Source organism: Microbispora sp. H10830 (genome assembly GCF_014161375.1).
Lineage (GTDB): Bacteria > Actinomycetota > Actinomycetes > Streptosporangiales > Streptosporangiaceae > Microbispora > Microbispora catharanthi.
This window is the reverse complement of record NZ_JABBWX010000013.1, coordinates 115344-172599: the sequence shown is the minus strand read 5'-3', so window position 1 is coordinate 172599 and position 57256 is coordinate 115344. Positions and strand designations below refer to the sequence as shown.

The 57256-nt window shown below is 72.1% G+C and carries 50 protein-coding genes; 32 read left to right on the top strand and 18 right to left on the bottom strand.

From position 1 onward, the window contains the following. Positions 1–4 precede the first annotated feature (4 nt). Positions 5–328: a DUF3099 domain-containing protein gene (locus tag HHX35_RS30015; protein WP_310739392.1), complete on the bottom strand. Its 324-nt coding sequence runs from the start codon at positions 326–328 to the stop codon at positions 5–7. A gap of 85 nt (positions 329–413) precedes the next feature. Here HHX35_RS30015 and HHX35_RS30010 point away from each other — a divergent pair, with 85 nt between their 5' ends. Next, the gene (locus tag HHX35_RS30010; protein ID WP_139573056.1) at positions 414–629 is read left to right on the top strand and encodes a dodecin; all 216 of its coding nucleotides are present in this window, start codon (positions 414–416) and stop codon (positions 627–629) included. Positions 630–854: 225 nt separating this feature from the next. Here HHX35_RS30010 and HHX35_RS30005 read toward each other — a convergent pair whose 3' ends face one another. Together HHX35_RS30005 and HHX35_RS30000 are read right to left on the bottom strand one after the other, a co-directional pair. After that, a complete protein-coding gene (locus HHX35_RS30005) occupies positions 855–2228 on the bottom strand; it encodes a metallopeptidase TldD-related protein (protein ID WP_182902153.1) in 1374 nt (457 codons plus the stop codon). 5 nt (positions 2229–2233) lie between these two features. Beyond that, positions 2234–3727 carry a TldD/PmbA family protein gene (locus tag HHX35_RS30000; protein ID WP_182902028.1) on the bottom strand — a complete coding sequence of 498 codons (1494 nt, stop codon included), beginning with the start codon at positions 3725–3727 and terminating at the stop codon, positions 2234–2236. 77 nt (positions 3728–3804) lie between these two features. Here HHX35_RS30000 and fabG point away from each other — a divergent pair, with 77 nt between their 5' ends. The 3 genes from fabG to HHX35_RS29985 all read left to right on the top strand — a co-directional run bounded on the left by fabG (position 3805) and on the right by HHX35_RS29985 (position 6492). After that, on the top strand, positions 3805–4509 hold the full coding sequence (fabG, locus tag HHX35_RS29995) for a 3-oxoacyl-[acyl-carrier-protein] reductase (protein WP_182902027.1): 705 nt from the start codon (positions 3805–3807) through the stop codon (positions 4507–4509). Between the two features lie 29 nt (positions 4510–4538). Continuing rightward, positions 4539–5303, top strand: coding sequence for an enoyl-ACP reductase FabI (gene fabI / locus HHX35_RS29990; protein WP_182902026.1), 765 nt, complete (start codon positions 4539–4541; stop codon positions 5301–5303). A gap of 241 nt (positions 5304–5544) precedes the next feature. After that, entirely contained in the window at positions 5545–6492 is a 948-nt protein-coding gene (locus HHX35_RS29985) for a helix-turn-helix domain-containing protein (RefSeq protein WP_182902025.1), read from the top strand. Between the two features lie 163 nt (positions 6493–6655). On the opposite strand, the gene HHX35_RS29980 is transcribed toward HHX35_RS29985, so the two are convergent. From HHX35_RS29980 to HHX35_RS29970, 3 genes are all read right to left on the bottom strand, one after another. Then, positions 6656–7300, bottom strand: coding sequence for a DUF2690 domain-containing protein (locus tag HHX35_RS29980; protein ID WP_182902024.1), 645 nt, complete (start codon positions 7298–7300; stop codon positions 6656–6658). A 154-nt stretch (positions 7301–7454) separates the two neighbouring features. Then, a complete protein-coding gene (locus tag HHX35_RS29975) occupies positions 7455–8447 on the bottom strand; it encodes a hypothetical protein (RefSeq protein WP_182902023.1) in 993 nt (330 codons plus the stop codon). A 151-nt stretch (positions 8448–8598) separates the two neighbouring features. Then, on the bottom strand, positions 8599–9537 hold the full coding sequence (locus HHX35_RS29970) for an aldo/keto reductase (RefSeq protein ID WP_182902022.1): 939 nt from the start codon (positions 9535–9537) through the stop codon (positions 8599–8601). A gap of 35 nt (positions 9538–9572) precedes the next feature. Between HHX35_RS29970 and HHX35_RS29965 the strand changes: the two genes are divergently transcribed. The 6 genes from HHX35_RS29965 to mshC all read left to right on the top strand — a co-directional run bounded on the left by HHX35_RS29965 (position 9573) and on the right by mshC (position 14565). Continuing rightward, the gene (locus HHX35_RS29965; protein ID WP_182902021.1) at positions 9573–10391 is read left to right on the top strand and encodes an undecaprenyl-diphosphate phosphatase; all 819 of its coding nucleotides are present in this window, start codon (positions 9573–9575) and stop codon (positions 10389–10391) included. Further along, on the top strand, positions 10388–11089 hold the full coding sequence (locus HHX35_RS29960) for a histidine phosphatase family protein (protein WP_182902020.1): 702 nt from the start codon (positions 10388–10390) through the stop codon (positions 11087–11089). The genes HHX35_RS29965 and HHX35_RS29960 overlap by 4 nt, the downstream gene beginning before the upstream one ends. 9 nt (positions 11090–11098) lie before the next feature. After that, a complete protein-coding gene (locus HHX35_RS29955) occupies positions 11099–11665 on the top strand; it encodes a DUF3090 domain-containing protein (RefSeq protein WP_182902019.1) in 567 nt (188 codons plus the stop codon). Positions 11666–11722: 57 nt separating this feature from the next. Beyond that, positions 11723–12484, top strand: a complete 762-nt coding sequence (locus HHX35_RS29950) for an SCO1664 family protein (protein ID WP_139573045.1) — start codon at positions 11723–11725, stop codon at positions 12482–12484. A gap of 94 nt (positions 12485–12578) precedes the next feature. Further along, entirely contained in the window at positions 12579–13343 is a 765-nt protein-coding gene (locus tag HHX35_RS29945; protein WP_310739391.1) for an NRDE family protein, read from the top strand. Between the two features lie 10 nt (positions 13344–13353). Continuing rightward, positions 13354–14565, top strand: a complete 1212-nt coding sequence (gene mshC, locus HHX35_RS29940; RefSeq protein WP_182902017.1) for a cysteine--1-D-myo-inosityl 2-amino-2-deoxy-alpha-D-glucopyranoside ligase — start codon at positions 13354–13356, stop codon at positions 14563–14565. 104 nt (positions 14566–14669) lie between these two features. Here the strand turns inward: mshC and HHX35_RS29935 are convergent, their stop codons facing one another. From HHX35_RS29935 to HHX35_RS29925, 3 genes are all read right to left on the bottom strand, one after another. Then, the gene (locus HHX35_RS29935; RefSeq protein ID WP_182902016.1) at positions 14670–15260 is read right to left on the bottom strand and encodes a snapalysin family zinc-dependent metalloprotease; all 591 of its coding nucleotides are present in this window, start codon (positions 15258–15260) and stop codon (positions 14670–14672) included. Positions 15261–15482: 222 nt separating this feature from the next. Continuing rightward, positions 15483–15623: a hypothetical protein gene (locus HHX35_RS29930; protein WP_182902015.1), complete on the bottom strand. Its 141-nt coding sequence runs from the start codon at positions 15621–15623 to the stop codon at positions 15483–15485. Between the two features lie 35 nt (positions 15624–15658). After that, positions 15659–16285: a class E sortase gene (locus tag HHX35_RS29925; protein ID WP_310739390.1), complete on the bottom strand. Its 627-nt coding sequence runs from the start codon at positions 16283–16285 to the stop codon at positions 15659–15661. Positions 16286–16550: 265 nt separating this feature from the next. Between HHX35_RS29925 and HHX35_RS29920 the strand changes: the two genes are divergently transcribed. From HHX35_RS29920 to HHX35_RS29910, 3 genes are all read left to right on the top strand, one after another. After that, positions 16551–17279 (top strand): hypothetical protein, encoded by a 729-nt coding sequence (locus HHX35_RS29920; RefSeq protein ID WP_182902013.1) that lies wholly within the window; start codon positions 16551–16553, stop codon positions 17277–17279. Then, positions 17269–19032 (top strand): DUF4012 domain-containing protein, encoded by a 1764-nt coding sequence (locus HHX35_RS29915; protein ID WP_182902012.1) that lies wholly within the window; start codon positions 17269–17271, stop codon positions 19030–19032. Before HHX35_RS29920 ends, HHX35_RS29915 begins: the two co-directional genes overlap by 11 nt. Positions 19033–19120: 88 nt before the next feature. Then, positions 19121–19714: a low molecular weight phosphatase family protein gene (locus tag HHX35_RS29910; RefSeq protein WP_182902011.1), complete on the top strand. Its 594-nt coding sequence runs from the start codon at positions 19121–19123 to the stop codon at positions 19712–19714. A 79-nt stretch (positions 19715–19793) separates the two neighbouring features. Here the strand turns inward: HHX35_RS29910 and HHX35_RS29905 are convergent, their stop codons facing one another. The 5 genes from HHX35_RS29905 to HHX35_RS29885 all read right to left on the bottom strand — a co-directional run bounded on the left by HHX35_RS29905 (position 19794) and on the right by HHX35_RS29885 (position 25429). Then, positions 19794–21194 carry a polysaccharide biosynthesis tyrosine autokinase gene (locus tag HHX35_RS29905; protein WP_182902010.1) on the bottom strand — a complete coding sequence of 467 codons (1401 nt, stop codon included), beginning with the start codon at positions 21192–21194 and terminating at the stop codon, positions 19794–19796. A 5-nt stretch (positions 21195–21199) separates the two neighbouring features. Next, the gene (locus HHX35_RS29900) at positions 21200–22228 is read right to left on the bottom strand and encodes a glycosyltransferase family 4 protein (RefSeq protein ID WP_182902009.1); all 1029 of its coding nucleotides are present in this window, start codon (positions 22226–22228) and stop codon (positions 21200–21202) included. Then, complete coding sequence (locus HHX35_RS29895; RefSeq protein WP_182902008.1) at positions 22225–23223, bottom strand: NAD-dependent epimerase/dehydratase family protein; 999 nt, start codon at positions 23221–23223, stop codon at positions 22225–22227. The genes HHX35_RS29900 and HHX35_RS29895 overlap by 4 nt, the downstream gene beginning before the upstream one ends. Before the next feature lie 65 nt (positions 23224–23288). Further along, the gene (locus tag HHX35_RS29890) at positions 23289–24233 is read right to left on the bottom strand and encodes an NAD-dependent epimerase/dehydratase family protein (protein ID WP_182902007.1); all 945 of its coding nucleotides are present in this window, start codon (positions 24231–24233) and stop codon (positions 23289–23291) included. Then, on the bottom strand, positions 24230–25429 hold the full coding sequence (locus tag HHX35_RS29885; protein ID WP_310739388.1) for a glycosyltransferase: 1200 nt from the start codon (positions 25427–25429) through the stop codon (positions 24230–24232). Before HHX35_RS29885 ends, HHX35_RS29890 begins: the two co-directional genes overlap by 4 nt. Before the next feature lie 240 nt (positions 25430–25669). Here HHX35_RS29885 and HHX35_RS29880 point away from each other — a divergent pair, with 240 nt between their 5' ends. The 7 genes from HHX35_RS29880 (at position 25670) to HHX35_RS29850 (ending at position 34781) form a co-directional block, all read left to right on the top strand. Further along, a complete protein-coding gene (locus tag HHX35_RS29880) occupies positions 25670–27928 on the top strand; it encodes a hypothetical protein (RefSeq protein ID WP_182902006.1) in 2259 nt (752 codons plus the stop codon). 232 nt (positions 27929–28160) lie between these two features. Beyond that, complete coding sequence (locus HHX35_RS29875) at positions 28161–28802, top strand: class I SAM-dependent methyltransferase (protein WP_182902005.1); 642 nt, start codon at positions 28161–28163, stop codon at positions 28800–28802. Positions 28803–28839: 37 nt separating this feature from the next. Beyond that, entirely contained in the window at positions 28840–29943 is a 1104-nt protein-coding gene (locus HHX35_RS29870; RefSeq protein WP_182902004.1) for a glycosyltransferase, read from the top strand. Between the two features lie 5 nt (positions 29944–29948). After that, positions 29949–31202, top strand: coding sequence for a hypothetical protein (locus tag HHX35_RS29865; RefSeq protein WP_182902003.1), 1254 nt, complete (start codon positions 29949–29951; stop codon positions 31200–31202). A gap of 9 nt (positions 31203–31211) precedes the next feature. Continuing rightward, positions 31212–32351, top strand: coding sequence for a glycosyltransferase (locus tag HHX35_RS29860; RefSeq protein WP_182902002.1), 1140 nt, complete (start codon positions 31212–31214; stop codon positions 32349–32351). 3 nt (positions 32352–32354) lie between these two features. Beyond that, positions 32355–33647: a lipopolysaccharide biosynthesis protein gene (locus HHX35_RS44815; RefSeq protein WP_182902001.1), complete on the top strand. Its 1293-nt coding sequence runs from the start codon at positions 32355–32357 to the stop codon at positions 33645–33647. Between the two features lie 54 nt (positions 33648–33701). Next, positions 33702–34781, top strand: coding sequence for a glycosyltransferase family 4 protein (locus HHX35_RS29850; protein ID WP_182902000.1), 1080 nt, complete (start codon positions 33702–33704; stop codon positions 34779–34781). Here HHX35_RS29850 and HHX35_RS29845 read toward each other — a convergent pair. Further along, positions 34773–38048 (bottom strand): DUF4082 domain-containing protein, encoded by a 3276-nt coding sequence (locus HHX35_RS29845; protein ID WP_259405519.1) that lies wholly within the window; start codon positions 38046–38048, stop codon positions 34773–34775. The genes HHX35_RS29850 and HHX35_RS29845 overlap by 9 nt on opposite strands. A gap of 498 nt (positions 38049–38546) precedes the next feature. On the opposite strand from HHX35_RS29845, the gene HHX35_RS29840 reads away from it, so the two are divergent. The 7 genes from HHX35_RS29840 (at position 38547) to HHX35_RS29810 (ending at position 48581) form a co-directional block, all read left to right on the top strand. After that, positions 38547–39659 (top strand): hypothetical protein, encoded by a 1113-nt coding sequence (locus HHX35_RS29840; protein WP_220506042.1) that lies wholly within the window; start codon positions 38547–38549, stop codon positions 39657–39659. A 376-nt stretch (positions 39660–40035) separates the two neighbouring features. Beyond that, complete coding sequence (locus HHX35_RS29835) at positions 40036–42090, top strand: DUF4082 domain-containing protein (protein WP_182901998.1); 2055 nt, start codon at positions 40036–40038, stop codon at positions 42088–42090. A 181-nt stretch (positions 42091–42271) separates the two neighbouring features. Beyond that, positions 42272–43399 carry an ice-binding family protein gene (locus tag HHX35_RS29830; RefSeq protein WP_182901997.1) on the top strand — a complete coding sequence of 376 codons (1128 nt, stop codon included), beginning with the start codon at positions 42272–42274 and terminating at the stop codon, positions 43397–43399. Positions 43400–43508: 109 nt separating this feature from the next. Beyond that, on the top strand, positions 43509–44663 hold the full coding sequence (gene rffA, locus HHX35_RS29825; RefSeq protein ID WP_310739387.1) for a dTDP-4-amino-4,6-dideoxygalactose transaminase: 1155 nt from the start codon (positions 43509–43511) through the stop codon (positions 44661–44663). 113 nt (positions 44664–44776) lie between these two features. Further along, the gene (locus HHX35_RS29820; protein WP_182901996.1) at positions 44777–45259 is read left to right on the top strand and encodes a GtrA family protein; all 483 of its coding nucleotides are present in this window, start codon (positions 44777–44779) and stop codon (positions 45257–45259) included. 19 nt (positions 45260–45278) lie between these two features. After that, positions 45279–45977: a bifunctional 2-polyprenyl-6-hydroxyphenol methylase/3-demethylubiquinol 3-O-methyltransferase UbiG gene (locus HHX35_RS29815; RefSeq protein ID WP_182901995.1), complete on the top strand. Its 699-nt coding sequence runs from the start codon at positions 45279–45281 to the stop codon at positions 45975–45977. 342 nt (positions 45978–46319) lie between these two features. Next, positions 46320–48581, top strand: a complete 2262-nt coding sequence (locus tag HHX35_RS29810) for a hypothetical protein (RefSeq protein WP_182901994.1) — start codon at positions 46320–46322, stop codon at positions 48579–48581. Here the strand turns inward: HHX35_RS29810 and HHX35_RS29805 are convergent. Together HHX35_RS29805 and HHX35_RS29800 are read right to left on the bottom strand one after the other, a co-directional pair. Beyond that, the gene (locus HHX35_RS29805) at positions 48548–49282 is read right to left on the bottom strand and encodes a WbqC family protein (RefSeq protein ID WP_182901993.1); all 735 of its coding nucleotides are present in this window, start codon (positions 49280–49282) and stop codon (positions 48548–48550) included. The genes HHX35_RS29810 and HHX35_RS29805 overlap by 34 nt on opposite strands. Then, positions 49279–50253 carry a glycosyltransferase family 2 protein gene (locus tag HHX35_RS29800; protein WP_182901992.1) on the bottom strand — a complete coding sequence of 325 codons (975 nt, stop codon included), beginning with the start codon at positions 50251–50253 and terminating at the stop codon, positions 49279–49281. Before HHX35_RS29800 ends, HHX35_RS29805 begins: the two co-directional genes overlap by 4 nt. A gap of 247 nt (positions 50254–50500) precedes the next feature. On the opposite strand from HHX35_RS29800, the gene HHX35_RS29795 reads away from it, so the two are divergent. The 4 genes from HHX35_RS29795 to HHX35_RS29780 are packed head-to-tail and all read left to right on the top strand — an operon-like array spanning position 50501 to position 54390. Further along, a complete protein-coding gene (locus tag HHX35_RS29795; protein ID WP_182901991.1) occupies positions 50501–51016 on the top strand; it encodes a GNAT family N-acetyltransferase in 516 nt (171 codons plus the stop codon). A 37-nt stretch (positions 51017–51053) separates the two neighbouring features. After that, positions 51054–52121 (top strand): glucose-1-phosphate thymidylyltransferase, encoded by a 1068-nt coding sequence (locus tag HHX35_RS29790; RefSeq protein ID WP_182901990.1) that lies wholly within the window; start codon positions 51054–51056, stop codon positions 52119–52121. After that, entirely contained in the window at positions 52118–53095 is a 978-nt protein-coding gene (rfbB, locus tag HHX35_RS29785; RefSeq protein ID WP_182901989.1) for a dTDP-glucose 4,6-dehydratase, read from the top strand. Before HHX35_RS29790 ends, rfbB begins: the two co-directional genes overlap by 4 nt. Before the next feature lie 38 nt (positions 53096–53133). Continuing rightward, positions 53134–54390: a nucleotide sugar dehydrogenase gene (locus HHX35_RS29780; RefSeq protein WP_182901988.1), complete on the top strand. Its 1257-nt coding sequence runs from the start codon at positions 53134–53136 to the stop codon at positions 54388–54390. A 95-nt stretch (positions 54391–54485) separates the two neighbouring features. Here the strand turns inward: HHX35_RS29780 and HHX35_RS29775 are convergent, their stop codons facing one another. Then, on the bottom strand, positions 54486–55316 hold the full coding sequence (locus HHX35_RS29775; protein ID WP_259405518.1) for a peptidoglycan recognition family protein: 831 nt from the start codon (positions 55314–55316) through the stop codon (positions 54486–54488). 468 nt (positions 55317–55784) lie between these two features. Between HHX35_RS29775 and HHX35_RS29770 the strand changes: the two genes are divergently transcribed. Further along, positions 55785–57140 carry an MFS transporter gene (locus HHX35_RS29770; RefSeq protein ID WP_182901987.1) on the top strand — a complete coding sequence of 452 codons (1356 nt, stop codon included), beginning with the start codon at positions 55785–55787 and terminating at the stop codon, positions 57138–57140. Positions 57141–57256: the final 116 nt, after the last annotated feature.

Below are 57256 nucleotides of genomic sequence, written 5' to 3'. Positions count from 1 at the left end.
TTTGTCACGACCCGATCTCGCGTCGATGGCGTGGTATCTCGTTTTGGTTAGACGAGGTCAAGTCCGGGGGCGGGGGAGGCTCGTGACCTCTCTGATTGGCCCCGATAACGGCAAGGTATGGCAAAAGAACCGCCCCCGCGACGAACAGGGCCTTGACGGGCCAGGGGGCCGGCACAGCCACCGCCAGAATGAGGCACACGAGCCGGATGCCCATCTTGATGAGGTAACTGATCTCCCGCTTGCGCACGTCGTCGGACAGCGACGGCTGGGCGTCCGTCACCTGGTGAACGACCGGGCGGTCTTTTCGCAACCAGCGCCATGGATTCACGATTTCCACGGTAGACCCCGGGGGAGGCGGGGGTGACTCCCGCACGGCGATACGATCACGCGACAGGCACAGGCAGGAGGACGTGATGTCGGACCGCACCTACCGGGTGACCGAGATAGTGGGCACCTCGGCCGAAAGCGTCGACCAGGCCATCCGCAACGGCGTCAGGCGAGCCGCCCAGACGCTGCGGCACCTGGACTGGTTCGAGGTGACCGAGGTGCGCGGGCACATCGTGGACGGCGAGGTGGCCCACTTCCAGGTCGGCATGAAAGTCGGCTTCCGTCTCGAGGACACCGAATAGGGCCTGGTGCTGTGACTGGGGACGGGCACCGTCCGCAGTCCGCGGAGCCGGTCGGGCCGACGAGCTTCGGCGCGCCACCGGCGGTGATCACCTGGTGGCCGGTCGTCAGGCCGCAGCGTGCGCAGCGCCTCCCGGCCGATGCCGATCGCCCGGCCGGGAGGAGCCGGGGACACTCGACCGGCTCTGTGGACTCGGCGTGGTGACCGTTTCCGGTCACAGACCGGCTCAGCTGGCCTGGCTGACCGTCGACATGTTGAAGTCGGGCACCCGGACCGGCGGCATGACGGCGCGGGTGAACCAGTCGTTCCACTCGCGCGGCAGCGTCTGCTCGCTCGGGCCCACCTCGCTGAGGCGGCCGAGCAGGTCGACCGGCGACTCGTTGAACCGGAAGTTGTTGACCTCGCCCACGACCTCGCCGTTCTCGACCAGGTAGACGCCGTCCCTGGTCAGCCCGGTCAGGAGCAGCGACTGCGGGTCGACCTCGCGGATGTACCACAGGCAGGTCAGCAGCAGGCCCCGCTCGGTCGAGGCGATCATCTCCTCCAGCGAGCGGCCGTCCTCCGGTCCCGTCATGATCAGGTTGTCGATCTGCGGGGTGGTGGCGAGCCCGGTCAGCCCGGCGGAGTGCCGGGTCTGCACGAGGTTGGCCAGCGTGCCGTCGCTGATCCACTCGGTGTGGGCCAGGGGCAGGCCGTTGTCGAACACCGACTGCTCCCGGCTGGAGGAGTGCGCGACGACGAACGGCGCGCACTCGACGCCGGCCCGCGCCGGATCGCTGTGCAGCGAGATCGGCAGTGTCGAGAGCCGCTCGCCCACACGGGTGCCGCCGCCTGGCCGGGAGAACACCGTGCGGCCGTCGGCGGCGTCCCGCGCGCCGGCCGCCCAGTACAGGTAGATCATCAGATCGGAGACCGCCGTCGGCGGCAGGAGCGTCTCGTAGCGGCCCGGCTCCAGGCTGATCCGCCGCTTGGCCCAGTCGAGCCGCCGGGTGAGCGTCTCGTCCAGGGCGGCCACGTCCACGTCGGAGAAGTCGCGGGTGGCCACGCCCGTCCACGCGGAGCGCGTCATGTCCGCCGACTTGGCGTTCAGTTCGAGCCGCCCGGTCGGCTGGTCGTGACGCAGCCGCAGGCCCGTGGACGACCCGACGAACGTCGAGGTCATGCTGTGCTCGGCGAAGCCGTACAGCCTGCGTCCCGAGGCGTCGGCGGCGGCGAACGCCTCGCCGAGCGCGGGGGCGAAATCTCCGAACACGCCGATGGAGGTCGGCTCCACCGGGCGCTCCCAGCCCGCACCGGCGGTGCCCTCCACCAGAGGCCGGGCGTCCTCCGACGGCCGGGCCTCCCGCGCGGCGCGGTCCGCCGCGGCCACCACGTCGGCCAGCTGGTCGGCCCGTACGGCGGAGCGCGAGACGACCCCCACACCGGCGCCCACGACGGAGATCACGGTCAGCCGGGACGAGCGCGCGACCCCGTTGGTCGTCAGCGTGTTGCCGGCGAAGCGCAGGTTGGCGGTCGAGCCCTCGTCGACGATGACGACGCAGCCGTCGGCCTCGCTCAGCGCGAGCGCCCGCTCCACCGTCTCCTGCGGTGTGGTCACCATGTCGGTCACTTCCCACCCTCCTGGGCAGTGTTGAGGATCCGCACGCCGCGGAACAGCGCCGCGGGGGCGCCGTGGCTCACCGGCGCGACCTGGCCCGGCTGGCCCTTGCCGCAGTTGAAGGCGCCGCCGAGCACGTACGTCTCCGGGCCGCCGACGGCCTCCATGGAGCGCCAGAAGTCCGTCGTGGTCGCCTGGTAGGCCACGTCGCGCAGCTGACCGGCCAGGCGGCCGTTCTCGATGCGGTAGAACCGCTGGCCGGTGAACTGGAAGTTGTACCGTTGCATGTCGATCGACCAGCTCTTGTCGCCGACGACGTAGACGCCGCGCTCGACCCTTGAGATCAGCTCGTCGGTGGAGGGGCCGTCGGCCGCCGGCCGGAGTGACACGTTGGCCATGCGCTGGATCGGCACGTGCCCGGGGGAGTCGGCGAACGCGCAGCCGTTCGACCGCCCGAGGCCCTTCAGCAGCGCCATCCGCCGGTCGAGCTGGTAGCCCACCAGCGTGCCCTCGCGGACGATGTCGAACGACTGGCCGGCCACGCCCTCGTCGTCCCAGCCGACGGTGGCCAGGCCGTGCTCGACCGTGCGGTCGCCCGTCACGTTCATCACGGGCGAGCCGTAGTGCAGGGTGCCGAGCTGGTCGAAGGTGGCGAAGGAGGTGCCGGCGTAGGCCGCCTCGTAGCCGAGCGCCCGGTCCAGCTCGGTCGCGTGGCCGATCGACTCGTGGATCGTCAGCCACAGGTTCGACGGGTCGATCACCAGGTCGTACGGCCCGGCCTCGACCGAGGGCGCCTTGAGCTTCTCGTCCAGCAGGTCGGGGATCTCGGCCAGCTCGGCGGGGAAGTCCCAGCCGGTGCCGGTCAGGTATTCGTACCCGCGACCGACGGGCGGGGCCAGCGTGCGCATGTCGTCGAACCGGTCGCCGTCGGCCCGCATCGCGGTCAGGACGGGGTGCAGCCGCACGCGCTGCTGCGTGGTCACCGTGCCCGCCGTGTCGGCGTAGAACTTCTGCTCCTTGACCTGCATGAGTGAGGCCGAGACGTGGTCGACCCTGCCGAGCAGGCCGGACGACCACTCCGCGAGCAGCGCCGCCTTGTCCGGCAGCGGCACGTCGAACGGGTCGACCTCGTAGGCCGACACCCAGGTCACGTCGTCGTACACCGGTTCGGAGGCGAGCTCCACCGGCTCGCGGTTGATGGGCGCGCTGATCGCCGCCACCCGCACGGCCTCCTCGGCGGCCCGGGCCGCCGCCTCCGGAGTCAGCTCGATCCCGGAGGCGAAGCCCCATGTGCCGTCCTTGATCACCCGTACGGCGAAGCCCAGGTCGTCGGCGTCCGAGGACCCCTCGAGCCGGGCGTCGAACAGGCGCAGCGTCTCGGCGCGCACGCGTTCGAGCCGGAACGAGGCGTGCTCGGCTCCCAGGTCACGGGCGCGCTGCAGGGCCGCGTCCGCCAGCCGCCGCAGTGGCAGAGCGAGGAAGTCGGGGTCGATCTGGCGCATGTCCACGATCCTAACCCTGTGATCTTGTGCCCTGCGGACAAGTGGACTACCCCCAAGTAGCCGATACGGTCGGTCGCATGGTTCGCTCTGTTCTCGTCACCGGCGGAAATCGCGGCATCGGCCTCGCGATCGCCCGCGAGCTCGCCGCCGCGGGAGACGCCGTCGCCGTCACCTACCGTTCCGGCGAGCCCCCGGAGGGGCTGTTCGGGGTTCGCTGCGACGTGACGAGCTCCGCCGACGTCGACGCCGCCTTCGAGAAGGCCGAGGCCGAGCACGGCCCGGTCGAGGTGGTAGTCGCCAACGCGGGGATCACCAAGGACACGCTGCTGCCGATGATGAAGGAGGAGACCTTCACCGACGTCATCGACACGAACCTGACCGGTGCCTATCGCGTCGCGAAGCGGGCCGTGCGGCCCATGCTGCGCCTGCGGCGCGGGCGCATCATCCTGATCTCCTCCGTCGTCGGCCTGTCCGGCTCCGCCGGCCAGACCAACTACGCCGCCTCCAAGGCCGGCCTGGTCGGCTTCGGCCGGTCGCTGGCCCGCGAGCTCGGCTCGCGCGGCATCACGGTCAACGTGGTCGCGCCCGGGTTCGTGGAGACCGACATGACCGCGGTGCTCGACGAGGCGCAGCAGGAGCAGATCCGCAAGAGCATCCCGCTCGGGCGGCAGGCGCAGGCCGAGGAGATCGCCCGGGTCGTGAGGTTCCTGGCGAGCGACGACGCCTCCTACATCACCGGGGCGGTCATCCCCGTCGACGGCGGCCTCGGCATGGGCCACTGAGCCGGACACCCGACTGACTGGAGCTGGACATGGGTTTGCTGGACGGGAAGCGACTGCTGGTCACCGGCGTCCTCACCGACGCGTCGATCGCCTTCAACGTGGCCAAGCTGGCGCAGGAGGAGGGCGCCCAGGTCGTGCTGACCGGTTTCGGCCGCCTCAGCCTGGTCGAGCGCATCGCCAAGCGGCTGCCCGAGCCGCCTCCGGTGATCGAACTGGACGTCCAGAACACCGATCACCTCGACACGCTCGCCGACCGCGTCGGTGCGCACCTCGACGGGCTGGACGGGGTGGTCCACTCCATCGGATTCGCGCCGCAGTCCTGCTTGGGCGGCAACTTCCTCAACACCTCGTGGGAGGACGTGGCCACGGCGGTCCACGTGTCGACGTTCTCGTTCAAGTCGCTCGCCGTCGCCTGCCTGCCTCTGATGAAGGACGGCGGCGCGATCGTCGGCCTCGACTTCGACGCCACCAAGGCGTGGCCCGTGTACGACTGGATGGGCGTGGCCAAGGCCGGGCTGGAGTCGTGCTCGCGCTACCTCGCCCGCGACCTGGGCAAGCACGGCATCCGGGTCAACCTCGTCGCCGCCGGCCCGCTGCGCACGATGGCGGCCAAGAGCATCCCCGGGTTCAAGGAGTTCGAGGACTCCTGGCCGGATCGCGCGCCCCTCGGCTGGGACCTGGCGGACACCGCCCCCGCCGCCAAGGCGTGCGTCGCGCTGCTGTCCGACTGGTTCCCCGCCACCACCGGTGAGATCGTCCACGTCGACGGCGGCGTGCACGCGATGGGCGCCTGACGGCACCCGTTTCCGCGACATCCCGCCTCTCGCATCGGGCGGGCGCACGGGCCGCGGCGGCTTGCGAATCTTGCCGCGGCCCGTCCCTGCGCTTAGCATCTGGGCGTGTCTGACGCCCGCCCGTTCTCCGGAGCGGGCATGGACCGTCAGACGCGAGCGTGGTGCCCGGGCCGCCCCGTCCCCGTACGCCCCCGGACGGCGGCGCCCGTGGCGACGTGGCCGCCGGACTCGTGTGGGGACGATGGGACGACCAGAGCGCAACCTCAGCCCAGAGGAAGGGCCCGTACAGGCGTTCGCCGTCGCGTTGCGGCGGCTGCGCGAGGAGGCCGGGTCGCCCACCTACCGGGCCCTCTCGGAGAGGGCGCACTACTCGGCAACGGTGCTGTCACGGGCCGCGGGCGGCCGTGTCTTCCCGAGCCTGGAGGTCACCCTCGCCTTCGTACAGGCCTGCGGGGGCGACGAGGACGCGTGGGCGCGGCGCTGGCATCGGGTCAGCGAGGAGATCTCGGGGCGGACGGCGGAACCGCCGGAACCGGCCCCGGCCGGTGAAGGGCCTTCGTCCCCGGCTCGCGGCGCCGCCGAGGTCGTCTCACCGGCCGAACACGGCGGAGTTCGCGGTGGCGGGCGGGGCAGCGCGCACGACGGCGGCCTCGCGGCCTGGGTGCGGCGGCGCGGGCGCCTGCTCGTGTTCGCCGCAGTCGTCGTGCTCTCCGGCGGGGTGGCGTTGACCGCCGCCATGCGCGGCGTGGGGCTCGCGCCCGGCTGGACCTCGCGTAACCAGCACATCACCGACCGGGCGGGGGATGGGAGCCGGGCCGAGGACATGGACGGCGACGACCCCCGGGCCCGCGGGTGCGCAGACGACCTCGAGGCGGTCGACATACTCGACGCCGTCCCGCTGAACCTGCCCGACGGCACCCGCTTCGGGACGCTGCGGCTGCGGCGCAATCCCGACTGCGACACGGCCTGGGCCTCGGCGTACTTCGCCAATCCCCAGCTCTACACGGTGTGGCTCGCCGCGCATCGTCCGGCGGACAACGCCCAGGTGCGTTCCCAATGGCAGAACAACACGCCGCCTGGCGCCTACGGGGACATGCTCTCCCTCGCGCGCGGATGCGTCTGGGTGGAGGGCTGGGTGGTCACCGGGCAGGGGGAAGGCCCCCACGCGAGAACCCGCTGCGCCCGCTGACCCCGCATACCCGCGCGCGCCCCCTCGCCTCGCGCGCTCCGTCCCCGGCTCCTCGCGGGCGTGCGATGAGGCCGGACGGCCGCGGGACCGGCCCCCGTTCCCGCGCCCGGCTCCCCTGCGCGAGGCGGCGCACGGGCGGCGGACCGTCGGTTCCGCGGCGGGCTCAGCCCCGGGCCCAGGCGGAGGCGATGTCCGGCGAGGTGCCGCAGCACAGCGCGTACGCCGTCGCCTCCACGTCCTTCGCGTAGAGCTGGTCGGAGTACGCGGTGCCACCGCGGGTCGCGTAGGCCTCGGTGCAGTCGCCGGAGCCCTCGCCCCGGCACACGAGAACGCGCACTGGCGCAGTGCGCCCCTCGTCGAGCGTGACCCGCGACCAGTTGGTCCCGCACCGGGGGGAGTACCGCAACTCGACGGTGGCGCCGGCGGGCCGCGTGGCCCGTCCGCGGCCGTCGTGATACCAGAGCGGCGAACTCGCCACGGTGTACGCCCCGTCGGTGCAGCGGCTCCGGATCGGGTCGGTCCCGTCACACGTCTGCGCGCTCTTCCGGCCCCGGTCGCACAGCGAGTCGGAGGCGCGGGGCGGGAGCTTGGCGGTCCCGCCGCGCGGGATGTCGTCTGGCCGCACCGTGCCGGTCCGGCCCGACGCCGACCTGGACGCCGATCCGGACACCGACCCCGATCCGGACGCCGACCCCGACCCCGATCCCGGCCCGTCTCCCGTTCCGGCGACCGCGCCGGTCGCCGTCGTGGTCAGCACGACGGCCGCCGCAGGGACGGCCAGCGCCTTGAGGACGATGCTCCATCTCATCTCGAGCTGCTCCTTCCGTGGCTCCGGGCACCTCGCGGTGCCTCCACGGCATGGATAACCCGGTCCGCGGTTGATGCGCGATCATCCGGCGCGGGTTCGCATCAACCCATCAACCGGCAGGAAGTAGCTCAGGCCCGGCCCACGCGTGTCGCCCTCAGGCGAGCCGGTGGCGCCCCGCCTTCCCCGGCAGCCGCAGGCCGCCCTCGAAGGGGATCGACTCGTCCGGCTCCTGCTGCCCGGCGCGTGCCCGCCGGGCCGAGACCACGCGGGTGGCGAGCAGCGCCGAGAGCAGCAGAACCGCGGTGAGGGCCGTCCCCGCCGCGTCGTAGGACCGGTGGCCCCGAGCGCGCGCCCCCGCCGAATCGCCGCGTAGTTCGGGCAGTTCGGGCATCCTCTGCCCGGGCCACAGGAGGGGGATCACGCCGTCCTCGTCGGGGTCCACCTTCGCCGTGCGGCCCGTCTCCGGCGCGTCGTCGAGCGCCGCGACGAGACGCGGCCGGTACGGCTCGGGCGAAAGGGTGCCCTCGGGCGTCATGGACGCCTTGGGCCGTGTCGCCTTCTTGTCGGCCGGCCGCGTCTTTCCGCCGCTCTCGCGGTGCTCGTGGGACGCGCAGTCCTCTCCGGCGACCAGGGGGAGGCAGGTGTCCTGGACGGCGCGGGTCAGCCCGTCGGTGAGCTTCTGGACGCCGGGGGCGGGGCTGTGCGCGGTTCCGGATCCGTCGCCCGTCAGAGCTCCGGTCGCTCCGCTCACCGCTCCGCTCGCGTCGTCGGCCGCTCCGCTCGCCGCGCCGGCCGCGGTGCCGGCGGCCCCGGTGAGCGTCTGTCCGGCCGTGTCGACCGCCTTGCCGACGTCGTTCACCGCGGTGCCGGTGGCTTCGGTGGTCGTCTTCACCGTGTCGTCCACGGCCTTCGTGACCGGTTCCGTCACCCCGCCTGTGGCCTTGTCCGCGACGTCGGTGACGCCGTCCGCCAGGCGGCCCACGCCGTCCACCAGGGAGCAGACGCCGCCGGTGATGCCCGAGACCAGGCCGCCGCCGCCCGTGCAGTCGAGCGCCTGTGCCGGGGATGCGGCGAGAGGGAGTCCTCCGGCCAGGGTGATCGCGAGAGCCCCGGCGGAGATCGCGGAGGCCTTGCCTACGATCCCCATGTGTCCCCTTCCGCAGTGCTCTGGTCCATCCCCCGACATACCCGCCACTCTTCGCCGGAGCGCGGGGTTATGCAGTAGAAAGTTGCAGTTCGGTATCGATGTGTGATACGTGAGGACGATTCTCGTTCGCCTCCCACGTCCGGGGCGGCGATCAGGGGTCGGAGACGTCGTCCAGAGCCTCGCGGATCTCCCACGGCAGTGTCAGCTTCTCGGCCTGCAACACGCCGAGGAGTTGCGCGTGGGTGCGCGCGCCGACGATCGCCGACGACACGCCCGGGCGGTCGCGCACCCAGGCGAGCGCCACGGCGAGCGGCGACACGCCGAGCCCCTCGGCCGCCGTGGTCACCGACTCCACGATGCTGCGGCACCGTTCGTCCAGATATGGCCGGACGAACTCGGCGAAGTGCGGGGTGGCGGCGCGGGAGTCCGCGGGAATGCCGGTGCGGTACTTGCCGGTCAGCACGCCGCGTCCCAGCGGCGACCAGGCGAGGACACCGGCGCCCACGTGCGCGGCGGCCGGCAGCAGTTCCTCCTCGGCGTCCCTGGCCAGGAGGGAGTACTCCACCTGCGCCGCGACGATCGGGGCCCGCGAGTCGCCGCACCGCTGCCACGTGGCGGCGGCGGCGAGCTGCCAGCCCGTGTAGTTGCACACGCCCGCGTAGGCCGTACGCCCGGTGGAGACGGCGAAGTCGACGGCGGCGAGCGTCTCCTCCAGAGGCACCCGGGGGTCGAACGCGTGGAGCTGCCACAGGTCGACCTCTTCCAGCCCGAGCCGGGCCAGCGAGGCGTCGAGCGCGCGGATGAGGTGACGGCGGGAGGCGTCGTGCTCGCCGCCGGGGGTGAGCACGGCCTTGGTGGCGATGACCAGCTCCGAGCGCGGCACCACGTCGCGGATGAGCCGGCCGATCAGGCGCTCGGCGTCGCCGCCGCCGTACACGTCGGCGGTGTCGATCAGCGTGCCGCCGGCCTCGGCGAAGGCGGTGAGCTGCGCCGTCGCCTCCTCGGCGGAGGTGTCGCGGGCCCAGGTCATCGTGCCGAGCCCGATCCTGGACACCGACAGACCGCTGCGCCCGACTAGTCGCTGGTCCATGGTGCGGACAGACTAGCCGATAGGCTGTCCGCACCATGGACGTACTACAGGCGATCGTGCTCGGGCTCGTGCAGGGTCTCACCGAGTTCCTGCCCATCTCCAGCTCGGCCCACCTGCTGATCGTGCCCAAGCTGGCCGGATGGGGCGACCCCGGCGCCGCGTTCACCGCGGTGATCCAGCTCGGCACCATGCTCGCGGTGCTCATCTACTTCTGGCGGGACATCGTCCGGATCACCTGGACCTGGCTGCGCAGCCTGTGGACGCCGGAGCTGCGCGGCGACCTCGACGCGCGCATGGGGTGGTACATCGGCCTGGGCACGATCCCGATCAGCGTCGCCGGCCTGCTGTTCAAGGACGCGATCGAGGGCCCGGCCCGCAACCTGTGGCTGAACGCGGCCATGCTCATCGTCTTCGGCCTGCTGCTGCTCGTGGCCGACCAGATGGGGCGCAAGAAGAAGGAGGTCGCCGACCTCAACATGCGCGACGGCCTTATCATCGGCGCCTGGCAGATGCTGCCGCTGATCCCCGGCGCCTCCCGCTCGGGCTCCACGATGACCGGCGCGTTGTTCCTCGGATACACGCGCGAGGCGGCCGCCCGCTACTCCTTCCTGCTGTCGATCCCTGCGGTGATCCTCTCGGGGCTGTTCGAGCTGCGGCACGTCGGCGACGGCGGCGGCCCGCCGGTCGCGCCGACCCTGATCGCGACCGTCGTGTCGTTCATCGTCGGATATGCCTCGATCGCCTGGCTGCTGCGTTACGTGGCGCGCCACTCGACCATCGTCTTCGTCGTCTACCGCGTCTTCGCCGGAACGTTCCTCCTCACGCTGCTGGCCCTCGGGGTGGTGCAGTCATGACGACCGTCCTCCTCGTACGGCACGGCCTCACCGCGATGACCGGCCCCGTGCTGGCCGGCTGGACCCCCGGGGTCCACCTCGACGAGCGCGGCCGGGAGCAGGCCCGCGCGGTGGCAGAGCGGCTCGCGCCCCTGGAACTGGACGCCATCGTGTCCAGCCCGCTGGAGCGGTGCCGGGAGACCGCCGCCGCCATCGCGCAGGGCCGCCCCGTCTCCGTGGAGACCGACGACAGGTTCGGCGAGTGCGGATACGGCGACTGGACGGGCAGGCCGCTGAAGGAGCTCGCCGAGGAGCCGCTGTGGCGGGTGGTGCAGGCCCATCCCAGCGCGGCGGTGTTCCCCGGCGGGGAGGCGCTGGCGGAGGTGCAGAACCGGGCCGTGCGGGCCGTACGCGACTGGAACGAGCGGCTCGGCGAGAAGGCCACCTATCTGGTGTGCAGCCACGGGGACGTGATCAAGGCGATCGTGGCCGACGCGCTGGGCGTGCACCTGGACCAGTTCCAGCGGATCACGGCCGACCCCGCGTCCGTCACGGTGATCCGTTACACCCCCCTGCGTCCCTTCCTGCTCAGGACGAACGACGTGGGCGGGGGAGTGGCCAACCTGGTGCCCCCACCGGAGGTGCCGGAGGACCGAGACGGGGGAGAAACCATCACCGGAAGCGATGCCGCCGTCGGCGGTGGACCCGGGACCACATAGGGTCGGGCTATGCCGGTCTTCGACTACGATCCGCCTGACAGGTTCGTGGCCGGTGCCGTGGGGCAACCGGGCGCGCGAGCCTTCTTCCTGCAGGCCCGAGGCCAGGGCAGGATCACCACGGTGGCGCTCGAGAAGTTCCAGGTCGCCGTGCTCGCCGACCGCCTCGACGAATTGCTCGACGAGGTGCTGCGGCGCAGCGGCGGGCGTGCGCCGGTCCCGGCCATGGCCCCCGCGGAGCTGGCCGACGAGGGCCCGCTCGACCTGCCGATCGACGAGGACTTCCGGGTGGGCACGATGGCGCTCGCCTGGGATCCCGAGACCGCCCAGGTGATCATCGAGGCGCAGGAGGCCACCGAGGACGAAGAGGAGGACGAGCCGCCGCTGGACGACCGGCCCGAGCCCGCCGTCCTCAGGGTGCGGATCAGTGCCGCCGCCGCCCGCGCGTTCAGCCGCCGGGCGCTGGACGTGGTCGCCGCGGGCCGCCCGCCGTGCCCGCTGTGCGGCCGGCCCCTCGACTCCGAGGGCCACATCTGCGTCCGCCTCAACGGTCACCACCCCGGAGGGTTGTCGGCATGAGAGGCGCGGCGTGAACGGGTGGAAGAGCGGCCTGGCGCCGCGCGGGCGAGGAACCGGATGACGGCCGAGGGCGAGGCGAGCATCAGCGACGTGGACGGGCCGGGGCTGGACGACGCGGCGGCCATGCGCCTGCTGCGGGAGGGCACCTTAGAAGTGGCCGGACGACTCGTCGAGGCCACGAACATGACGCTCTACTGCTCCATCAGGAACGGCGAGCACGCGGCGGCGTGCGTGTACAAGCCGGTGCGCGGGGAGCGCCCCCTGTGGGACTTCCCCGACGGCACGCTCGCGGCCCGGGAGGTGGCCGCCTACGAGGTGGCGGCCGTCACCGGATGGCGCATCGTGCCGCCGACCGTCTACCGGGACGGCCCCTTCGGCCCGGGGATGGTGCAGCTGTGGATCGACGCCGATCCCGAGACCGACCTGATGGCCCTGATGCGCAGCCGCAACCCCGCCCTGCGCCGCATGGCCGTGTTCGACGCCGTGGTGAACAACGCCGACCGCAAGGGCGGCCACCTGCTTCCGCTGCCCGACGGGCACGTGTACGGGGTCGACCACGGGGTCTGCTTCGCGGTGGAGGACAAGCTGCGCACCGTGCTGTGGCAGTGGCGCGGCAAGACGCTCCCGCGCGAGGCGGTCAACGTGCTGGTGCGGCTGGAGCGCGAGATCGAGCGGGGGCGCCTCGGCCGGCGTCTGCGCGAGCTGCTGACCCAGGCCGAGGTGGAGGCCACGTGGGAGCGGGTCAAGAGGCTGCTGGCCACCGGGGTCCACCCGCATCCCTCCGAGGACTGGCCGGCGATCCCGTGGCCCCCGATTTGATCGCCGCAGACAGGCTTGCGCAAAACGTGCGAATTGTGCACTCTGCAGGGGTCTCTACCGATATTGGAGGGAACACGCATTGTGTACGGTCATCGTGAGCGTCGAGCCGGAGGCCGGCGCGCCGGTGCTCCTGGCGGGGGTGCGTGACGAGTTCGTCACGCGGCCGTGGATGTCGCCGGACCGGCACTGGCCCGCCTACCCCGGTTTGGTCGGAGGCCGCGACCTGGAGGCGGGCGGCACCTGGCTGGCCGCCGACCCCGCCGCGCGGCGCGTGGCCGCGCTGCTCAACGGCGATGGCGTCGCGGCCCCGGCGGGCAGGCGCCACTCGCGCGGCGAGCTGCCGCTCCTCGCCGCCACCGCGGGAGAGCTTCCCCCGGTCGACCTGTCCTGGTATGACCCTTTTCATCTCGTTCTCGGCGGGCTCGACGGCGTACGGCTGTGGAGCTGGGACGGCGAGACCCTGGCCGAGGAGAAGCTGCCCCAGGGCGTGCACGTGATCGTGAACTCGGGCTGGGACCGCGGCGAGAGCCGGCCGCGCACCGCCTGGTTCCGGCCCCGCTTCGCCCGGGCGGCGCGGCCCGCGTGGACCACGGGCGGCTCGTCCGAGCGGTTCTGGGGGGAGTGGCTCGATCCCGCGTCGGGCGCCGGGGTGCCCTGGGACGATCCCCGTGCGCTGGTCATGCGGCAGCGGCTGCAGGACGGGCGGGTCTTCGCCAGCCTCTCGATCACGCTGGTCGCCCTCGCGGAGGAGGGGCTGCGCTACGACTTCTGCCCCCAGCCCGACGACCCCGCCACCTGGCACGAGATCGACACCTCGTGGAGGACACCGGCTGAACCGGTCCGCCGGCCGCGCGGATAGGCTTCACACCATGCGATCGTGGTCTGCTCCGAATGTCCCCAGATTGCCTGGTCCGGGCCTTCCGCTCCGTCTGTACGACACCGCTGCCCGTGAGGTGCGGGAGACGGCCCCCTCCGGCGAGGCCCGGCTCTACGTCTGCGGCATCACGCCGTACGACGCCACCCATCTCGGGCACGCCAACACCTACCTCGCCTTCGACCTGGTCAACCGGGTGTGGCGGGACGCCGGCCACGACGTGCACTACACCCAGAACGCCACCGACGTGGACGACCCACTCCTCGAGCGCGCCGAGGCGACCGGGACCGACTGGCGCGCCCTCGGCGAGCGCGAGATCGAGCTGTTCCGTTCCGACATGGAGGCGCTGCGCATCCTGCCGCCCCGCGAGTACGTCGGGGTCACCGAGACCGTCGGGGAGATCGCCGAACTGATCACCCGGCTGGCCGAGCGGGGCGCCACGTACGAGATCGACGGGGACGTCTACTTCTCGGTCGCGTCCGCGCCCAAGTTCGGCGCGGTCTCCGGCTACTCCGAGGAGACCATGCTGGAGCTGTTCGGCGAGCGCGGGGGCGACCCCGGCAGGGAGGGCAAGCGCCATCCGCTCGACTGGCTGCTGTGGCGGGCGGAACGGCCGGGAGAGCCGTCCTGGGAGTCGCCGTTCGGCCGCGGCAGGCCCGGCTGGCACATCGAGTGCACGGCCATCGCCCTGCGCAACCTGGGCAGCGGCTTCGACGTCGCCGGCGGCGGCTCGGACCTGATCTTCCCCCACCACGAGATGGGCGCGTGCGAAGGCCACGTGGCCACCGGCGAGTGGCCGTTCGCGCGGGCGTACGTCCACGCGGGCATGGTCGGCCTGGACGGCGAGAAGATGTCGAAGTCCAGGGGCAACCTCGTGTTCGTCTCCAGGTTGCGGCAGACCGCAGACCCCATCGCCATACGGCTGGCCCTGCTGGCGCACCACTACCGCGCGGACTGGGAGTGGACACCGGACCAGCTCACCACGGCCGAGGACAGGCTGGCGCGGTGGCGGGCGGCGGTGGCCCGCCCGGCGGGCCCCGCGGGCGCCCCGGTGCTGGCGGCGGTGCGCGAGCGCCTCGCCGACGATCTCGATGCCCCGGGCGCGCTCGCGGCGATCGACGCCTGGGCGGCGGAGGAGGGCGACGACGCCTCCTCTCCGGCGCTGGTGCGCGACGTCGCCGACGCGCTCCTCGGTGTCGCCCTCTGACCGCGCTTCCCTGAACGGCACCCTCTGAACCGAACCCTCGAACGGCGCCCCTCGAAACCGAACCTCTGAACCCGAACCCTCGGACGGCGCTCCCCTGGAGCCCGTTACGGCGCGGGGACCGGGTCGCCGCCGGCGTCCGCGCGGTCGACGAAGAGTCGGCCGGCGCGTTCGCCGGCGGCGAGGGCGGAGCCGGCGAAGTTCGCGTCGACCTCGCTGCGCTCGGCCGCGCTGGGGTTGGCGTTGGTGCAGCTCACCGGGGCGCTGTGACCGGACATCAGGTCGGTGCAGCGACCGGTGCGCCGGTCGGGCAGGCCGAGGATGTGGCCGATCTCATGAGTCGCGATGCGCAGCGGGTGGTAACCCTGTGCGGTCGCGTCCCTGCCCATCCAGATGGTGCCCCGGCCGAGCCTGGTGACGCTCGTGCGGGGCCAGCCGTTGTCGGCGAGCACCACGAAGTCGGCGGGCGTGCCCGCCACGAGCCGGACGTTGCTGACGCTCGCGTTCCAGACCTGTGCGGCCTGGTCCATCACCGTGCGGAACTCGGCGGCCCGGCTCGCGTCGTACCGCAGCACGCGCACGGCGCTCGCCGCCGATTCGCCGGCCGGTGCGGCCGCCCGGGCCGGCGACACCGTGAACAGCACGGCCAGTCCCAGGAGCAGGGCCGAGACGGTCCGAAGGAACCGTGACGATCGCATCGGGGACATTCGCATCGGGGACATGTGCATCGGAGTCTCCTCGGTCGGGGGATGACCACCACGAGGCGCACCGGAAGGACCGACGGCGCGGGCACGCCGGTGATCGGTGGAGTCTCGGGTGGGGCACCCGCAAACGTACGTCCGGCGGACCCGGCAGGGGACAGGCCACTTTTCCCCTACTTCCGAGTTATGGGGCACAGGGGACAGCCGCGGACGGCTTCGCTATCCGAGCGGCACCCGCGGCGCCAGCCAGGGGAACACGACGTACCACAGCGCGGCCACGGCGACGCCGGTCAGCAGCAGCACGACGGACAGCCGGAGCGCGGTGCCGCCGGGCAGCCGCCGCCAGAGGAACCTGTACACGCCGGATCTCCCTCGGTCAGTCCTAGTTGCACTCCCTAGCGTTCCTCGCGGCGGACGAGCACGCTCTGGACGACCAGGCGCTGCGCCGCGGAGAACTTGGGGTGGCAGGTGGTCATGGTCATGAACGCGGTCGTGGGCCGCTGCCCGGGGTGGCCGGGGACGGGATCGACGACGTCGACCTCGCCGGGGTCCACGACCTCCTTGCGCGTCACCTGGTAGGTGTAGCGGGCGTCCCGCGCGTCCACCACGATGTCGTCGCCGGGCCGCAGCCGGTCGATCCGGTTGAACGGCGCGGCGTATGTGGTGCGGTGGCCGGAGAGCACGAAGTTGCCCACCTGGCCGGGCAGCGCCGTGCCGGGGAAGTGGCCGGGGCCCTTGCGCAGCTCCGCCGGTCCGACGCCCTCGACGACGGCGAACCGGTAATGAGCGCCCAGCCGCGGGATGCGCAGCAGCGCCAGGGCGTCGCCGAGCCGCACCGGGCCCAGGCCCGGGCCCGCCTGCCCGTCGTGCCTGGCGAAGACCTCGCCGAGCCGTCGCTGCAGGACGCGCTGCTCCCGCTCGGTCTCCGCGCCGGTGCCCCACAGCAGGTACGCGTAGAACAGCAGCAGGACCAGCCCCGCGGGCAGGCACAGCTCGCCGATGGCCCGCGTGACCGTTCTCACGGCTCCGTCGTCTGCTCCGCGCACGGACCGAGTATGGCCTTCGGTCATCCGCCGGCGGCGGTCTCGCAGGAGGTGTTGGCGAACTCTTTGGCACGCCTATTCGGCTGTGGTCAACGAAGCGAAAACCTGGCCGATCCTTCGGTAAGCACCGTGCGCCGTGATGGAGCGGCTCTTCGCCCGGCGCATATAACAGTCGAGCAGCGAGATTTCGCTGGCAATCCGGGCAAATGCTCAAATAATTGAGCGGCCGTTATCGGGAGTCCAAGTGGCGCGAACTAAAATACCTATTTTCCTGGCAGCGGCCGTCGCCGGCGGCCTGGCCCTCGGGATACCGGGGGCCGCGGCGGCGCAGTCCGTCGGCTTCACCGTGCTGCCGTCGGACGACGGCGTCTATCCGCCGAGGCCCATCACGGTGGAGAACGTCGTGGATCCGGGTGTGCGGCCGGTCATCCAGAACAACGAGCAGGCGGAGCCGCAGACCGTCTGCGAGGGCAACAACTGCAATAACAACAACAACGGCTGGATCTGGCCGCAGCAGAACTGGCAAGGCTGGAACTGGCCGCAGACGTACACGAACAACGACACCACCAACAGCAACGCGCAGCCCGTGGTCGCACCCGTCGGCGCGGGCGGCAACGGCGGGATCATGCCGGTGCAGAACGCGGCGCAGAGCGCCCAGGGAGCGCCGGAGGGGGCCGCCGAGGAGTCGGAGCCCACCGAGGAGGAGTCGGAGGAGGCCCCTGAGGAGGAGACCTCCGAAGAGGAGGCCCCTGAGGAGGAGAGCTCCGAGGAGGCGCCGGCCGGCATGGGTCCCGAGGAGACCATGGGCGGGGGCGGTCCCGCACCGGTCGCGGCCGGTCCGGCCGGCGGCGGTCAGCTGCCGTTCACCGGCGCGCCGGTGGGCGTGGCCGCGGCGGGCGCCGGCCTGCTGGCCGTCGCTCTGGGCTGCACTCTCGTCTCCGCGCGACGCCGCCGGTCGAGCGGTGCCGAGTAAGAGGAATCGTCGGCTGGTCGTTGTCGGCCTGCCGTCGCTGGCCCTCGGCCTCGTGCTGGCCGGGGGCTGGGCGGCCCACCTCGGGCTGAGCGTGCGCGACCATCTGGAGGCCACGCGGGCCGCCCTGCTCCGGCTGCGGCCGGGCGCCATCGGGCCGGCCCGCTCCGTCGCCGCGACGCTCGCCGAGGCACGCGCCCACGCGGCGGAGGCGCGGCGGCTGACCGGCGGTCTCTACTGGGCACTGCTCACCCACCTCCCGGTGGTGGGCGACGGCGCGGCGACGACCCGGGGGCTCGCCGCGTCCGTCGCGGACATCACCGACGTGCTGTCCCGGGTGGAGCGCACGGCCGCGCCGTTGCTGTCCCCCGGCACGCGGGTGCCGGGGGACCTGCGGCGCGCGCTGGCCGCCCTCGACGCGATGGCGCCGGTGCTGCGCGACGGCGCCCTCCGCGTGGAGGCCGCGCGGTCTCGCGTGGCGGGCACCCCGGCGTCGACTGGACTGGCCGCCCTGGACGGGGCGCGCGACACCGTGCTCCGTGAGGCGGGACGGCTGCACGGCATGCTGAGCCAGGGGGCCGAGGCCGCCGCGCTCCTGCCGCCCATGCTGGGCCGCGACGGTCCCCGCCGCTATTTCCTCGCGTTCGAGACCAACGCCGAGGCCCGCGGGACCGGAGGCCTCGTCGGCGCGTTCGGCGTGCTGAAGGCCGACGGCGGCAGGGTGTCCGTCGCCCGGCTGTCCGCCAACACCGGCATGGCGGCCAGCACCGAGCCGGTCGCCGACCTCGGCTCCGCGTTCGCCTCCCGGTATGGGCGGGGCGCGACCACGACGCTGTCGGTGTCCAACCTGTCCCCGCACTTCCCCTACGCCGCGGCCACCTGGACGGGGCTGTGGCGCCGTCAGACCGGCCAGGAGCTCGACGGGGCCATCGCGACCGACCCGGTCGGCCTCTCCTACATCCTGGGCGCGATCGGGCCGGTGAAGCTCCCCGGGGGTGAGACGGTGACGGCCGGCAACGTCGTCGACCTGACCGAGCGGGAGGCCTACGCCCGCTATCCGGACCCCGCGGAGCGCAAGAAGTACCTCATCAGGATCGCCGGCGCGGTCAGCGAGGCGCTGACCGACCGGCTGGGAAAGCCCACGCGGTTGCTGCCCGCCTTCGCGCGCATGGTGAGCGAGCGCCGGCTCACCGTCTGGAGCCGGGCCGAGGACGAGCAGCGCCGTCTCGCGGCGACCCCGATCGGCGGGGTGCTGCCCGAGCGGCGCGAGCCGTACGCCGGGCTCGTGGTCAACAACTCGGCCGGCACCAAGCTCGACTACTACCTGGACCGCTCGCTCACCTACGAGCTCGGCCCGTGCCGCCCGGACGGACTGCGGACCTCGCGGGTGCGGGTCCGGCTGACCAACGACGTGCCGCGCGGGCCGCTGCCCGCCTACGTCACCGGCCGGCTCGACGACCCGCGGCGTCCCCACGCCGCCGGCTCCAACATGCTGTGGGTGTCGCTGTACGCCGGGATCGGGGCGAAGGCGACGGCCGTCCGGCTCGACGGCCGGCCGATCTCGTACTACTCGGAGACCGAGCGGTCGCATCCCGTCTACTCCAAGGTGCTGGAGTTCGCGCCAGGCCAGTCGAGGACGCTGGAGTTCGACCTGCTCGAACCGTACTCGGCGGCGGCCCCCGTGGTCCCGGTGCAGCCGCTCGTCCGCCCGCAGCGGACCCTGGTGACGGCCGACGGCAGGGGCTGCGGCGCCTGAGAAGCCCGCACGAGGGAAGCGACAGGAACCGTAAAGGCCCGGCGTGCCGCGAGCGGCGGCGCGCCGGGCTCGGCCTAGCGTCCCGCCCATGGAGCGTACGCATACCCCGGAGGGCTCGGGAACCTTCCGCATCCTGTTCGTGTGCACGGGGAACATCTGCAGATCGGCAATGGCCGAGCGGCTCACCCTGGCCGCGCTCGGTCCGGGGTCGCCGATCCTCGTGGGCAGCGCGGGCACCCACGCCCGGCCTGGACTCCCGATGGCCGAGCGGGCGAGCGGGGTGCTGCTGCGGCTCGGCGGCGATCCCGAGAACTTCGCCTCACGGCCTCTCACGGCCGAGGAGGTGGCCCGCGCCGATCTCGTGCTGGCGGCCTCGTCCGAGCATCGCGCCGAGGCGGTGGCCCTGCATCCCGTCGTGGCCGCGCGCGCGTTCACGATCGTCGAGTTCGGCGCGCTGGCCCGCGCCGTCCCCGCCGGGCGAGTGCTGGGCCACGGGGATCCCGTGCGCCGGGCGCGGACCCTGCTGGAGGAGACCGGAGCGCTGCGCGGGCTGGTCCGGGTGGAGCGGCCCGACATCGCCGACCCCTACGGAGGCCCGCGCAGGGCCTACCGGGAGGCGGCCCGCCGCATCGCGGACGCGCTCGCCGTCCCGATCCGCCTGCTGACGCACGCGCCGGCCTGACTCGGCCGGTCGCGGGTCGCCGCACACGAACGCGTGGGGCCGCGTCACACGACGCGGCCCCACGCACGTGGTTCGTCCGCTACACCGGCATGGGCGCCTGGGGCTGCGGCGTCTCCGACGCGGTCTCCTGGCCCGCCGAGTCGTACCCGTATCCGTACCCGTAGCCGTAGTAGGAGCCCTGCTTGGCGGGCACGAAGTTCAGCACGGTGCCGACGAGGCGGGCGTTGATCGACGACAGCAGCTCACCGGCCCGCAGCACCTGCTCGCGCCGGGTCTTGCCGTGCCGCACGACGAGCAGCGCGCCGTCGCAGATCGCCCCGAGGGCGGCGGCGTCGGTGACGGGCAGCAGCGGCGGCGCGTCGATGATCACCATGTCGTACTCCTCGGTGAGCTGGGCCAGCACCGAGCGCATGCCCCGCGAGCCGAGCAGCTCGCTGGGGTTCGGCGGGATCCGGCCGCTGGGCAGCACGGAAAGACCCGGCTGCCCCCACGTCTGGATCACGTCGTGCAGCCGCGCCCGCTCGATGAGCACGTCGGTGAGCCCGGTGCCGCCCTCGATGCCGAGGTAGCGGGGGACGCTGGGACGCCGCAGGTCGGCGTCGACCAGGACCACCCGCCAGCCCGCCTGGGCCATGGTGATCGCGAGGTTGGCGGACGTGGACGACTTGCCCTCGCCCGGCAGGCAACTGGTCACGACGAGCGACTTGGGCTGCCTGTCCACGCCGATGAACTGGAGGTTCGTCCGCAACGACCGGAACGCCTCCGCTCGCGACGACCGGCCCTGGTCGCGCAGGATCAGCGGATGCCGCTTGGCGTCCCGTTCGTACCCGATGACCCCGAGGATCGAACTCCCGGCGACCCGCTGCAGCGTCTCGGCGGTCTTGACGGTGGTGTCGAGGCGGTCGCGCAGGACGAGGCCGGCGACGGCCGCGAACAGCGCGATGAGCGCGCCGAGCGCCATGTTGGTCAAGGGCTGCGGGGCGACCGGCTCCTTGGGGACCTCGGCCTCGTCGACGACCGTGACCCGGATCGTGGGCGGGCTCTTCGGCGTGGGCCGCTCGATCTTGTCGATCAGCTGGGCGAACGCGGCGCCCAGCGCGTTCGCCCGTGCGGCCGCCCGGGCCGGGACGCTGTCGGCGACCGTGGCCCGCAGCAGCGTGGTGTCGGGGATGGCATCGGCCGTGATCGCGGCCTGCAGGTCGCCGACGTCCTCCCCGCGGGCGATCCGGCCGACCACCTGGCGGCTGGTCAGCAAGGTGGCGTACGACTGGACCCGCTGCTGGGACAGCGCCCCCGCCTGGAGCGCGGTCGAAAGGCCACCCTCCCTGGCGTCGGCGGACACCAGCATCGTGATCGACGCGAGGTACCTGGGCGGGGTGTTGACGGTCACGAGGTGGGCGGTTCCCACGCCCGCCAGCACGGACAGCAGCAGGAGCGGCCAGTATCTGCGCATCAGCCGCGCGTAATAGAGCAGTTCCATCGGTGTCAGCCCCTTACAGGGATAGAGGTCCGGGGACGGGTCGGCGGGTAGACCGGCACGCGCTGCGGCAGCACGACGGCGACGCAGGCGGCGGCGACGCCGCCGATCGCCGCGCCGACCGGCGCGATCCAGCCCAGCGTCATCGCCAGGTCGACCAGGCCGGCGGCGGCCGCGAGCACGGCGAGCGCGAGGGCCGTGAGCCGCTTGCCGAGACCGAGCCGGTGCAGTCGATGTGAGAGGTGGTCGCTGCCGCCCTGCAGCAGCGGCCGGCCCGCCCTGCGCCTCGACAGCAGCACGATCCCGGTGTCGACGGTCGCGACGAAGGTCGGCAGGAGCAGGCCCGCGACCGCCGTTCCGGTCCCGGTGCCGGTGATCACCAGTGCCGCCGAGGACGCCAGCACGAATCCGATGAACAGCGAACCGGCGTCCCCCATGAAGATCCGCGCCGGCGCCCAGTTGTACACCAGGAACCCCAGGGCGGCGGCGGACAGGGCGGCCAGGAGCAGGCCGATCTCCGGACGCCCGGACACGAAGGCGGCGGCGGCCAGGAGCGCGGTGCTGACCACGGTGACCGCGCCCAGGGCGCCGTCCATGTTGTCGAGCAGGTTGAACGAGTTGGTCACCACGACGATCCACAGCAGGGTGATCGGCACGTCCATCCAGGTCCCGGTCACCGGCGCGACGACCCCGCTCATCACGGCCACCCCGGCCGCCAGCGCCTGTACGGCCAGCCGGGTCGGCGGGGGGAGCGGCGCGATGTCGTCGATCAGCCCGAGCAGGGCCATGGCCACGGCGCCGACGAGGATGCCGGCGATCCGCTGGCCGGCCGCGCCGGCGAGCGCCACCGGGGGGACGACGGTGCACAGCATGATGGCGATTCCGCCCAGATAGGGCGTCGGCCGCCGGTGCGACTTGTGCCCACCGGGCCTGTCCGTGAGTCCCCAGCGCAGCGCGAGGCGCCGCACCACGGGGGTCGCCGTCGCGCAGCCGGCGAAGGCGCTGATCGCGGTGACCAGGGCGGTGGCGCCGTTCACCGGCCCGGGGCCGCGAGTTCGGCGCGGGCGTCGGCGATGGTCTCCAGCAGGATGTCGTCCAGCGACAGGGCCGGTGTCCACCCGGTGAGCGCGCGCAGCCTGCCGGTGTGGGGAACCCGGCGCGTCATGTCCTCGAAGCCCTTGCCGTACGCCTCGGCGTACGGAACGAGATCGACGCCGGACGTGCTCCCGGTGAGCTCGACGATCAGCTTGGCCAGCTCCAGGATGCTCACCTCGTCGCTGGAGCCGACGTTGAACGTCCCGCCGACCGCGCGGTCGTCGTCGAGCAGCAGGAGAAGGGCCCGCACGACGTCGCGTACGTGCGCGAAGCAACGGGTCTGCGTGCCGTCGCCGTGCACGGTGAGCGGCACGCCCGTCAGCGCCTGCCGGACGAGCCGGGGGATGACCATGCCGTACGCCGGGCTCTGCCGCGGCCCCACCGTGTTGAACAGCCGGACGACGACCGTCGGCAGGCCGCGCTCACCGTGGTAGGCGTTGGCCAGGATCTCCTCCACCGCCTTGGCCGTGCTGTAGGCCCAGCGGACGACGTCCGGGCTGCCCAGGATCCGGTCGGACCACTCGGGAAGCGGGCCGGCCGAGTTCTTCCCGTAGATCTCGCTCGTGCTGGTCACCAGGATCTTCCGCCGGTAACGGTGCGCCGCCTCGATGACGATCTCCGAGCCGCGGATGTTGGTGGTGAGCGAGCGCAACGGTTGCTCGACGATCAGCTTCACCCCCACGGCGGCGGCAAGGTGGACCACCACGTCGCACTCGTGCACGAGCTCGTCCACCACGAGTTCGTCCAGGACCGAGCCCCGGACCACGCGCAGCCGCGGGTCATCCGCGTGGTGCGCGAGGTTGGCCGGGCGGCCGGTCGACATGTTGTCCAGGACGACGACCGAGTCGCCGCGAGCGAGCAGGGCATCGGTCAGGTGGGATCCGACGAAGCCGCTTCCGCCCGTGATCAGATAGGTGTTCCCGCTTGACGTGGTCAAGGCCTTCTCCCAGCAAGTGGAGGTTGACAGGATCGCAATAGGACTTCGTGCGCAAAGGTGGTATGTCAGGCACCCCGGGCGCCGGACGTCTTCTCGAACCAGGTCACGGTGAGGTGCAGGCCCTCCTCCAGCGGCACCGGCCGGACGCCGGGGAACCGGTCGAGCAGCAGGCGGGCCGACGCCTGCGACTCGCGGATGTCGCCCGCGCGGGGCGGCAGGAACTCCGCCTCGACCGGCCGGCCGAGCACTTCGGCCAGGGCGTCCTTGAGGTGGAGCAGGGACACGCGGGTGCCGAAGGCCAGGTTCACCGGCGTGTCGCCGGTGACCCGGCGGACGGCGGCGTCGGTGATGACGTCCACCACCGAGCCCACGTAGGTGAAGTCCCGCGCCTGCCGCCCGTCACCGTGGATCGGGACCGGCCGGCCCGCCAGCGCGGCGCTGACGAACGCCGGGATCACCGCGGCGTAGGCGTGCCCGGCCGGCTGGAGCGGGCCGTACACGTTGAAGAAGCGGAACGGCAGCACCGGCAGGCCGTAGCTGGCGGCGTACGCCAGCGCGTACGCCTCGGTGGCGAGCTTGCTCGCGCCGTACGGGCTCAACGGCCGGGTCGGCAGGCCCTCGTGCTTGCACGCCTCGTCGCTGTCGCCGTACACAGAGGAGGACGACGCCAGGATCACGTGCGGGCGGGTGGCCCGGCACGCCTCCAGGACGTGCAGCGTCCCCGTCGCGTTGACGGCGTGCGAGGCGAGCGGGTCCTTCACCGACCGGGGCACCGAGGGCCGCGCGGCGAGGTGGATCACGTGCGTCGCGCCGGGCACGAGCTCGGCCAGCAGGTCCCGGTCGAGGATGCTGCCGGTCACGAGGTCGGCCCCGACGTCGGCGAGGTTGGCCGCGTCCCCGCTGCTCAGGTCGTCCAGCACGGTGACGCTCTCGACCTCGGGCCGGGTGGTCAGCGTCCGGCAGAGGTTGGCGCCGATAAACCCGGCGCCTCCGGTCACGAGGACTCTCATGCGATGCTCCTTGGGAACGACGGGCTGGACGCGGCGTACAGCGACCGGTAGAGCGCCTCGGTGTCGGCCACCAGGCGCTCGACCGCGAAGGACTCCGTCGTCCAGCGGCGGGCGGACTCGCCCATGCGGCAGGCGAGCACCGGGTCGGTCAGCAGCCGGAAGACGTGCTCGGCCAGTTCGCCCGCGTCCGGGGCCGCCAGCAGCCCGGTGACCCCGTGCCGGACGACCTCCTCGACGCTGCCCACGCGGGTGGCGACGACGGGAGTGCCCGCCATGCCGGCCTCGATCAACGTCAGCGGCGTGCCCTCGTTGTCGGAGGTGAGCAGGACGACGTCGGCCGCCGCGTAGACGGCCTCGACGTCCGCCCGCCACCCCAGCAGGTGGAAGGCGCCCGGTGTGGCGGCGGCGGCCCGCTCCACCTCGTCCGTGAGCTCGCCGCCGCCGCAGACGACGAACCGGCAGGCGGGCAGGCGGGAGAGCACGGCCCGCGCCACCGCGAGGAACCGGTCGGGCCGCTTCACCCCGGTGAGCCGGCCGACGAAGGCGACGACCGGTGCGTCCGGGGGAAGGCCCAGCTCCGCGCGGGCGGCCTCGCGGCCGGGCACCCGGCCCAGCCGTACGCCCGGCGGGATCACGACGTACTGCCCGGGACGGCCGATCCCGGCCGCGAGCAGGTCGTCGCGCACGTTGGCGCCCACCGTCACCAGCCGGTCGGTCATGGCGGCCAGCCGCCGCTCCGCCCACACATAGAGGCGGCGCTTGGCCGGCGAGAAGTAGCCGTCCAGCAGGTGGCCGTGGAAGACGTGCACCCGAGCAGAACCGACCCGGGCGAGGCGCGCGGCCACCCGGCCGAGCGCGCCCGCCTTCGCCGTACGGGTGTGCACGATGTGCGGCCGGAAGGCGCGCATCTCGGCGGCCAGTCGCAGCAGCGCGCGGCAGTCGTCGCCCGGCCGGATCGAGCGGCCGAGGCCGGGGACGCGGTGCACCCGCGCCGCCGTCTCCCTGAGCCGGTCGCCCTCGGCCTCCTCGACCTGCCCGGTGTAGAGGCGGTGGTCGAACTCCTCGATGTTCAGCCGTTCGTACAGCCCCAGGATCTGGGTCGCCGGGCCGCCGATGTTCATGCGCGCGATGATTTCCATGACCCGAATTCGGCCGTCCGGTCTCACCACGGGCTCCTCGGTGATGAGCCTGTTCACGACGGAGAAGCTAACCCGCGATTTGAGCTTTTCGCCGACACCGTCACGGCGGCGGCGAAGCCTTTTCGCATTCCCTACCGAGGCATGATCGAGGACCTCCGGAGCCCGTCCCGGGGCGCTGCGACGGAAAAGTAAAGCGGCGGTCCGAACCGGGAGCCCGTACAAAAGAGTGGCAAGGAGTCCACCGGCCGCCCGCGCCGCGGCCCCGGCATCGCGCCCGCGCTCGTCAGGCTTGCCCCCATGGCCAAGACAGCGCTCGCCACACTGCTGCCACGGACGGGGGACACCGCCCCTGTCCGCGAGCGCGACGGGGGGCCGGGCCGTCTCGGCAGATGGCTGCCGGCGGCGTCGGCGACCGCGTTCACGGCAGGCGTGGCGATGTTCTACGGAGTGTCCGCGCGGGACCTGCTCGTCTTCGCGGCCTACCTCGCCGCCTGCGTGGCGCTGCCGGGGACGCTGCTGGTGCGTGCCCTGTATCGGGGCCGCCGCACCCTGGCCGAGGAGATCGCGCTGGGCGTCGCGCTCGGCTACGTCGCCGAGGTCGTCGTCTACGCCGGCGCCAGGGCCGCCGGGGCGCCGCTGCTCGTCCTGGCGTGGCCGGCCGCCACCTACGCGGCCGTCGCCGCGTCCGCGCGGCTGCGCCGGCGCGTGTCACGCGCGCCGAGGACACGGGCGCCGCTGTGGTGGTCGTGGGCCCTGTCGCTGGCCGTCGTTGTCCTGGTCGCCTGGAGCGCGGTCACCTTCTACCGGCAGGCGGCGCTCACCTGGCCGCTCATGGCGGCCGCCAACGTCGACCTGCCGTACCACCTGGCGCTGATCGGCGAGCTGAAGCACCACATGCCGCCCACCGTGCCCATGGTCGCGGGAGAGCCGCTGCTCTACCACTGGTTCGTGTACGCGCACTTCGCGGCGGCGAGCTGGGTGACCGGAATCGAGCCGGTGGTGCTGCTGTTCCGCCTCGGCATGCTTCCCGTGCTCGCCGCGCTCGTCGTCCTGCTCACGATGATCGCGCGGCGCGTCACCGGTTCCCGGGCGGGCGCGCTCGCCGCCGTCGCGGGCACGTTCTTCGTCGCGGCCCCGAGCCTGTACCTGGGCGCGTCCACAGGGGTGTTCACCTGGCGGGTCCTTTCGTGGACGAGTCCGTCGCAGACGTTCGGGGCGCTGCTGTTCGCGCCCGTCGTCCTGCTGGTGGCCGATCTTCTGGAACGCCGCGGCGGCGCCGGCCGGTGGGTCCTGCTGGGCGCCTTCCTCGTCGGGGTCATGGGCGCCAAGGCCACGCAACTGCCGCTGCTCGCCGCCGGGCTGGCGGCGGTGGGCGCGGTGGAGGCGGTCAGGCGGCGCCGCCTTCCCCCGGCGCTGCTCGGCGCGGCGGCGATGACCGGGGCGTGCCTCCTCTACGCGCAGTTCGTGCTGTTCGGCGGCGCGCGCAACGGGATGGTCGTGGATCCGCTCTCGCTCATGCGTTTCACCTGGGGAGAGCTGACCGGCCGGCCGGGGAGCGGCACGGCGCCGCTCGGGGGCGCGCTCCTCTACGCGCTGTGCTGGACGGCCGTCTGGTTCGGGGCCGCCGGGCTGGTGCGCCGGTCGCGGGCGCCGATGGGCCCAGGACCGCTGCTGCTGACCGGCATGGGGGCGTCGGGCCTGGGGGCGGTGGTCGTGTTCGGGCACTGCCAGATGAGCCAGATCTACTTCCTGGCGGGGGCGATCCCCTACCTGGCGATCGTCGCGGTCCGCGGGCTGTCCGAGGTGCGGGGCAGGGTGAGGCTCACGAAGACGGCGGCGGCGGTGGCCGTCGGCACCGGGGTGCTGGTGGAGGTCCTGCTCCGGGTCGTCTTCGGCGTCGTGGTCCCGCTGGAGCCCGGCCGTCCGGAGGTCCTCCTCTTCCGGCCGTACGTCGCGCTGGCGGTCGCCGTCGCGTCGGCCGCCCTCGTGCTTCTCGTCAGGGGATGGGGCCGCGCGCGGGTCTGGGCCTTCGTCGTCTTCATGGTCAGCGCGGTCGGCCTGCCCGGCGCGTGGATCGCGAGGGCCGTCCCGTACGGCGGGGGCGCGGGCGCCGCCGCTCACCGGGCCGGGGCCTCCGCCGAGGCGGTGCCCGCCGGGACCATGGCGGCGGCCCGGTGGCTGCGGGCGCACTCGGACCCCGGCGACCTGGTCGCCACGAACGCCCACTGCCGGTGGGGATATCGGAACCCCTGCGACAGCCGCCATCTCTGGCTGGCCGCGCTGGCCGAACGACGGGTGCTGGTCGAGGGCTGGACGTACACCACGTCGAACATGGCGCGCTGGCGTCCCGGCCTGCCGGTGCAGAGCATCCCGTTCTGGGATCGCGAGCGGTTGCGGGACAACGACGCCGCGTTCCGCACTCCCTCCCCGGCCGCGAGCAGGCGCCTGCGCGACCGTTACGGCGTGCGCTGGCTCGTCTTCGAGCGGCTGGGCGGAAATCCGGGCGGCGCCCCCGCATATCGCGCGGGCGATTACACGATCTACCGTGTCGGGTGAATTCCCGGACACCGCCGCTCGCTTGTTTTCCCGAGATATTCCGGTGGCGTTCCGGCCCTCGAATAAAGCGCCCGCGTATCCTTCGATCATGAATATTCGCGTCGTCGCCAGAAACGCCGCCCGCCCCGCTTATCTCCCCGTGATGACGCGGAAAATATGGTCCCGGTTGAGCCATGGACACGATCGGGAGAGGAAGGCCGCGCGCGCCTGGGCCGCGAAACACGCGGAGGACATGGACGCCTGGGGCGTCGGCGTCGACCCGGTCCTGTGGCGGGAGGGCAAGGAGTTCGCCGAGTCCCTCGCGGACCTCGCGCGGCCGCGCATGGAGGCGCTCGCCGCGGCGGGGGTGAACCTGGGCGGCGCGGGCGGCATGGAGTTGCTCTACCTGCTGACCAGGGTCGTCCGGCCCGCGCTCGCCCTGGAGACGGGGGTGGCGGCCGGCTGGTCCACCGCGGCGATGCTCGCCGCGATGCGGGTCAACGGAGCCGGCCGGCTGATGTCCAGCGATTTCCCGTTCTTCCGGCTCGCCAACCCGGAGCGCTTTATCGGATATGTCGTGCCGAACGACCTGAAAAGCCGATGGACCTTGCGGATAAAGGGCGACCGCCGCAATCTCGAGGATTTCCTGTCCCCGGACACGATGGTCGATCTCGTCCACTACGACTCGGACAAGACCAGGCACGGGCGGGAGTTCTTCCTCCGGCGGGTGCGGTCGCACCTGACCGGCAGGCACGTGCTCGTGATGGACGACATCCAGGACAACCTGGTCTTCCGGGAGTACGCCGAGCGGCAGCCGCTCTTCCGCGTCTTCGCCTACGAGGGCAAGTACATCGGCGTCACGGGCTCGGGGCTGCGGGCCGTCGAGCGCCGCTAGCACCCCGATGGAACGCCTTTCGAGGGGATCGAGCGCGATGCGCGGTGTCCATGTCTGTGAAGTGATCAAGACGCTCGACGTCGGTGGCGCGGAGGTGCTCCTCGTGGAGCGGCTGCTGGCCGCCTCGCGGCAGGCGCACCGCTACACGGTCGTGTGCCTGAGCGCCTCCACCTCCGAGCTGACCGGGCGGCTCAGGTCGGCGGGGATCGAGGTCGTCGACCTCACCGCCTGCCCACGGCCGCTGCGGCTCGCGCGCCTGCTCCACGAGGTCAGGCGCCTTCGGCCGGACGTCGTCAACCTGCACTCGCCGCTGCCGGGGGCGCTGCTGCGGCCGGTGTCCCGGCTGTGGCGGCCCCGGCCGGTCCTGGTCTCGACGGTGCACAACGTGCGCTACCGGCCGGCGACCATGCTGCTCGACCGGCTGACCGGGTGGCTGGACAGCCGGACCGTGGCGGTCTCGCCCCAGGTCGCACGGGCACGCACCGGCAGGCGCGGTCGCGCCCCGGCCACCTGCGTGCACGGGGTGCGCGTGGCGGAGCAGCGGAACAGGGCCGCGCTGGCCGCCGTCACCCGGCGGAAGTGGGGTGTCCCCGACGACGCCTTCCTCGTCGTGAACGTCGCCAACTTCCGGCCGCAGAAGAACCACGGGCTGCTGGTCGACGCCGCCGCCAGGGTCGTCGCGGCCGATCCGCGCGCCGTGTTCCTGCTCGCCGGGTCGGGCCCGGAACTGGAGCCGACGGGCCGCCGCATCGCGGCGCTCGGGCTCGACGCCGCGGTCCGGATCGCCGGCCACGTCTCCGACGCGGCCGGGCTGATCGCCGCCGCCGACCTGCTCGTCCTCAGCTCCTCCTGGGAGGGGCTGCCGGTCGTCGTCATGGAGGCCCTGGCCGCCGGGGTCCCCGTGGTCTCCACCGCCGTCGGGGGCGTGCCCGACCTGATCGAGACCGGGCGCAACGGCATCCTCACCCCGCCGGGCAGCGCGGACGCGCTCGCCGAGGGCATCCTGCGGGCGATGCGGCCCGGCACGCTGGCCCGGCTCAGGGCGGGCGCCCGGGAGAGCGCCGACCTGGTGGACATCAGACGGGCCGCGGCGTGGTTCGACGCGCTGTACGCCGAGGCGTGTCCGAGGGACGCGAGGTGACGCCGGTGGAGTACATCGTCGTCATCGCCGCCGCGGTGCTGCTCGTCGTCGTCGTGCACGCCGGTCTCAAGCCGCAGGTGGCCTGGCGGGCGCTCCCCGTGCTGCTGGCCGCGTTCGCCCTGCGGCTGGCCGTCCACGTCCTGCTGATGCGGTCGGGCCTCGGATACGGCGGGGACAACTACTCCTACGAGGCGAGAGCGCTCGGCATCGTCGAGCTGTGGCACCGGAACGGCGTGCACTACGTCACCTCCGACGAACTGGGCTCGGTCTACGGTGTGGCGGTCCCGTGCCACGTCTTCGCGCTGATCATGTACCTGTGCGGCGGGAAGGCGCCCCTGGCCTGCACCGCGGTCGTGGCGTTGCTCGGCTGCACGCTGTGCGTCGTCCTGTACAGGTTCGCCCGGCTCCTCGGCGCGGACGAGCGGGCGGCCTTCCGGCTCCTCGTGCTCACGGCGTTCCTGCCGGGGTTCCTGCTGCACACCTCCGACATGTTCAAGGACGGCTTCAACGCGTTCCTCGTGGTGGCGTGCCTGGGCCTCGCCGTGTCCAACCTGCGGCGCTTCGACGCGCTCAAGGTCGTCGCGCTCGGCCCGCTGCTCTGGGCGCTGTGGAACGTGCGCCCCTACATGGTGTTCATGTGCAGCCTGCCGCTGCTCGCCGGGGTCTTCCGGGTCAGACGCGCGCTGTCGGGCCGGAGCCTCGTCGTCTTCGCCGTCGTGCTGATCCCGGTCCTCGTCCTGCTGCAGGGCGTCGACCAGAGCGGCGGGCCGCTCGGCACGATGCAGGCGCAACTCGACCGCGGGCAGTCGCAGCACACCCGGCTGGCGAACGCCGAGGGCGGGTCGGGCGTCGTCTTCGACGACGGCGGCAACGCGTGGGGCGACCTGGGACCGAAGCTGGCCTACACGCTGCTGTCGCCCTTCCCATGGGCGAGCGGGAGCATGGCGCTCCAGCTCGGCAAGATCGACACGCTGATCTGGTACTGGCTGCTCTTCTGCGCGGTCCAGGGCGCGCGCCGCCTGTGGCGCCACGACCGCAGGACGCTCCTGATCCTGCTGCTGTTCCTGGTCCCCGCCTCCATCGCGTACGCGACGACCATGTCGAACATCGGCCTGATGTTCCGGCAGCGCATCCCGATCGTGATGGTGACGAGCCTGCTGTCGGCGATCGCGTGGACCAGGACGCCGACCTGCGGCGGGCCACCGGAGGAGCGCGCCGCCGATCCCGAAGCTTCCGGCTCACTCGTACGCGGAACGTGAGGTCGTCCGATGCCACCGACAGACGAAGGCAAAGTGCGGCGCGTCGTGCTCTTCATCGGGCACCTCGGCCTCGGAGGCGCCCAGCGGCAACTGTGCCTGCTCGCGGAGCGGCTGCGGGACAGGGGAGTAGAGGTCCACGTGTTCGTCATGTCCAGGGGCGGCCCGCACGCCGAGGACCTGCGCGCGGCCGGGATCGACGTGCACCGCCTGGGCTTCTCCCGCAATCCGAAGGGCGTCGTCCCGCCGCCCGGCAACGTGCGGGCGTTCGCCCGCCTGGTGGGGCTGCTGCGGGACCTCCGGCCCGAGGTCCTGCACGGCTACCTGTGGGAGTGCTACCTCCTGGGGACTCCCGCGGCCCGGCTGGCGCGGGTGCCTGTGGTCGTCACCGCCCGGCGCACCCAGGGCTACCTGCGGCCGAAGAAGCCGTGGACGGCGGCGATCGAGCGGGTGGTGAACCGGATGACCGACCACATCGTGGCCAACTCGGCGGTGATCGCCCAGGGCACGCGCGAGGTCGAGGCCGTTGCGGGCAGCAAGGTTAGCGTGATCTACAACGGGCTTCCGCCCTCGGCCTTCGACCGGGCCGCGCCCGAGCCCGTCGACACCGCGCTGCCCGTGGTCCTGTGCGTGGCCCGCCTCAGCGAGAACAAGGGGCAGCGCTTCCTCGTCGAGGCCGCCGCGCTGCTCGCCCGCCGGGGCCGCCCCTGCACGTTCGTGCTCGCCGGGGACGGCCCGGAGCGCGAGCGGCTCGAGCGGCAGGCCGCCGAGGCGGGGGTCGACGTCCGATTCCTCGGCTTCCGCCAGGACACCGCGGGACTGCTGGCCCGCGCCGACGTGGTGGCCCTGCCCTCGACTGCGGAGGGCCTGAGCAACGCGGTCATGGAGGCGATGGCGGCGGGCAGGCCGATCGTCGCCACCGAGGTCGGAGGCACCCCCGAGCTGCTGCAGGACCGGGGTGTCCTGGTGCCCTCCCGGGCGCCGCGCGCCCTGGCGGACGGCATCGCCCGGCTGGTCGACGACCCGGTGCTCGCGGCCTCGCTGGGCGCCTCGGCCCGCGCCTGGGCGTGGAAGAACCTCGACGTCGAGACCGTGGCCGACGAACACCTCGACCTGTACCAGCGGCTGCTCACGGCTCGCCGGCGGAGCTAGGACGTGCGGAGTTTCCTGCAGACCATGGCCAGCCAGGCGTTCCCGCTGGCCATGGCCGCCGTGGCGGGCGTCTTCCTCGCCCGCGGCCTGCAGCCCGAGGGGCGGGGCGTCTACGCGACCGTCACCACGACCGCGGGGATCGCCACGGTCGTGGGCCACCTGTCGGTGGGGAGGTCGCAGATGGCGCTGTGGCCGGTCCTCGACCGCCATCGGACTCTCGTCGGCAACGCCATGGTCCTCGGGCTGGTCCTCGGTGCCGCCGCCGGGGCGGTGACCTTCTGCGTGGTGACCGTCATGGGTCTGCCGGTCGCCCCCCAGCTCATGGTCATGGCCCTGCTCGCCGTGCCGTTCGGTGTCGCGGCGCTCAACCTGAAGGGCGTCCTGCTGCTCCAGTCCCGGGTCGGCCTGGCCAACAGGGCCACCGTGTTGTCCGCCGTGGTGCTTTACGTCCCGATCCTGCTGCTCGCGGTCACGGGGACGCTCACGGTGACGGCGGTGGTCGCCTGCTGGGCCGTCTCCGCGATCCTCCCCTTCGCGTTGTTCTTCCGGCCGCTCGGGCTGCCGGCGCGAGGGGAGGCGGCGCTCGCCCGCCGCCAGCTCGCGCTGTCGGGCCGCTACCACCTGGGCGCGGTCGCGTTCCATCTCCTGCTCACCGTCGACGTGCTGCTCCTGAACGTCTGGGTGACGCCGGCCGAGGTGGGCCTGTACACCGTCGCGACCTCGTTCCTGTCCCTGTCGAGGGTGCCCACCGACGCGCTGGCGCAGGTCGTGGTCGCCCGCCAGGCGGTCAGGGACGAGGCCGAGGCCCGGGCCGTCACGGCCCGGACCGTCCGGCTCAACCTCATGCTCGGGTCGGCCGCCGTCTGCTCGCTGGCGTGCGTCTCGCCCCTGCTGATCCCCACCCTGTACGGCGCGGCGTACTCGGGGAGCCTCACGCCGCTGCTCGCCCTCGCCCCGGGCACTGTGGCCTGGTCTCTCCTGCGGCCGGTGGAGCAGTACCTGGTGCGGCTGGGCCGCCCGATGACGATGACCGCCGTCGCCGCGTGCGCCCTCGCGTCGAACGTCGCGCTGAACGCCGTGCTCATACCGCTGTGGGGAGCGGCCGGGGCGGCCCTCGCCTCGACCCTGAGCTACGGCGCCATGGCCGCGGTGGAGGTCGGGTGGTTCGCCAGGGTCGCCGGACTCGGCGCGGGGGATCTGCTGCCGCGCGCCGGCGATGTGCGGTGGGTCGCGGCCTCGCTGCGTGGGCGCGGGCGTGCGGCCCGCGATCCGGTGAGCGCGCGCGGATCCGCGTAGGGAGCCGGCCCGCGCGCGCCGAGGGCGGGCGCGGAAACCATCGGAGAGGATGACGTGAGGATTCTCCATATCTCATACCGGATGCCTCCGGAGCCGGGAGGCAAGGAACGCCACACCGCGCGTGTCGCCCAGGAGCAGGCGCTCCGGGGACACCGGGTGCTGGTGGCCCTCCGGCACGGAGGGGTCCCACCGGGCGTCGCGGCGGTGACGCCGGCGCGCAGCCGCGTGACCCGCGCCGTCGCCAGAAGGTCGGACCCCCTCGCGTTCGCCATGGACTGCGCCCGCGCGCTCCCGCGCCTGGGGCCGCTGGACGTCGTGCACCTGCACGGGGACCACCGTGAGGCGCTCTTCCTCGGCCCGGTCGCCCGGAGGCTGGGGGTGCCGCTGCTGGTCACCGTGCACGGCGCGCTGGCGATGCGGCATCGGGCGATCATGCCGTGGGCCTTCCGCCACGTCGCCGGGTTCACCGCGCTGGGCACCCGGCCCACGGCCGACCTGCGCAGGGCCGGCGTCCCGGCGCACGCGATCCTCACGATGTCCAGCGGGGTGGACCTGCCCCGGCTCGAGGCGTTCCGCTCGCGGGCCGCCCCGGAGCCCGGACTGATCGTGAGCGTGGGCAGCCTCGTCCCGGTGAAGAACCACGCCCTGACGATCGAGGCGTTCCGCCGCCTGCGGGCCCTACGGCCGGGGGTGCGCCTCGTCATCGTCGGCGAGGGGCCCGAGCGCGCCCGCCTCGAGCGTCTCGCAGGCCCGGAACCGGGCGTGGAGTTCACCGGGCATCTTCCGGGCGACGAGGTCTACGCGCTGGTGAGCAGGGCGCAGGTGTTCGTGCTCTCCTCACGCAGGCTCTCCTCCGTCGGGGAGGGGGTGCCCACGGCCGCGCTGGAGGCGCTCGCCCTGGGCACCGCGGTCGTCGTCTCCTCCGACGCCACGCTGGACCCGGTGGTGACCGACCGCGAGGCCTACCGCGTCTTCCGCAGCGGATCGGCCGACGACCTCCTCAGTTGTCTGCGCTCGGTGCTGGACGGGGACGAGGCCCGCGCCCGGATGACCGGGCGCGCCAGGGCGGCCGTCGCCGGCCTCGACTGGCCGCTTGTGGCGGCCCGCATCGAGGACTGGTACGGGTCACCGTGATCGGGTTGTCGATCGCGGGCGGGCCCTGTGACCTTTCCTGTCCTTCACCGGACCGGAGACCAGATACGGGAGCCTCTCCAGCATCGGCGCCCGCGCGGTGCCGTGCTGCGGCCGGCCGCTCCTGCGGACGAGCGGTGCCGGTGCGTACGGCGCCGCGGGCCGTCGCCCCGGAAGCGAGTGCGGAACCGACTGCGGCACCGGGTTCCCGTACGCCCGGTCCACTCCGTAGCGCAGCGCCCGGCGGGCGGCGGCCTGTGTCTGGGCGGGGTCGAACAGCACGTCCACCCAGTAGTTGGAGGCCCGGTAGGTGGCGGTCGGGAACGTGTTCGTCCCGGCGTAGGTGTAGACGCCGTTGCCCCCGGACGCGGTGCTGGACGGAGCGGTGAGCGGGCCGCGGCTGTACTGGGTGGTGAAATAGTCCCGGTCCAGTGCGTAGAACCCCGTCGGTGTGAAGTACGACGCGATGTACGTGGTGCCCGGCGTGATGTTCACGGGTGTGGAGAAGAGGGCCTGCTGCCATCCGGACGACGTCTCGTTGGTGAACGTCACGTTCGCCAGCAGCTGGCCGTCGGTCGTCCACAGGCTGCCGACGTGGACACCCGTGTTCTGGGTGCTCTTGTAGAACCGGATTCCCCGGATGGCGCCCGAGACGGAGGACTGGAACTTGACGCCGAGCGTGACCGCCTTGTTGTCGGGCTGGGCGATGACACCCGGTGTCGCCGACTCGTCCCACAGCGTGGTCGCCTGCGAGTAGACCACGTCGACCCAGGCGTTGCTGGCCCGGTAGGTGCTGGTCGGGAACGTGCTCGTCTTGCTGTAGGTGTAGAGCCCGTTGCCGCCGTCCGCGCCGTCCGCCGGCCCGGTGATGAGGCCGTTGGAGTACTGCGTGACGAAGTAGTCCCGGTTGACCGAGTAGTTCCCGGTGTTGGTGTGATAGGAGGCGACGTAGCTGACGTCGTTGTTCACCGGCACGGGCGTCGAGAAGCTGACCTGCTGCCATCCGCTCGCCGTCTCGTCGGTGAAGGTCGCCTGCGCCAGCAACTGTCCGGTGTTGGTCCACAGGCTGCCGACGTGCGTCCCCGTGTTCAGCGGTCCCTTGTAGAACCTGATCCCGGAGATGTAGCCGGGGGTCCGCACGCGGAACCGGACGCCGAGCTCGACGGGCTGCCTGTCGTCCTTGGTGATGGTGGCGGGCACGGTGTCCGGGGACCAGATGGAGCACGGGCATCCCGCGTTGACGGTCGCCGACCTGCTGGCCGGGGTGCGCTGGACGTTGCCGATGTCGTCGACGGCCCGGGACTGGATCGTGACCGGGCCCTGGTTGCTGGTCGTCGTCCACGCGTACTGCCAGTTGGTCCGGCCGGTCGCCCGATGCCACGTGGTGCCGCCGTCGACCGACACCTCGACGCCCGCCACGACGCCGCCTCCGGTGTCGGAGGCGGTCCCGGCGATCGTCACGGTGGTGCCGCCGGGCACCGAGGCGCCGCTCGACGGGGTGGTGATCGTCGAGGTCGGGGGAGAGGTGTCGGCCGACGGCGTGGCCGGCACCAGGCCCGGCTGCAGGGTGGCCGGCTGCACCCGCATGTCGGCGAGCAGGTTGACGGTCGCCTGCTGCATCCGGATGTCGGTCGGCGTGCCGGGCCGGTCGTGGACGGCGTCCAGCCCCCACGACCACTGGATGGTCCCCGCGCCGAAGACGTACGCGCCGCTCGGGTCGCGGTAGAGGACGAGGCTGTGCGTGGCGACCCCGGCGCCGTACGTCGCGCCGAAGTCGAGCAGGAACTTGTTGGTGCTGGCCAGAGTGGTGCGAGAGAGCAGCACCAGCCCCGCCGGAGCGAAGCCGTTGTCCGGAGCCTCGTCCCACTCGTAGCCGAGCGTCCCGTTGGGGAACGTGGCGACCTGCCCGGGCTGCAGGTTCGCGACCGAGGTGTTGCGCCACAGGCGCATCGGGGCGTACTCCGCCGGAACGGTGATCGCGTTGTTGACGTTGCCGTTGATCATGAAGAGCGTCCCGGTCAGGGCGTTCTCCGGATAACCGCCGTTGGGCGGCTGGGCGAATCGCGGATCACGCCAGGTCCCGGTCCAGGTGGGACTCGGGTCGATCTTCATGTTGGCGACGGTCTCCTTGTAGCAGACCAGCGTCCGATTCGGGGTCGCCGAGGGGGCGATGCTGCTCTCCCACCTCGTCTTCCAGAACATCTCGTTGCCGGTGAAAAAGGCGATGTTGACGCCCTTGTTCTTGGCGTTGATGACGTTGTCGCGCATCTCCGACGACCAGTACTCCGCGTGCCCCGAGGAGAAGAACACCTTGTGGTTGAGCAGTTGGGCGCCGCTGGTCACCGTGTCGACGCTGCTGGTGTAGCTCACGTCGTAGCTGTTGGACTCCAGCCACCTGATCATCGGATATTCGGCGTTGAAGAAATAGGTCTCCGGCCAGCCGGCGCGGGTGATGACCGGGCGGTTGTAGCTGACCTTGAAGGCGCGGCCCACGGGCAGGCCCTTGTACAGGCTGTTGCCGCCGTAGGTGTTGTACGCCTGCCACGTCGAGTCGGAGGTCTGCACGAGGATGTCGGAATTACGCGCGTCGTTCCTGACGACGAAGATGTTCTGGCTGACGCCGCTGGTGCCGTCGGTACGGGTGAAGTTCGCGAGGTAGACGCCGGAGACGGCGTCGGCCGGCACCGCCCAGGAGGCCGAGACGCTCCAGTTGCCGCAGTCGACCAGTCCCGTCGTCGTGTCGCTGAGGCAGGCCGGCTGCGCCTGCGGCAGCGGGACCGAGGGGTTGACGGTGGCGATCTTCCGCGCGCCCAGGCCGCTGTAGTAACCGACCCGGTAGATGTCGATCCGGTAGGAGGTGATCGAGGGGGCGTTCACCTTGAACTGCTCGGTCTGTCCCGCGTTGACGCTCATCTGGGTGGCGTAGCCGGTGATCGTCGGGCTGCCCGCACCGGGCACGTCCCATTCCGAGGGCGGACTGCCCGGCAGGCTGTTCTCGACGCAGATGATCGACCCCGGCGGGCACGTCTGACGGGATGCCCGGCTGTGTCCCCTCCGGAGGTGCCGCCAGCCGCCGAGGCGCGGGGCGCGTGTGGGCCCGCTCGTGGTGGCGTCTGTGGTGTGCTGCGGGGAAACCTTGGCGTCGGGCGTGGGCGTGCCCTGCGGCGAGCCGGAGGGGTGCGTGCCTACGATCTTCACGTCGCCCTGGCCCAGGTCTTCGGCGGACACCGGCGCCCAGGCTGTGGCGAGCAGGACGGTCGCGGCCGTCATGACGGTGCCGAAGATACGCGCGGTGCGGGGAAATCCTGTTTTCCGGGCAGCGCCGATTGTTTTCCATTCGCCTGGCATGTACAACCTCTGGTTCGCGCGACGGAACGCCTTAAGCTGAGGACGGCTAGCGAAGGATAGCGGTGACCGAATTTCGCCCGGCGACATGCGCAGAAGCGGAGAGTTCCCTGCAGGGCGGATACCGTTTCGCATTTCGCGCGCTCTGTGCGCGCCGCCGGTGCGGGGCCGGGTAAACCGCCGTCAAAGAGCGGGGCGAGGGCTGCGTATGAAATCGGCGCGCCCCGGCCGTCCGGCGGCCGGAACACCCACGTGGCGGTTTCCCCGGGAAAATATTTCGCCGGGATTTAGCGCCGGCCCGGGAGTGGGCATCAGAAGCTGGATTTCTCGCTGGAAGGACGGGTTCGCGTGAATCCTCGGGGAAGTGGGGCGACGTCGCGGTCGCCCGGCGGGACGGGCACACCGCGGCGTGCCGTCGCCACAGTGGTCGCCACAGTGGTCGCCGGGGTGGTCGCCGGCGGGGTCATGGCGCTGTCCGCTCCGGCCGGCGCGGGCGTCATGGCGGGCGGCGCCGCGTCCGCGACCCTCGGCCACGGCCCGCGAGGGCCGAAGGCGGACACGGAATGCGGGCCCGGGTCCGGGCGTCCGCACGGTTCGGCGAATCGCGGCGCGAAGAAGGCGAAGAAGCGGCCGTGCGCGCCGCGGGGCGTACGCCCGGCGGACGGGCGGGGCGCACGGGGAGGGGCCACCGACACGTTCGCGGCGCCGCCCTGGCCGTGGGACGACGAGGCCGGAGAAGGCGCCGCCGCCGCTCCGCCGTCCGCGCTGCCGGGGGCGAAGAAGGCCGCCGCGCCGGTGCGGCCGGCCGGCCCCGCGGCAGCCGTACCTCTGTGGGACGACGACGGCGGGCCCCGCGACTCGAGTGGCGCCGCCGGGCCCTTCATGTCCGCGCCGCCCTGGCTGTCCGGAGCCGGCGGGCCTGCCGGTCCGTTCGTGCCGTTCGGCTCGTCCGGCGAGCGGGGAGCCGCGGGCCCGGCCGGGCCCGCGGGGGAGACCGGCGAGCAGGGGCCACCCGGGCCGGAAGGGCCCAGGGGTCCGGAAGGACCGGAGGGGAAGGCCGGACCCGAAGGACCCGCAGGACCGGAAGGACCCGAGGGAAAGACCGGGCCGGAAGGACCACCCGGGCCCGCGGGTCCCGCAGGACCTCAGGGACCGGCCGGACCGGCGGGACAGGCCGGGCCTCCCGGCCCCGCGGGGCCCGCCGGCCCCACGACGAGCGTGGACTCGAGCTCGTTCGTCGGCAATCCCGGCTCGCTCCTGACGTTCCTCGGCCGCGCCCCCGGTGACGGCAGGACCCTGGTCAGGGATCCCCGTACGAACACCTGGTACGACCTGTCCCACGTCGCGGGCTATCCCGGCGGCGTGCTGGCCGTCTCGGTGGACGCCGAGCTCGCGGGCACGGGCAACGACCTGTACGTGACCGTGGCCACCGCCGATCGGGTGGCGCAGACCCGGTGCACGGTCTTCCCTGCGCCGGGCACCGGCGGCGTCCCCGCCTGGCCGGGCAACTGCCGTCCGTTCACCGTCCTGTCCTGACCGTCCGGGGCCGGGCGGCGCTCCCGCCCGGCCCGCCGGAAACGTCCGGGACAGAAAAGGCGATTCGCTTATCTGGAAATGCGATGAAAGGGGAGGCGGACGCAGCAAAGGGAGCGCACCGTATGGAAACTCCGAAGGCCCTGGAGTACTATCCAACCCGAGCGGGCATTTCGTAGATCTTTTTCGCCCGCGCATAGATCCTCTTCATCGGCGAGGCAATCACCTATTCCGTGGCGGCCTTCCTCGCGTCATTGTTTGCGCATCGCATCTGTCGGCTCCGCGAGTCGATTCGCATAGAAAGTCCCATTGCGACGCGCATGGTTACGTGGCATTCGTCCAGTTACGCGAGAAAGGTCGGAAAATGAATGGCAATGCGATGAAACGCGGGCGGGAGCCCGCCCTGCGGAAGACGGGTGGCGGACGCCGCCCCGGCTCCGGCGGAACCGTCCGGCGCCGCCTTTCGGCCACCCTCACGGCTCTGCTCGCCGTCCTCGCACTGGGGGTCGCGATCCCCGGAGGCGCGAGCGCCGACCCGTCCCTGACCGTCGGCGACGCCGGCACCTACGCGGTGCTGGCCGGGACGTCGGTGACGAACACGAACCTCACCTCGATCACCGGAGACCTCGGCGTGAGCCCGGGGACCACGGTGACCGGCTTCCCTCCGGGCACCGTGAGCGGCTCCATCCGGACCGGCGCCGCCGCCGCCGGCGCGAAGGCCGACGTGGTCGACGCGTACAACGCCATCGCCGCCATGTCCTCGAACGGCACGATCCCGTCCGCCCTCGGCGGGACGACCAGGACCCCCGGCGTCTACGACTCCTCCGGCGGCCCTTTCACGATCAACGGCACGCTCACGCTCGACGCGCAGGCCGACCCAGACGCCGTCTTCGTCTTCAGGGGCTCCACTCTCACCGCCGCCGGGGTGAGCAACATCGCCCTGATCAACGGCGCCCAGGAGGACAACGTGTACTGGGAGCTCACGGGCACCGCGTCGCTGGGCACGTTCTGCACCTTCCGGGGGAACGTGCTCGCCTCCGGCGCGGTGTCGGTGAGCTCGGGCGCCGCGGTGTACGGACGGCTGTTCTCGCTCAACAACACGATCGGACTGCAGGGCACCACGAGCCTCCCGGCCACCCGCGTGACGGTGCCGAACAACCCGCCCACGACCACGACCCTGACCTCCTCGCTCAACCCGTCCGACACGGGTGACGCGGTCACCTTCACGGCCAACGTCCAGGCGCAGTCGGGGTCGATCGTCCCCGCGGGCTACGTGGCGTTCAAGGACGGGACGACGGTCATCGGCACGGACTACCACGACGACGGGCATCCCGCCAGACTCACCACGTCGAGCCTCGCCGCCGGGCAGCACCGGATCACGGCCGTCTACCTCGGCGGCGACACCTTCAACGGCGAGGAGGTCATCCACTTCGCTCCGAGCACCTCGCCGGAGCTGGTGCAGAGCGTGTCCAGCGTCAGTCTGTGGAGCGACAGCGTGACCCCCGACCAGGCGTCACGGAACGACCCGCAGGCCGTGGTGGTCGGCGTGAAGTTCCAGTCGGCGGTGGACGGCGTGATCACGGGCATCCGGTTCTACAAGGGCCCGCAGAACACCGGGACCCACACCGGCAGCTTATGGACGTCCGGCGGCCAGAAGCTCGCCACCGTGACCTTCACGAACGAGACGGCCACCGGGTGGCAGCGGATGGACTTCCCCAACCCCGTCGCCATCAGCTCCGGCACCACGTACATCGCGTCGTACCACACCACGTCCGGCTTCTACGCGATGAACCGGCCGTACTTCGCCGCGCAGTACACCAACGGACCCCTGACCGCGCCCTCCGACAGCGCGTCGGGCGGCAACGGGGTGTACGCCTACAGCGCCACCGACACATTCCCGACCAGCAGCTACCGGGCGTCGAACTACTGGGTCGACGTGATGTTCACTCCCTCGCAGACGCTCTGGGACAACACCGATACCCCCGCGGTCGCCAACCAGCCCGACGACCAGGACGCGGTGCTCGGCGTGAAGTTCACCTCCGCGACCGGCGGCCTGGTCACCGGCGTCCGGTTCTACAAGGGCCCGCAGAACACCGGGACCCACATCGGCAGCCTGTGGACGGCCGGCGGCACGCAACTGGCGACCGCGACCTTCACGAACGAGACCGCCAGCGGGTGGCAGCAGGTCGACTTCCCCGACCCCGTTCCCATCACCGCGGGCACCACCTATGTCGCCTCCTACCACACCTCGGGGCGCTACTCGCTGACCAGGCCGTACTTCACCTCGCCGCGCAGCAACGGACCCCTGACCGCGCCCTCCGACAGCGCGTCGGGCGGCAACGGGGTGTACGCCTACAGCGCCACCGACACCTTCCCGGCCAGCAGCTTCCGCTCGTCGAACTACTGGGTCGACGTCGTGTTCCAGCAGGGCTGAACGAAACGGCCGGCGCCGGGCAAAGAACGGGCAACGAAACGCCCCCGCCCGGTGTCCGGCCGCGCCCCTGCCGATCCCCTTACCCAATGCTTACGCGCGGGCAGGCCGCCGCGACCCGCCGATCGACCTGTGTCGGCCGATCACGCGGCAAGGCCGGATCCCCGAGAAGGAGGAGTCTCTCATGGCGGCAGTCGCCGGTCACCGCCGGTTTCTCCCACGCGGCGCCACCGCGGTGTGGTTGTACGCGGCCCTCGTCGCCGCCCTGATCGCGGGCGTCCTCGTCGTGATGGACGGCCGCGCGAGCGCGGACCAGCCCCCGGTGGACCTCGGCGCCGCCGAGCACACGGCGGTGCTGGCGGCGGGCACGGTCATCAGCGCGAACGCGACCCTGATCACCGGGGACGTCGACGTGAGCCCCGGCACCGCCGTCACCGGCTTCCCGCCGGGCGTGGTCGAGGGGGACGTCCACGCCGGTGACGCCGAGGCGGCGCAGGTGATGGCCGACGCGACCGCCGCGTACGACGACATTTCGGATCGGGGCCCCGCCGTCACCGTGCCCGCCGAGCTCGGCGGAACCCGCAGGACCCCCGGTGTGTACGACTCGGCGGACGGGACGTTCCGCATCACCGGGACGCTCACCATCGACGCCGGGGGGAACCCGGACGCGGTCTTCATCTTCCGCGCGAGCACGCTGACCACGGCCAGGGTCAGCAACGTCATGCTGATCGGCGGGGCGCAGGCGGACAACGTCTTCTGGCAGGCGACCGAGGGCGCCACCCTCGGGACGTACTCCACCTTCCGCGGCACCGTCCTGGCCCGCGGCTCGATCAAGGTCGCGGAGGGCGCCGTCATCGACGGACGGACCCTCCTGCTCGACAACACGGTCACGATCGAGGGCACCACCGAGACGGACAACGGGATCGACCGCGCGAACGAGGTCGACGCGATCGTCCCGCCGCCGACCCGCGTCACGCTGCCGTTCGACCCCGGCACCACGACCCAGCTGACCTCCTCGCCGAACCCCTCCCAGGCGAAGTTCCCGGTCACGTTCACCGCGCGGGTGCATCCCCGAAGCGGCACGCTGGTGCCCGCCGGGAGGGTGGTATTCAAGGACGACGGCGTCGTCATCGGCTCGGGGATGCAGACCGGCGCCGACACGCCCGCCACGTTCACGACCTCGGCGCTGTCGGTGGGGGAGCACCACATCACCGCCGTCTACCTCGGCGGCCTCACGGCGCAGGCCGAGGCGTGGGTGCGCTTCGCGCCCAGCACCTCGAACGAAGTGGTGCAGGTCGTCAACGCGAGATAGCCCGGCCCGCCCCTGTTTCCCCGCCGCCGTCGTAAGGCTTGCGCCATGATTCACCAACCACGCGCGGCGGCGGCGGGGCGGGGACGCGGGGCCGTTGTTCACTACGGCGGTGAGCACAACCAGCCTGAAGGCTGTCCCCTTCAACCGGACCCACGTCGCGGACAACGAGCTCGCCTACCTCTCTGAGGCGATACGCCGAGGGTCCACCTGCGGGGACGGGCCGTTCACCGAGCGGGCCGGCCGGCTCCTGTGCGAACTGACCGGCGCCGGCCGCGCCCTGCTGACGACCTCGTGCACGCACGCCCTGGAGATGTCGGCGATCCTGCTGGACCTGCGGCCCGGCGACGAGGTCCTCATGCCGTCGTTCACGTTCGTGTCGACCGCCAACGCCTACGCCCTGCGCGGGGCGGTGCCGGTGTTCGTCGACTGCAGGCCCGACACCCTGAACGTCGACGAACGCCTGATCGAGGCCGCGATCACCGAGCGGACCAGGGCCGTGGTGGTCGTCCACTACGCCGGGGTGGGCTGCGAGATGGACGCGATCGGCGCGGTGGCGCGACGCCATGGCCTGGCCCTGATCGAGGACAACGCGCACGGGCTGGGCGGCTCCTACCGGGGGCGGCCCCTCGGGTCGTTCGGGTGCATGGCGGCGCAGAGCTTCCACGCGACGAAGAACGTGCAGTGCGGGGAGGGGGGCGCCCTGCTCGTCAACGACGCCGCCCTCGCCGCCCGCGCCGAGATCATCCGGGAGAAGGGCACGGACCGCAGCCGGTTCTTCCGGGGACAGGTCGACAAGTATCAGTGGGTCGACATCGGGTCGAGCTATCTGCCCTCGGACGTCCTGGCCGCCATGCTGACCGCCCAGCTGGAGTCGTTCGGCACGATCCAGCGGCTGCGCCAGGCGGTCTGGCGCGACTACCACGAGGGCCTGGCGGACTGGGCGGCCGAGAATGGGGTGGCACAGCCGTCGGTCCCCGGCGACCGCGCGCACCCGGCGCACCTCTACCACCTGCTCCTGCCCGACCTGCGCAACCGGCAGGCGTTCATCGCCCACCTCGCGGCGCACGGCGTGCAGGCGGCGTTCCACTACCAGCCGCTGCACAGCTCCCCGGCCGGTCTGCGGCACGGCAGGACCGCCCCCGGCGGCTGCCCGGTCACCGAGAACGTCGCGGACCGGCTCGTACGGCTGCCGCTGTTCGCGGGTCTCGGCGAGGCCGGCGCGGCTCGTGTCGTCGACGCGGTGCGCGGCTACGAGGTGCGCTGACAGTGGGACGGAACGCCGCAGGGTTCGCCCCGAAATCCACGTCAGGGCACGCGCCGGGATCCACCCGGCGTCACGGCCCTGGTCCCGGTCCGCGTCGCGATCGCCGGCCGGCCGTGCCCTCCGGCGACCGGCGCGGCACGGACGCCGGAGGCCGCCCGCCCGCGGCGCGCCGTCACCTCGCGCGGCGGGTCCTGTCCGTGGCGCTCGACCGGCGGCGCGTGCTCTACCTGGGCAGCGGCGCGATGTCGGCCGTGGTCTACTACGCGATCCTCGGCGTCCAACTGGCCGCGCTCGGGCACCGGGTCCCTTACCTCATCCTGCTCGTGACCAGCCAGTTCGCCGCCTCGATCGTCGTCTATCCGTGGTATCGGCTGATGGTCTTCCGCGTGTCCGGATCGTCCTGGGTGCTGGGCCACCTGCGGTTCTACGCCGTCGGGCTGGGCTTCCTCGCGGCGTCGGTCACGGGCGTTCCGCTCCTGGTGGAGCTCGCCGGGATTCCGATCATGGTGGCCCAGGCGGTGGTCATCGTCGTGAACGTGCCGCTGAGCTACCTCGTGCACGCACTCTGGACGTTTCCGGCCCGCCGTAAGAACTGATCAACAGGGAAGGCTGCCCATGGAGGCCACTGACATCCGCCGTACGGTCGAACTGGAGGACCGGCACTGGTGGTACCGGGAGCGGCGCGCCATGCTCGCCCGGGAGCTGCGGCGGCTCGGCCCGCCCGGCAGGGCACTCGACATCGGCGCCGCGGGCGGCGGCAACACGCGCGTGCTGGTCGAGCACGGGTGGGACGCCCTGGCGGCCGACTACTCCGAGACCGCGGTCGAGCTGGCCGTCCGGCGGGGCCTGCGGGCGATCCACGCCGACGCGTGCGACCTGCCGCTGCCCGGCGAGTCCTTCGACCTCGTGCTCGCCTTCGACGTGCTCGAGCACATCGAGGACGACCACACGGCCGCCCGTGAGCTGGTGCGTGTGCTGCGGCCGGGTGCTCGCGCACTGATCACGGTCCCGTGCGACATGGCGCTGTGGTCGGCGCACGACGTGGCGTCCTTCCACTTCCGCAGGTACGCCCGGGAGGAACTGACCGCCCTGCTGCGCGGGGCCGGACTGGTCGTCGACCGCATGTGGAGCTGGAACGTGCTGATGCGGCCGATCGTGGCCTGGCGCAGGAAGCGCACCAGCGGCTCCGACGTCACGGACGTGCCGCGCCTGGTCAACCTGGGTCTGGGCGCCGTGGTCGCGGCCGAGAGATATCTGCCCGTCAAATCGCTTCCGGGAGTCACCCTGGTCGTGCGGGCGCACCGTCCTTCGTGACGGAGGTTCGCGGGACGCCGGAAAGGCGATTCGCGATTTACGCGTTTCCGGCCGGTGAGCGGGACACCCGCAAAAGAATGTCAAGGATTCCGCCCGGAACGAGGTCGCGGGCGAATTCGCGGTGCCGCCGCCGCGAGAATCGCACGCATGGCTGACACCTCGCCTCGGGAAATCCCTGCGACGGGCCCGCCCCGATCGAATGGGAAAGCGCTGTTCGATTCGGTCGCGAGGAGCGCGACCGGGGGAAGTTCGCGGACCCGGAGCCCGATGAAATCCCCGCAGGAATCGATGACCGGTGCGGCGATGAATGCCGCGCCGGCGAACGGCGCACCGGCGCGGCGAATGGTGGTGAGATGGGCGCCGGCCGTCGTGGTGCTCGCGCTGACAGCGGTCGCGCTGAGCCGCTACGGCGTCCGCGTCTCCGACATGGCCCGTTTCTGCGGCTACGTCGTCGCCTGTCTCGCGGTGCCGGGAACGCTGCTGGTCCGGGCCCTCTACCGCGGTGACCGCTCCCGGGCCGAGGAGGTCGCGCTCGGCCTGGCCCTCGGATACGCGCTCGAGGTGTTCGCCTACGTCGCGGCCCGCGCCGTGGGGGCGCCGCTGCTCGTCCTCGCGTGGCCGGTCGCGACGTACGCCGCCTTCCTCCTCGTGCCCCGCCTGCGGCGGCACTGGAGGAGCGCCCCCGCCACGGCCCGCTCGCCGGTCTGGTGGTCCTGGTCGCTGGCCCTCGTCGTCGCCTATCTCGTGATCTGGAGCGCCGTCAACTTCTTCCGGACACAGGCCCTCACCTGGCCGGCGCTCGGGGCGTCGTACCCCGACATGCCCCTGCACCTGGCGTTCATCGGCGAGCTGCGGCACCACGTGCCTCCGACGATGCCGATCGTCGCGGGGGAGTCCCTGCCGTACCACTGGTTCGTCTACGCCCACTACGCGGCGGCGAGCTGGGTGACCGGCGTCGAGCCGCTGGTGCTGCTGTTCCGCCTCGGCATGCTGCCGATGATCGCGGCGCTCGTCGTCCTGCTGGGCATGGTCGCCCGGCGTGTGACCGGGTCGCGGGCCGCGGCGCTGATCGCCCTCGCCGCCGTCTTCCTCGTCGCGGCGCCCAACCTCTACCTCGGCTCGGTGGGCGGGGCGCTGGTGTGGAAGCCCGTGCAGTCGTGGTCGAGCCCCACTCAGACCTTCGGCGCGCTGCTGTTCGTCCCGGTCTTCCTCCTGCTGACCGATCTGCTGGAGAACCGGCGGCTCCTGGAGAACCGGCGGCGGAATCCGCGGGAGTGGCTCCTGCTGGGGGTCTTCCTGGCGGCCGTCATGGGGGCCAAGGCGACGTACCTGCCCCTGCTCACGGCGGGCCTGGCGGCGGTGGCCGTCGTCGAGGCGGTGCGGCGGCTCCGCCCGCCGGGCCCGGCCCTGGCGGCTCTCGGCATGAGCGCCGCCTTCCTGATGTACGCCCAGTTCGTCCTGTACGGCGGGGTGCGCGGGGGGACGACGGTCGCCCCGCTGTCCCTCATGCGGGTGACCTGGGGCGGTGTGGTCGGCGACGGAGGGCCGCTCGAGGCGTCCCTGGCCGCGGTCTGCGGGCTCACCCTGCTGTGCGTCCTGTCCGGAGCCGTCGCCTGGTGCGGGACGCTCGGCCTGCTCAGCCGGCCCAGGACGCTCACGCGGCCCGCCGTCGTGCTGTCCCTCGGCCTGGGCCTGGCCGGGCTCGGCGTGGCGCTGCTCTTCGGGCATCCCGGCCTGTCGGAGATCTACTTCCTGCAGGCGCCCTATCCCTACCTGGCGATCGTCTCGGTCTACGGCCTCGTCGTCGTCACACGACGGTCGGGGACGTCGCCGCTGTCCATGGTGTGCGCCGCCGGCGCCGGAGCCGTCGCCGCCTACTGCGTCCGGATCCTGTGCGACATCCGGGTCCCGCTGCCCGCGGGCGAGCCGTTCGGCGTGCTCGCCCTGCCGTACGCCGCCCTGCTGGTCTTCGTGGGGTTGACCGCGGTCGGGCTGGTGGCCGCGCGGCGCGGCGGGCCGCGCTCGTTCGCTCTCACGCTGGCCGTGACCTCGGCGTTCGCCGCGCCGGCCGCCTGGTTCACCCGGGTGCTTCCGGTGACCTACAAGGCCCCGGTGGTCGCGGCGGAGGACGCCGAGCGCGGGGCGCGGGCCGAGGCGATGCCGCAGGGCATCGTCACCGCCGCGCGGTGGCTGCGCGACCATTCCCGTGCCGGCGACGTCGTCGCCACGAACCTGCACTGCCGCCTCGGCGTCGACGGCCCCTGCGACAGCCGGGCGGCCTGGGTGTCGGCGCTGGCCGAGCGGCGGGTGCTCGTCGAGGGATGGGCGTACGCGACGGCGAACCTGGACCGGTGGAGTCCGGGCCAGGTGCTCTGGTATCTGCCGTTCTGGGATCGTGAGCGGCTCCGGGCGAACGAGGCGCTGTTCGCCGCGCCCTCGGCGCGGGCGGCCCGGTCGCTGCGGGACCGTTACGGGGTGCGCTGGCTGTTCGTGGACGAGCGGCTGACGGTCCCCGGCGCGAGGCTCGGAGACGTCGCCGCCCCGCGGTTCCGCTCCGGGGACTTCACCGTCTACGAGATCGCCGGCCAGGGCGCGGAGCGCTGAGCGCTCTTGAGATACTGCGCGCTCTTGAGATATCGGGCGGCGGCCGGCCCGGTGTTGAAGATCAGGTCGAGCACGCTGACGTGGTGGTCGAACGGCGGGTGCGCCTGCGGATACTCCGGATAGCCGGAGTAGTCGAACCACCGGACTCCGATCCCGGCCCGGTCGAAGAGGCTCTCGTCCAGGTAGGCGCGGGCGGCCGGGCCGGTGAGGTACTCGTCGGCGCCCGCCTTGCGGCACAGGTCCACAAGACGCTCGGTCTTGGCGCCCACCGCGCCGTAGTCCTCGGCGCGGCCGAGGGTCGCCGGGATGCCGAGCAGACCCAGCAGTCCTTCCAGGAAGTGCCGGTTGATGTCCGACAGCCGGTCGCCGCGGCAGTCGAGGTAGAGCCGTTCGAGCGCCGGTGCGACATCCTCGAAGCAGGGGGCCTTGCGGTAGGTCTGCGCGAGCAGGAGCCAGTGCGCGCGGGGCCACTCCATGTCGCTCGCGACCACCTCGTTGATCAGGCGGCTGCGCGGGCCCCGCCGCACCGGGATCGACAGCCACTTCGGGCCGGCCGCCGTCTTGATCAGGTTGCGGTTGCGCCAGTCCCTGTCGGTGTACTGCACGTCGTCGAACAGGATGAACTCGTCGACGTGCGCGATCAGGTCGAAGTACCCCTTCCAGGGGATGTAGTTCGACTGCACGATGGCGACCCGCTTCACGCGCTCCACCCCTCAGGCCCGCCCGTCACCGTCATCGGCTGCGCCGCACCGCTCTCCACCCGGGTGCGGACGATGTAGGTGGGGCGTCCCATCCTCTCGACGTGGATCCTCCCGAGGTACTCCCCGATGATGCCCAGCGCGATCATCTGGGCGGACGCGAACAACGCGATCATCGACGCCGTCGAGGTGAAGCCCTTGACCGTGCTGTCGCCCGACCAGTACGTCCACAGGAAGACCGTCAGCAGGACGATGCCGAACGCCCCGGTCAGCAGGCCGAAATAGGTCACCAGGCGCAGCGGGAGGGTGCTGTATCCGACGAACACGCCGATCGCGTGGCGGACGAGCATCGCGGGCGTGTAATTGGAGCGGCCGACGAGCCGGCTCTGCATCCGCACCTCTACGGTGCCGACCCGGGTGGTAGCCCAGGAGAAGGCGATGTCGATCTGCGTATGCGGACCCCCGACGCCGTCCAGCGACTCCCGCAGGAAACTCCGGAAGGCGCGGAACGCGGAGATGTCCGCGCCGTTTTCCGCGCCGAACCGCCCGGAAAGGCCAGACTTCAGCGATTTGGAGGCGAAATCGCGGATTCGCCCGTGGGTGCCGCCGCTCGGCACTCCGTACACGATGTCGAGGTCGGGCCCCAGGCCCGCCAGGAGCCGGGGAATCTCCTCCGGCGGATGCTGCAGGTCGTCGTCCATCGTCACCATGACCTCGTAGCGCGCGCATCGGATGCCCGCGACCAGGGCGTTGTGCTGCCCGTAGTTGCGGGCCAGCAGCACGGCGCGGACGCTGTCGTGCCGCTCGACGAGGCCCCGGGCCACCTCCCACGTGTCGTCGGGCGAGCCGTCCACGACGAGCACGACCTCGAAGAGGTTCGCGGCGGCGGGCAGAACGGCGAGAAGGCGTTCCACCAGGGCCGGCAGCGTCCGGGCGGATCGGTAACAGGGGATCACAACGGATACGTTGGTCATGGCGTCATTGTGATGAGCGGCTGTCGGCCTCCTCGTGCCGCACATCCGAATTTGCGGGATATTGAGAAACCCGATCCGCACCTTTCACGCTCGTTCGCAATGTGGCCCGCCGGGTCGGGGCGGATCCGCGCATAGCATTGGCGACTGGCGGGCGGCCGAACGGAATTCCGCGGCCCCGCCCGGGAGAAAAGCGCGGGACGATTCCGTTCCCTCTGCGCGGCTCCCGCATGCCCGATGAGGGGAGATCATGGACGTCACATTGAGGCCGGTCCGCGAGGCGGACCTCGACGTTTTCGAAGCGGAACGGGCGACGCCCGAGGCGCGGGGCGAATTCCAGTGGTACGGATATCGCCACTCCGGCGCGCTGCGCCGCCAGTTCGCGGAAAACGGCCTGCTCGGCGACGACTACGGGCGGCTGGCCATCGACTCCGGCGGCGACACCGCCGGATGGGTGGCCTGGTGGAAGACGGTCTGGGGACCCGAGACGACGTGCTGGTGCTGGGCGATCGGAATCTGCGTCTTCACGGGCTTCCGCAACCGCGGCATCGGCACCGAGGCGCAGCGCCTGCTGGCGGACTACCTGTTCGCGCACACCCGGGCCGAGCGCCTCCAGTGCTTCACCGACGTGGCCAACATCGGCGAGCAGCGCGCGGTGGAGAAGATCGGGTTCGTGCGTGAGGGAGTCCTGCGGCGAGCCCAGTGGCGCGACGGCGGCTGGCACGACCAGGTCCTCTACTCGCTGCTCCGCGGTGAGCCGCGATGAGCCGCCCACCGGATATCGGGGAAGGACGCGAACAGCGGTGAAGGCACTCGTCCTGGCGGGCGGCAAGGGCACGAGGCTGCGCCCGCTGACCCATACCTCGGCCAAGCAGCTCGTCCCGGTCGCCAACAAGCCGGTGCTCTTCTACGGGCTGGAGGCGATCAGGGACGCCGGCATCACCGACGTCGGGATCATCGTCGGCGACACGGGCCGGGAGGTCCGCGAGGCCGTCGGCGACGGCTCGGCGTTCGGGCTCGACGTCACCTACATCCCCCAGGAGGCGCCGCTCGGGCTGGCGCACTGCGTCCTCGTCGCGCGGGAGTTCCTGGCCGGCGACCCGTTCGTCATGTACCTGGGCGACAACTTCCTGGTCGGCGGCATCCGCGGCCTCGTCGACGCCTTCCGCGCCGAGGAGTGCGACGCCCGCATCCTGCTCACCCGGGTGGCCGAGCCGCAGTTCTACGGCGTGGCCGAGCTCGGCCCAGACGGGGAGATCGTCGCGCTGGAGGAGAAGCCCGAGCACCCGCGCAGCGACCTGGCGATCGTCGGGGTCTACACGTTCTCCCCGGCCATCCACGAGGCCGTACGCGCGATCAGGCCGTCCGCGCGGGGCGAGCTGGAGATCACCGACGCGATCAAGTGGCTCATCGACACCGGGCACCGCGTGCGGTCGCACTTCGTCACCGGCTACTGGCGCGACACCGGCCGCCTCCAGGACATGCTGGAGTGCAACCGCATCGTGCTGGAGGCGGTCGAGCCCGACGTCGCGGGGACCGTGGACGGACTGTCGGAGGTGAGCGGGCGTGTGGTGATCGCCCCCGGCGCCGTGGTCGAGGGCTCGGTCATCCGCGGTCCGGCGGTGATCGGCGCCGACACCAAGATCATCGGCTCGTACGTCGGGCCGTACACCTCGATCGGCGAGGGCTGCGTGATCGAGGACGCCGAGGTGGACTACAGCATCGTGCTCGCCGACTCGGCCGTCCGCGGCGTCCGCGGCATGACCCACTCGCTGATCGGCCGCAACGCGGAGGTCACGAAGGCGACCGGGGTGCCCAACGCCTACCAGCTCATGATCGGAGACCACAGCAAGGTGCAGGTTCGCGCATGAAGCTCCTCGTCGCCGGAGCGGCCGGCTTCATCGGCTCCCACTACGTCCGCTCGCTGCTGTCGGGCGCCTACCCCGGGTATGAGGACGCCCGGGTCACGGTGCTGGACACGCTCACCTACGCAGGCAACCCGGCCAACCTCGCCCCCGTGGAGAGCGACCCCGCCTTCACGTTCGCGTACGGCGACGTGTGCGACGCGGAGCTGCTGCGCGAGCTGGTCCCCGGGCACGACGTGGTGGTGAACTTCGCCGCCGAGACCCACGTCGACCGTTCGATCACCGGTGCGGGCGACTTCGTGACGACCAACGTGCTGGGCACGCAGCGGCTGCTGCAGGCCGCTCTGGAGGCGGACGTCCGCACGTTCGTCCAGGTGTCCACCGACGAGGTGTACGGCTCGATCGACGAGGGGACCTGGACGGAGGCGGAGCCGCTGTTGCCGAACTCGCCCTACTCGGCCGCCAAGGCCGGGGCCGACCTGCTCTGCCGCGCCTACCACCGCACGTACGGACTGGACGTCCGGGTGACCCGGTGCTCCAACAACTACGGGCCGTACCAGTACCCGGAGAAGGTCGTCCCGCTGTTCGTCACCAACCTGATCGACGGGCGGCCCGTGCCCCTGTACGGCGACGGGCGCAACGTGCGGGAGTGGCTGCACGTGGACGACCACTGCCGGGGCATCCAGCTCGTGCTGGACAAGGGGGAGCCCGGCGAGGTCTACAACGTCGGCGGCGGGGTCGAGCTGAGCAACCTCGAACTCACCCGCCGCATCCTCGACGCCTTCGGCGCGGGATGGGAGATGGTCGAGCAGGTGCCCGACAGGCCGGGGCACGACCGGCGCTACGCGCTGGACAGCGGCAAGATCAGGGCGATCGGCTACGCGCCCCGGGTGGACTTCGACGAGGGACTCGCCGGCGTCGTGCGCTGGTATCGGGACCACCAGGACTGGTGGCGCCCGCTCGTGAACCGCCGCGGCTGAGACGGCACATCGTGACAGACAAGGGACGGGGGTCCTTTATGGAGAAGCTGGTCGTGGTAGGGCAGGGCTACGTCGGCCTGCCGCTGGCCGTGCGCGCCGTGCACGCCGGGTTCGACGTGGTGGGCGTCGAGGTGGACGAGTGGCGGGTCAAGCGTCTCAACGCCGCCCAGTCGTACGTCGAGGACATCGGCGACGACGCGCTCGCGGCGGCGCACGCGACGGGCCGTTACCGGGCCAGCGCGGACTACGCCGACGCCGAGGACTTCGACGTCTGCGTGATCACCGTGCCGACGCCGCTGACCGACGGTGTGCCCGACCTCAGCCACATCGCGGCGGCCGGCCGGTCGCTCGCCCCACGCCTGCGGGCGGGCGCGACCGTGGTGCTGGAGTCGACCACCTATCCGGGGACGACGGAGGAGTACCTGCGCCCGATCCTGGAGGAGGGATCGGGCCTGCGCGCCCCCGGCGACTTCCACCTCGGCTACAGCCCCGAGCGGATCGACCCCGGCAACGCGCGGTGGCGCCTGGAGAACACGCCGAAGGTCGTCTCCGGCCTCGACGCCGCCGCCCTCGCGCGGGTCCGCGCCTTCTACGAGGCCGTCGTCGAGCGGGTCGTCCCGGTGTCCTCGCCGCAGGTGGCCGAGTTGTGCAAGCTCCTGGAGAACACCTTCAGGCACGTCAACATCGCCCTGGTCAACGAGCTGTCGGTCTTCGCCAGGCAGCTCGGCATCGACGTGTGGGAGGCCATCGACGCCGCCTCCACCAAGCCGTTCGGCTACATGCGCTTCACTCCGGGGCCCGGCGTCGGCGGCCACTGCCTGCCGATCGACCCGTCGTACCTGTCCTGGAAGGTCAAGCGCAGCCTGGGGCACAACTTCCGGTTCGTGGAGCTGGCCAACGACGTCAACGACCACATGCCCGCGCACGTCGTCGACCGGCTGGTGCTGGCGCTGAACGACCGGCGCAAGGCCCTGAACGGCAGCCGGGTGCTCCTGCTCGGCCTGTCGTACAAGAAGAACACCGGCGACTGCCGCGAGTCCCCGGCGCTCGAGGTGGCCAGGCACCTGCGCAAGCTGGGCGCGGACGTGCGCGCGGCCGATCCGCACGTCGACCTCGCCCTCGTGCCCGAGGGGGTGGCGATCGCCGAGGCGTCGCCGCGGGAGATCGCGGCGGCCGACGCCGTCGTGGTCCTCACCGACCACGACTGTTTCGACTACGCCCTGGTCCAGCGCGAGAGCGCCTTCGTGTTCGACACGCGCAACCGCTGCCGGGGGCCGAACGTCGAGCGGATCTGACGACAAGGCGCCACTCGGGCGGTCCCCTCCCGGAGGGGACCGCCCGTGCCGTTTAAGTAGGGCCGTTTCAGCGAGGCCGTTTAAGCAGGGCCGTTTCAGCGGGACAGGTCGTGCGGGCCGACGGCGGGACCGTGCTCCAACGGCAGGTCGCCGATGAGAGCGGCCCCCTCGTACGGACCCCCCTCGTACGGACCAGCGGGCAGCGCGAGCCGCGGCGGCGGGGGCTCGGCCCGGCCGTCCCCGCGCCCGCCCAGACGGCGCGCGACGTCGTCGCGCAACCGCGGCAGGTACGCGTAGAGGCGGTCGCCGGGGCAGGCGGTCCTGTTGAGGTCGCGGTGTCCGACGATGGCCTCGTGCGGGTCGAGCTCGTAGGCGTCGCACAGCCAGGCCAGCAGGGCGGTCAGCGCGGACAGCTGGCGGTCCGGGGGCAGGCAGGACGTGTACGTCCCCTCGGTCTCGATGCCCAGCGTGTGGTCGTTGTGGTCGGCGGCCTGCGCGCCCATCACGTGCTTGCCCGCCTCGACGGCCGGCAGCGAGCGGTTGCGGCCCTCCATGACGTATCCGCCCCGGCTGACGGTGAACTGCTCGCCGATGTCCTCCCAGCCGTTGTGCTTCATGTGGTAGCGCTGGATCGTCCGCGACAGCCGGAAGGCCGCGTCGAGGTCGGTCGCGCCCGTGTTCGCCGTCGCCGTGTGGTGGACGACGAGCCGGTCGGGCGCACGGTCGAGCACCTCGGCCTTGCTCCTGGGCGGATCGGCCTTCCAGTCGGACCGGGTGTACACGCGCGGCCGCCGCGGGCGGTGCGCGGCCCAGACGGGCGTGGCCGTCGCGACGAGCCCGCCCTGCGCGGTCAGCATCGCCATGGGCAGGCACGCCGACCAGAGGAGCCCCGTCGAAAGAAACGCGCGGCGCGAGACCGCTGGCATCCGTCCTCCCCGAGTGCGCGGGCCCTCGGGGGCCCTCGTACGGCGGGAGGCGGCATCGATATCCCCTTTCCCCGCCGCGATATTCCTGCGAGCGGAAAACCGGTCACATGTCAACCGAAATGTCCGCGCCATGCCGTGGCGGAAAATGCCGTAGTCCGGTCATGGAATGGCACTACCGCGATCGCGGGAATTTCCCGAAATACCCGCGTACGGGTCGCGGTGAGGCCGCTGACCTTGTGTGACGGCGACCGGCCGGGGGCGGCGCGAAGGACGACACTCGGATGAAACGCGGGCCGCGCGAGGGGCGCGCCCATGTTAACCCGATGTTGCGTCCGTTATGCGTGTGGATTGCATGTTTCGCGGGTGCGGCACATGTAACGGCCGCACGGTCACGCATGGTCAAAGTGCGTAACGCGCTCTTCCTAGCTTCTGTTACCGGCCCCAGCTGATGAGGACGCAGGAGGAACGATGACGGCGACGCAGGCGGCGGCACACGGGAAGGGCCGCTGGATCGGTGACTGGCGACCGGACGATCCCGCTTTCTGGGAGAGCACCGGCAAGAAGGTGGCCCGGCGGAACCTGGTGTTCTCGATCCTGGCCGAGCATCTGGGCTTCACACTGTGGACCGTCTGGAGCATCGTCGCGGTCAAGCTCGGCGCCTACAAGTTCTCCACCGACCAGCTGTTCTGGATCGTCTCGCTGCCCAACCTCGTGGGCTCCGCGCTGCGCATCCCCTACACCTTCGCGCCCGCCCGGTTCGGCGGCCGGAACTGGACGGTGGTCAGCGCGACGCTGCTGCTGGTGCCCGCCGTCCTGCTCGCGGTGGCGGTGAACGACCCGGGCACGCCCTACTGGGCCTTCCTGGCGATCGCGGCGACGGCCGGGCTCGGCGGCGGCAACTTCGCCTCCAGCATGGCCAACATCACCTACTTCTACCCCCAGAACAGGCAGGGCGCCGCCCTCGGCCTGAACGCGGCCGGCGGCAACATCGGCGTCAGCTCCGTGCAGTTGCTGATGCCGCTGGTCATCGCCGGGTTCGGGCTGGCCGCGGCCGGGTTGTTCTGGGTGCCCTTCGTCCTGGCCGCCGCCGCCGGGGCGTACTTCTGCATGGACAACCTCACCTCGGCCAAGGCCGAGCCGAGGGAGATGGCCAAGGCGGCCGGCCGGGCGCAGACCTGGATCATGTCGGTCCTCTACATCGGCACGTTCGGCTCGTTCATCGGCTACTCGACCGCGTTCCCGCTGCTCATTAAGTCGCAGTTCCCCGAGCACGCCTCGCTGACCTCGCTGGCGTTCCTCGGCCCGCTGGTCGGGTCGCTCATCCGGCCGGTCGGCGGCTGGCTGGCGGACCGCCTCGGCGGCGCCTCGGTGACGTTCTGGAACTTCGCCGCGATGATCGCCTCGGTCCTGCTCGTCTGGCGGGCCATGTCGGCCCACAGCATCGTGCTGTTCTTCGCCGCGTTCATGCTGCTGATCGGCACCGCGGGCGTCGGCAACGGCTCCACGTACCGGATGATCCCGGCGATCTTCCGGGCGAAGGCGGTGGCCGGCGTCGAGCACGGCACCCCCGCGTACGAGGAGGCGCTGGCGACCGGCAAGCGCGACGCCTCGGCGGCCATCGGGTTCATCTCCGCGGTGGGCGCCTTCGGCGGGTTCTTCATCAACCGCGGGTTCGGCAGCTCCATATCCGCCACCGGCGGCGCGGGGGCGGCGCTGGTGGCCTTCGCCGCCTTCTACGCCGTCTGCTTCGCGCTCACCTGGTTCTGCTACATGCGCACCCTCGGAGCGAAGTCGGCGCCGAGCCTGGCGGCCGCCCGGGTCTGAGACGCGGCCTTTCGCGGGCGCCCACGCGGCGCCCGCCTTTTCCGGGCTCATGACTCACAAGCGGCGACAGCACAAGTGAGCTTTCGAGACGACGGGGTCTCTCACACGCGGCGCTC

Bases quoted from the DNA above. Each gene is read 5' to 3' on its own strand.
- HHX35_RS29935 (WP_182902016.1), bottom strand. From the start codon at position 15,260: ATGCGATCGTCACGGTTCCTTCGGACCGTCTCGGCCCTGCTCCTGGGA.
- HHX35_RS29845 (WP_259405519.1), bottom strand. From the start codon at position 38,048: ATGACGGCCGCGACCGTCCTGCTCGCCACAGCCTGGGCGCCGGTGTCC.
- HHX35_RS29815 (WP_182901995.1), top strand. From the start codon at position 45,279: ATGGAGGCCACTGACATCCGCCGTACGGTCGAACTGGAGGACCGGCAC.
- fabI (WP_182902026.1), top strand. From the start codon at position 4,539: ATGGGTTTGCTGGACGGGAAGCGACTGCTGGTCACCGGCGTCCTCACC.
- HHX35_RS29950 (WP_139573045.1), top strand. From the start codon at position 11,723: ATGACGGCCGAGGGCGAGGCGAGCATCAGCGACGTGGACGGGCCGGGG.
- HHX35_RS29880 (WP_182902006.1), top strand. From the start codon at position 25,670: ATGGCCAAGACAGCGCTCGCCACACTGCTGCCACGGACGGGGGACACC.
- fabG (WP_182902027.1), top strand. From the start codon at position 3,805: ATGGTTCGCTCTGTTCTCGTCACCGGCGGAAATCGCGGCATCGGCCTC.
- HHX35_RS29960 (WP_182902020.1), top strand. From the start codon at position 10,388: ATGACGACCGTCCTCCTCGTACGGCACGGCCTCACCGCGATGACCGGC.
- HHX35_RS29890 (WP_182902007.1), bottom strand. From the start codon at position 24,233: ATGAGAGTCCTCGTGACCGGAGGCGCCGGGTTTATCGGCGCCAACCTC.
- HHX35_RS30010 (WP_139573056.1), top strand. From the start codon at position 414: ATGTCGGACCGCACCTACCGGGTGACCGAGATAGTGGGCACCTCGGCC.
- HHX35_RS29795 (WP_182901991.1), top strand. From the start codon at position 50,501: ATGGACGTCACATTGAGGCCGGTCCGCGAGGCGGACCTCGACGTTTTC.
- HHX35_RS29830 (WP_182901997.1), top strand. From the start codon at position 42,272: ATGGCGGCAGTCGCCGGTCACCGCCGGTTTCTCCCACGCGGCGCCACC.
- HHX35_RS30005 (WP_182902153.1), bottom strand. From the start codon at position 2,228: ATGGTGACCACACCGCAGGAGACGGTGGAGCGGGCGCTCGCGCTGAGC.
- HHX35_RS29875 (WP_182902005.1), top strand. From the start codon at position 28,161: ATGGACGCCTGGGGCGTCGGCGTCGACCCGGTCCTGTGGCGGGAGGGC.
- HHX35_RS29775 (WP_259405518.1), bottom strand. From the start codon at position 55,316: ATGCCAGCGGTCTCGCGCCGCGCGTTTCTTTCGACGGGGCTCCTCTGG.
- HHX35_RS29970 (WP_182902022.1), bottom strand. From the start codon at position 9,537: ATGGACCAGCGACTAGTCGGGCGCAGCGGTCTGTCGGTGTCCAGGATC.
- HHX35_RS29800 (WP_182901992.1), bottom strand. From the start codon at position 50,253: ATGACCAACGTATCCGTTGTGATCCCCTGTTACCGATCCGCCCGGACG.
- HHX35_RS29975 (WP_182902023.1), bottom strand. From the start codon at position 8,447: ATGGGGATCGTAGGCAAGGCCTCCGCGATCTCCGCCGGGGCTCTCGCG.
- HHX35_RS29905 (WP_182902010.1), bottom strand. From the start codon at position 21,194: ATGGAACTGCTCTATTACGCGCGGCTGATGCGCAGATACTGGCCGCTC.
- HHX35_RS29835 (WP_182901998.1), top strand. From the start codon at position 40,036: ATGAAACGCGGGCGGGAGCCCGCCCTGCGGAAGACGGGTGGCGGACGC.
- rfbB (WP_182901989.1), top strand. From the start codon at position 52,118: ATGAAGCTCCTCGTCGCCGGAGCGGCCGGCTTCATCGGCTCCCACTAC.
- HHX35_RS29780 (WP_182901988.1), top strand. From the start codon at position 53,134: ATGGAGAAGCTGGTCGTGGTAGGGCAGGGCTACGTCGGCCTGCCGCTG.
- HHX35_RS29870 (WP_182902004.1), top strand. From the start codon at position 28,840: ATGCGCGGTGTCCATGTCTGTGAAGTGATCAAGACGCTCGACGTCGGT.
- HHX35_RS29910 (WP_182902011.1), top strand. From the start codon at position 19,121: ATGGAGCGTACGCATACCCCGGAGGGCTCGGGAACCTTCCGCATCCTG.
- mshC (WP_182902017.1), top strand. From the start codon at position 13,354: ATGCGATCGTGGTCTGCTCCGAATGTCCCCAGATTGCCTGGTCCGGGC.
- HHX35_RS29985 (WP_182902025.1), top strand. From the start codon at position 5,545: ATGGGACGACCAGAGCGCAACCTCAGCCCAGAGGAAGGGCCCGTACAG.
- HHX35_RS29980 (WP_182902024.1), bottom strand. From the start codon at position 7,300: ATGAGATGGAGCATCGTCCTCAAGGCGCTGGCCGTCCCTGCGGCGGCC.
- HHX35_RS29810 (WP_182901994.1), top strand. From the start codon at position 46,320: ATGGTGGTGAGATGGGCGCCGGCCGTCGTGGTGCTCGCGCTGACAGCG.
- HHX35_RS29770 (WP_182901987.1), top strand. From the start codon at position 55,785: ATGACGGCGACGCAGGCGGCGGCACACGGGAAGGGCCGCTGGATCGGT.
- HHX35_RS29860 (WP_182902002.1), top strand. From the start codon at position 31,212: ATGCCACCGACAGACGAAGGCAAAGTGCGGCGCGTCGTGCTCTTCATC.
- HHX35_RS29955 (WP_182902019.1), top strand. From the start codon at position 11,099: ATGCCGGTCTTCGACTACGATCCGCCTGACAGGTTCGTGGCCGGTGCC.
- HHX35_RS29965 (WP_182902021.1), top strand. From the start codon at position 9,573: ATGGACGTACTACAGGCGATCGTGCTCGGGCTCGTGCAGGGTCTCACC.
- HHX35_RS30000 (WP_182902028.1), bottom strand. From the start codon at position 3,727: ATGCGCCAGATCGACCCCGACTTCCTCGCTCTGCCACTGCGGCGGCTG.